The sequence below is a fragment of the Ruegeria sp. AWH4_226 genome (assembly GCF_056159225.1).
This window is the reverse complement of sequence record NZ_JBSWUU010000001.1, coordinates 2,816,008-2,870,761: the sequence shown is the minus strand read 5'-3', so window position 1 is coordinate 2,870,761 and position 54,754 is coordinate 2,816,008. Positions and strand designations below refer to the sequence as shown.

The following is a 54,754-nucleotide window of genomic DNA, read 5'->3' as shown; positions in this document are numbered from 1 at the left end:
CCACGGCATGGGCATCTGCCAGTACGGCCTGCGCCTGCTGATCGCGGCCTTGCACCTTGTAGCCGCCCAGTGTGTTGATCGACTGCGGTGTCAGTCCGATATGCGCTATCACCGGAATGCCGCGCCGGACCAGAAAGCGGATCGTTTCGGCCATTTCAACGCCACCTTCCAACTTTACCGCACCTGCACCGGTTTCCGCCATCAGCCGGGCGGCATTGCGAAACGCCTCTGCCGGATTGTGTTCATAGCTGGCAAAGGGCATGTCGATCACCATCATCGCATCGTTAAGCCCGCGCGAAACGGCCTGACCATGAAGCACCATCATCTCCATCGTCACGCCCAGCGTCGATTCCAGCCCATGCAGCACCATACCCACGCTGTCGCCGACCAAAACAAAATCGCAATGTGCATCCATCAACCGGGCCATCGGCGTGGTGTAGGCCGTTAGAGAAACCAAAGGCGTGCCGCCTTTCCGGGCGCGAATATCCTCGGCATTGGGGGCTTTTTTGCGAGCGGTGGCGCTCATGGTCGCTCCTCCGGAGTTCATGTTGCAGCGCGGCATAGCAGATTGAACAGGGTCATAGAAACCCCGGTTGCGCGAACATTTCCTTGATTGAACCAAGGTTTAAAGGAACATTGTTTCTATAAAGCCCGCAAAACAGCGGGGACAGTTATGCAACGCGGGGAGATTTTCATGACTAAGCAAGCGTTTCGATCATTTGCTTCTGCACTGGTTTTAGGGACCAGCGTCTTTGCCACCGGGGCTTTGGCCAAGTCCGACATCACCATCGCGATGCAGCTTGAACCGCCGCATCTGGACCCGACAAGCGCTGCGGCACAAGCCATTGATTCCGTTGTTTACACCAACATTTTCGAAGGTTTGACGCGTTTTATGGGCGATGGCTCGGTGGTGCCGGGGCTGGCCGAAAGCTGGGAAATTTCTGACGACGGCACCGTCTATACTTTCAAGCTGCGTGAAGGGGTTGCATTCCATGACGGCACCGCAATGGATGCCGAGGATGTCAAGTTCAGCCTTGATCGCGCCATGGCTGAAGACAGCGTCAATGCGCAAAAAGCGCTGTTTGCAGGGATCGAAAGCGTTGAGGTAATTGACCCCTTGACCGTCACAGTCACCCTGTCCGAACCGAACGGCAATTTCCTGTTCAATATGGCATGGGGCGATGCGGTTATCGTGGCACCGGAAAGCATTGAATCCATCCAGACCAATCCAGTGGGCACGGGGGCGTTTACTTTCGGCGACTGGGTGCAGGGCGATAGCATAGTCCTGAACCGCAACCCGAACTACTGGGGCGAACAGCCCGCTTTAGAGACTGCCACGTTCAAATTCATTTCGGACCCGACGGCGGCGTTTGCCGCCATGATGGCGGAAGACGTGGATGCATTCGACAACTTCCCTGCCCCTGAAAACCTGCCACAATTTGAAGCTGATCCGCGGTTTCAGGTGATTGTCGGTTCGACCGAGGGCGAAACGATCCTGTCGACCAACAACAAGCAACCTCCGTTCGACGACATACGCGTGCGGCAGGCGCTGGCCCATGCCATTGACAGGCAGGCGATCATTGATGGGGCGATGTTTGGTTATGGCACACCCATCGGCACGCATTTCGCACCTCACAACCCGGCTTACATCGATCTGACCGGAACCTCGAACTATGATCCGAAAAAGGCCGCCATGCTACTGGCCGACGCGGGGTATGCAGACGGGTTCGAAACCACATTGCACCTACCGCCACCCGCATATGCCCGGCGCGGAGGAGAGATTATCGCCGCACAACTGGCTGAGGTTGGTATCAAGGCCGAGATCATCAACGTCGAATGGGCGCAATGGCTGGAATCAGTCTTCAAGGGCAAGGATTTCGGCCTGACCGTCATCAGCCATACCGAGCCGATGGATATCGGCATCTACGCACGGCCCGACTATTATTTCCAATATGACAGCCTGGATGCTCAAACGCTGATGCAGACGCTGAATGCAACTACGGACCCGGACGAACGCAAAAGGCTACTGGGTGAGATGCAACGTCTGATCGCGAGTGATTTCGTCAATGGCTACTTGTTCCAGTTGGCTAAGCTGGGGGTCGCAAAGACCGGTGTTCAAGGTCTGTGGGCAAACGCGCCGACCGCGGCGATTGACCTAACTCAGATCAGCTGGGCCGAATGATCATGCGCGGGGCCAGAACGGGCCCCGCATCTGTACGTAAGTGAGCTTTGCGATGAACCCCGCCCGTATTTTTTGGTGTTTTGCTGTTTGTGTCTGCCTTGTTGTCTTGGGCAACGCAGGACAGGCACAAACCACGCTGCGGGGCGGGTTAGGTCCATTGGTCGGAACGCCTGAAAATCCACTGAGGGCAGGGGTAGGTATCCGCATCGACCAAATCACCAGCGTGGATCAGAAGGCAGAAAACTACGGTGCGGTCGTCGTATTGCGTGTCGAATGGACCGATCCTGCTCTGGCATTCGATCGCGAGGATGTCGGGCGGGACATTCAGGTTTTTCACCCGCCGGTACTTGCTGATCATGCGCTGAAGCTTGGTACGGTATTGCCCGCTTTTGTCGTCCACAACCAGCAATCAAACAAGTGGATTCATGAATCCGCTGCTTCGTTGCGCTATGACGGGCACGTCCTCTATGTCGAGAAATCTTCGCTCACACTTCAGGCGCCGCATTTTAACTTCCGGAAATACCCGTTCGACACGCAAGAGTTTTATTTTCAGGTCGCATCGGTCTTTCCGTCCGAATATGTCTCTTTTTATCCGCTTGATGCGTATTCCGGCCTCGGAGACCTTTTGGGAGAAGAAGAGTGGATACTGGAAAACGCCCGGATGGAGCATTCGACCGTCATAGGTATATCAGGGCGGGACAGTGATCAGATCGCGCTGGCGTTCGAAGGCCACCGGCACCTGACCTACTATACAATCCGGGTATTCCTGCCGATGTTGGTTCTGATCACTGTCGGCTGGGCGCTGTTTTTTCTGGACGAGTACCGCCGCCGGATCGAAATCGCCGGCGCTAACCTGTTGGTATTTGTAGCCTTCAACTGGGCGATTTCTGCCGACCTGCCGAAGCTGGGATATCTGACCTTTTTGGATTTCATCCTGCAATGCATGTTCGTGATGACCGGTGCGCTGATCGTGTTCAACGTGGCCTTGCGCAAATTGAAGACATCCGGGCGCGAGGATACGGCCAGAAAGCTGGACAACTACGCGATCAAGTGGATCTATCCGCTTGGATACGCAGCGATTGTCGGCTATGCGATTTTTGTCTATCTGCTGGACCCGGGCTTTTTGTCATCCTAACGTGGCTTTGATGCTCCGCTATACCCTTAAACGCCTGATATCCCTGCTGATCAGCCTTATGGTTGCGTCGCTGGTCATCTTTATGGTGATCGAGGTCGCGCCCGGTGATCCGGCCTCGTTCATGCTGGGTGTGAACGCGCAAGAGGACACTCTGGCCGCGTTGCGGGCCGAGTTGGGGTTGGATGTGCCCAAGGTTCAGCGGTATTTCAACTGGGTCAGCGGTATGCTGGTGGGGGATTTCGGAACATCCTATACCTATCGTACACCGGTGTCGCAGATGATCGCGGATCGGCTTTGGGTTTCGTTGCCCTTGGCGCTTTATGCGCTGGCACTATCCACCCTGATCGCATTCCCGGCCGGAATTTACGCCGCCGCGCGCCGGGGCAAGCCGGGCGACCTGACGGTGATGGGGGCGACACAACTGGGTATTGCGGTGCCTAATTTCTGGTTTGCGATGATGCTGGTGCTGATCTTCGCAATCAACCTTCGATGGTTCAACGCAGGGGGGTTTGCAGGTTGGGAAAACGGCCTGTGGACGGGTCTGCATTCACTAACTCTGCCTGCCATCGCACTTGCTCTGCCGCAAGCCGCGATTTTGGCGCGGGTCATGCGATCGTCGCTCTTGGATATTCTGGGCGAGGATTTCATGCGCACCGCCCGCGCCAAGGGGGTATCCCGCCGTCAGGCATTGTGGCGGCACGGTGTGCGCAACGCTTTGATCCCGGTTCTGACGATCATCGGGCTGCAATTCTCTTTCCTTTTGGCGGGGTCGATCATCATCGAAAAGGTGTTCTACTTGCCGGGTCTGGGGCGGTTGGTATTTCAGGCGATCTCTGCGCGCGATCTGATTGTCGTGGAGTCAGTCGTCATGCTGCTGGTCTTCGCTGTCATCACGGTCAATTTTCTGGTCGATCTCGCCTATGCCGCCGTGGATCCAAGGCTAAGGAGCCGGACATGAACCGCAACCTGATCCTTGGCGCGCTGCTGTCATCGCTGGTGCTGCTGGCGGCATTGCTGTCGTTTATCTGGACGCCTTATGACTATGCGGCGCTGGATATCCCGAACAAGTTACACCCCCCCAGTACACAGCATTGGTTCGGAACAGACCATTTCGGGCGCGATATGTTCTCGATGATCATGATCGGCGCACGTACATCCATCGCGGTGGCCCTGGTGGCAGTCGGCATCGGCATGGCTCTGGGAATTCCGCTCGGCCTTATGGCCGCAGCGCGCAAAGGCACCTGGCTGGACGAGGTGATCATGCGCGGTAACGATCTGGTCTTTGCCTTCCCATCGCTGGTTATCGCCATCCTGATCACCGCGATCCTTGGCGCTGGCGCAATCAATGCAATCATCGCCATCGGCATCTTCAACATTCCTGTCTTTGCCCGCATCACTCGCGGGGCGGCGCTTTCTCTTTGGGAACGTGAGTTCATTCTAGCTGCGCGTGTCTCGGGCAAGGGCGCGGCGCGAATCTCAGCGGAACATATCCTGCCCAATGTGGCCAATTTGCTGATCGTGCAGGGAACCATCCAGTTCTCGCTTGGGATTTTGGCAGAGGCAGGCTTGTCCTATGTCGGACTAGGCGCGCAACCGCCAACGCCCAGCTGGGGTCGGATGCTGGCTGATGCGCAGACAATGGTCAGTTTTGCCCCGCATTTGGCTTTGATTCCGGGTCTGGCGATCATCATCACGGTGATGGGCCTGAACCTGTTGGGCGACGGATTGCGAGATTGGCTGGACCCCCGCATCCGAGTGGCACGCGCATGAGCCTGTTGCGAATTGAAAACCTCTCACTATCGATCCACAGCGTTGAGATCCTGAAACGCGTCAACCTGTCTATCGAACCCGGTCAGATTGTGGCCGTAACCGGTGAAAGCGGTTCGGGTAAGTCGATGACGGCGCTGGCCGTGATGCAATTGCTGCCGAACGGAGCACAGGCAAGCGGGTCCGTTTTGCTTGAGGACCAGAACCTGCTGACCCTGTCGGAGCCCAAGATGTGCACCTTGCGCGGTGCCTCGGTCGGCATGGTTTTTCAAGAGCCGATGACAGCCCTGAACCCGGTCAAAACCATCGGCGATCAGGTGATGGAGACGATCCTGATCCACAAGGCCATGTCACGCAGCCAGGCTCAGGCGCGCGCGCAAGAGGTGCTGACGCGCGTCGGGCTGCCCCAAGACCGCTTTCCGCTGTCACGCTACCCACATGAGCTTTCGGGCGGTCAGCGCCAAAGGGTCGTTATCGCAATGGCTATCGCGCTGCGCCCCAAGCTGTTGATTGCGGATGAACCAACCACCGCACTAGACGTGACAACACAGGCACAAATCCTCGACCTGCTCAAAGGGCTGGTGCGCGAATTCGGGATGGGCCTGTTGATGATCACCCACGATCTGGCGGTTGTGGCCGACATGGCGGATGAGATTGTTGTCATGCGCCATGGTGAGGTGGTTGAAAGCGGGGCGACAACCGACCTGCTTCACAACATGCAGCACCCTTACACACGGATGCTATTCAAGGCCTCGGGTCATCAGGTGACCCTGCCAGAGCGGCCGCAGCCCCAACCATTGCTTGAGGTCACGAACGTCATCCGCACCTACCGCTTGCCGCGAAAAGGGTTGTTCGACAGGCCGGAACATCACCGCGCCGTGGATAACATCAGCTTTGCCTTGAACAGGGGTGAACGCCTTGGCCTTGTCGGAGAGTCCGGTTGTGGAAAATCGACCCTAACAAAGGCCATATTGGGGCTGGATGAGGTACAGTCTGGCGAAATTCGACTGGATGGCCAACCTGTTTTTTCAGGCCACAAACCCAACCTCGAAGTCCGCCGTAAGATGCAGGTGGTGTTTCAGGATCCTTATGGCAGTTTCAATCCACGTCACCGCGTGGCCCGATTGATCGCCGAACCTTTTCACCTGCTTGAAACCCCGCCCACAGGGTCCGAGCGACAGGACCGCATCGCGGAAATGCTCAAAGCTGTGGGTCTCAACCCGGATGATGCAAGCAAGTACATTCATGAGTTTTCGGGGGGCCAACGGCAGCGGATCGCCATCGCCCGCGCCTTGGTCATCCAACCCGAGCTGATCCTGTTTGATGAGGCAGTCTCGGCCCTTGACGTTTCGGTCAGGGCGCAGATTCTCGACCTGCTTGCCGAACTCTGCGCCACCTACAACCTGACCTACCTTTTCATCAGCCACGATCTAAGCGTCGTCCGCACGATCACTGACCGGGTGATGGTGATGCAGGCGGGAAAGATCGTCGAAGAGGGCGAGACCGAGCAGGTCTTTGCCCAGCCCAAACACCCCTATACCCAAAGCTTAATCAACGCCGCACCGACCTTGCCAGAAATCAGCAACAACGTCGCGTGAGCGAGTTTCAGACCCTAAGGAGAGGAATTCATGTCTCATCCAATCTGGTTCAACACCGAATTATGTCTGATCGGCGGCGAATGGGTCAGGCCGGTTTCGCGGGAAACACTGTCGCTTACCAACCCATCGGACGGGTCGGAACTTTGCCGGATTGCGCGCGGAAAAACGGCGGATATCGGCGCTGCGGTGCAGGCGGCGCAAAAGGCATTGGACGGCGATTGGGGGCGAAAAACTGCGTTGGAGCGGGGGCGCATCCTAACGCGGCTGGGGCAGTTGGTGCTGGAAAAGGTCGATGACCTCGCACAGCTTGAAGCGATGGATGTGGGCAAACCGCTGACGCAGGCACGTGCGGATGCGGTGGCATTGGCCAGGTACTGCGAGTTTTATGGCGGCGCGGCGGATAAGGTGATGGGTGAGACCATCCCGTATCTGGATGGCTACACAGTCTACACCCTGCGCGAGCCGCATGGCGTCACGGGCCATATCGTGCCATGGAATTACCCGATGCAGATCATTGGCCGCTCGGTCGGGGCGGCGCTGGCGATGGGCAACGCCTGTGTTCTGAAACCAGCGGAAGAGGCCTGCCTGACCGCACTGGCCTTTGCCCATCTGGCGCAACAGGCCGGCCTGCCGGCTGGCGCGCTGAACGTCGTGCCCGGACTTGGGGCCGAGGCCGGGGCAGCGTTATCAGCAAATCCGGGCGTCCATCATATTTCCTTCACAGGCTCGGTTGCGACCGGAGCGCTTGTCCAGCAGGCCGCCGGGCGCAATGTGGTGCCGGTGACGTTGGAATTGGGCGGGAAATCCCCGCAGCTGGTGTTTGACGATGCCGATCTTGATGCCGCCCTGCCCTTTTTGGTGAATGCGGGTATTCAGAATGCCGGGCAGACATGCTCGGCCTCGTCCCGAATTCTGGTCCAGCGCGGCGTGTATGATCAGGTCAAGACGCGCATGGCAGCGGCGTATGCCGACCTGAAGGTTGGCCCTGCGCAAGAGGATTTGCCGCTCGGCCCCCTGATTTCAGCGCGGCAAAAAGACATTGTAGAAGGCTTTTTGGCCAAGGGGTCTGATCTCAGCATCGCAGGCCTGGGGTGCCTCGTTGACCATGCGCCAGAAAACGGTGCCTATGTCCAGCCTACTCTTTTTGCTGATGTTCCACCGGATCACGTCTTGGCCCAAGACGAAATTTTCGGCCCTGTTCAGGTTCTGATTCCCTTTGACACCGAGGAAGACGCAATTCAGATCGCCAACGCAACTGAGTACGGGTTGGTCGCCAGCATCTGGACCCGCGATGGAGCCCGCCAGATGCGGCTGGCAAAACAGCTTCGCTCGGGGCAGGTATTCATCAACAATTACGGCGCGGGTGGCGGGGTAGAACTCCCGTTCGGCGGCGTGGGTAAATCAGGTCATGGCCGGGAAAAAGGGTTCGAGGCGCTTTACGGGTTCTCACACGTAAAAACCGTGGCAGCTTATCATGGTTAGGGTCTAAACAATAACTTCTACCGATTCCTGCGCTCCCACACCAAAGATCCGCTTGTAGCGCGCGATCTCATCTTTTGGACCCATTGCCTTTTCCGGGTTGTCCGACAGTTTCACGGTCGGTCGGCCATTGGCCGAAACCGCCTTGCAAACCAGCGAGAATGGCGCCAGCGCGTCATTCGGGACCAGGCCGCGGAAATCGTTGGTCAACAATGTGCCCCAACCAAAAGAAACCTTGGTGCGATGGGCGAACTGGTTGTGCAACTCCTGGATTTTCCCAACGTCCAAACCATCCGAGAAAATGATCCGCTTTTGCGTCGGGTCTTCGCCGCGTGATTTCCACCAGTTGATAGCAACCTCAGCCCCCGCAGCCGGATCGCCGCTGTCTACGCGTATACCGGTCCAACCCGCCAGCCAGTCCGGCGCGCGGTCCAGAAATCCTTGGGTTCCGTAGGTGTCGGGCAGAATAATGCGCAGATTCCCATCATGTTCTTCGTGCCAGTCGCTCAATACATCGTAGGGGGCTTGCGCCAGATCGTCATCTGAATCGGCCAGCGCGGAATAGACCATCGGTAGTTCATGCGCGTTTGTACCGATCGCTTCAACCTCGCGCCGCATGGCGATCAGACAGTTCGAGGTGCCGGAAAATGCGGGTCCCAAGCCCTCGATCATCGCCTGCACGCACCAGTCCTGCCACAGAAACGAATGTCGCCGCCTTGTGCCAAAATCCGCAATCCCCAAGCCGTCGATCTTGCGCAGCTTTTCGATCTTTTCCCAGACACGCGTCATCGCACGGGCGTAAAGCACTTGTAGCTCGAACCGGCGCATTTGGTTCAGAACCGCACGTGACCGCAGCTCCATCAGCACCGCCAGCGCCGGGATTTCCCACAGCATGACCTCATGCCATTTGCCCTCGAACGTCAGCTCATACTGATCGCCTTTCCGCTCAAGGTGATAGGGCGGCAGGCGCAGATTTTCGAACCATTCCATGAAATCCGACCGGAACATCTGACGTTTGCCATAGAAGGTATTGCCGCGCAGCCAGGTGCTTTCGCCCCGACTGAGACCCAGCGAGCGGATGTGATCCAGTTGCTCGCGCAGCTCACCTTCGTCGATCAGATTCGCCAGTGGAATGTGATTCGACCGGTTGATCAGCGAAAAAACCACATCCGTTTGGGGCTTATTTCGAAACACTGACTGGCACATCAGCAGTTTGTAGAAGTCTGTGTCGATCAAAGACCGTACAATCGGGTCAATCTTCCATTTATGATTGTACACACGCGTCGCAATATCGACCATGGTAAAACTCCTGCGATTTCCGTTGTTAGATCAATAGGTGCGTGGATTAGCAAGAGTCGCTAAATTGATAACAATGACAAGTTGAGGTCACAAATCGAGCAAATTGTGTGGTCTTTTCATTGGTTAGTGAAAAGAAGGGGTTGGAAGAACAAGGTTTAGTTAGTGAATGGTTCTTGAGTACGATTTTGATATTGTGGCGATCGCACCGGACGAAGTGGATCCCGAACATGGTGTTGCCGCCATGAAGGGTCACCGGGCCGTTCGCGCGTCTTTTCGCAACGCCCGAACCATCGCGGCCTTGCACAGCGCGTCCCCTAAGATCCGCCGAATTTTTCTGGAATCCGGGTTTAGCCTGGAATCAAAAGGCAACGGCCTGCCACACGGGTATTACCGGTCCGAGGATGCCGCAGATCGCGAGCGTATTTTAAAGCGCTTATTCGCCAACATCCGAAACATGGGTGTTCAGGGCGAATATTGCGGCGATTTCGACTTCTGGCAATTTCTGGATGATGTGCGGCGCGCCCGACCAAGGGCAGAAATTACCCGCGAGGTACCGGACTGGACGCCAAAGACCCGGCAAGCCGAGGTGAAGAAACCAAAACGGCGTTCGATTCAGGGTCGCATCGGCTTTGCACTTGGGCTGGCGGTGATCGTGGTTGTCATACTTCGATACCTGGCCTCGCAAGGCACCACTCCCTAAATCAGCGCAACGCCCGCATCTCGCATCGCTGTTTCGGCGGCGGTCAGCGACCCGTCCATATCAATGGCGCGACATGCGTCCATGCGAACGGCTACGTCAAACCCTAGCCGCGCCGCGTCCACGGCCGAGAAATGAACGCAGAAATCTGTTGCAAGTCCGACAAGGGTCAACCTGTCGATCGCGCGAGTTCTCAGATACCCTTCCAGCCCGGTTGGGGTCGTTTGGTCATTTTCGAAAAAGGCGGAATAGCTGTCGATTGCGCTGCGAAACCCCTTTCGGATGATTAGGTCGCCATCTGTGCGCAAGTCCGGGTGAAACGCCGCGCCTTGTGTTCCCTGTACGCAATGATCCGGCCACAAGACCTGTGGGCCATAGGGCATGTCGGTAAGGTCAAACGGGTTTTTCCCGTTGTGAGAGCTGGCGAATGAGGAATGCCCCGTCGGATGCCAGTCCTGCGTCAGGATAATGGCATCAAAGTCGCCCATCATGGCGTTGATCGGGGCTACGATCTCATCCCCGCCGGATACGGCCAACGCACCACCGGGGCAGAAATCGTTCTGGACATCGATTACAAGCAGGGCATGGGTCATCGCGGTCTCCGTCAGGTTGCCACATCGGTAAGCGGATGAAAGGGGGGCGTCAATCCAATCCCTTGCGACTCTTTCAGCGCGGGTTTAGACCGCGCGTATGTACACGATTGCTGCCTTATATCATTTCACCCGGTTTTCGGATCACGCTGCCCTGCGCGAGCCGTTGATACAGCTATGTCGGGCGCAAGGGGTCAAAGGCACACTGCTGCTGGCGCGAGAGGGGATCAATGGCACCATTGCCGGACCACGAGCTGGGATCGACGCGGTACTGGCGCATATCCGTGCCCTGCCCGGCTGTGCCGATCTGGAGTGGAAAGAGGCGACCGCTGATCATCCGCCTTTTGGCAAGATGAAAGTCCGCCTGAAGAAAGAGATCGTGACAATGGGCCAGCCGGAAATCGATCCCCGTGCCCGCGTCGGCCACTATGTCGACCCCGAGGATTGGAACGATCTGATCCGTTCAGACGACGTTGTGGTGATCGACACTCGCAACGATTACGAAGTGGCAATTGGCACGTTTGAAGGTGCAATAGACCCTGAAACAGCCAGTTTCCGCGAGTTTCCGGCCTGGTGGGCGGAGAATAAGGATCGGTTCCATAACAAGCGCGTCGCGATGTTCTGCACCGGCGGCATCCGCTGTGAGAAGTCGACGAATTTCCTGTTGGGGCAAGGGATCGAGGATGTGTACCACCTGAAGGGTGGCATCCTGCGCTATCTCGAAGAAATGCCCGCAGAAGACAGCGCCTGGCAGGGTGAGTGTTTTGTATTCGACAATCGTGTCTCGGTCGGGCACGGGCTGGTCGAAGGCCCGCACAACCTGTGTCACGGGTGCCGCCGTCCGATCCTACCCGAAGACATGAAGCGCCCTGAATACGAACATGGTGTGTCTTGCCACAACTGCATTCATGAGACATCTGAGGCCGACAAGATGCGTTTTCGCGAGCGACAAAAACAGATCGCCCTGGCACGCCAGCGCGGACACGAGCATCTGGGCACCGACTAAGGCACTGATAAACAAGGTTGCAGGGGCGGGTCGGAAAGCCGATCATCATACCCGTATCACCCGACCGGAGGTATCATGCGCCGCGAACCAAAAACGCTGGAAGAGTGGAAGTCGACCCTGGTCGCCGCTTTTGGCCTGGTGATTGTCAGCTTTGTCGCCTGGTTTGGTCTGTCCCGTCTGAGTGAGACGACCGCCGGCGACAAGATCGGTACGGCGACAACGATACTGCTGATGATCTGGCTGGTGTCGCAGACCTGGTACTCAATGACTCAGGTCAAATCGCCAAAGCGCCAGCTTTTGCTGATGGGGATATCCTTTATACAAGTCGTCCCCTTCCTGTTTGCCGCCGTCTACGGCTCGTTCGGGTATTACGACCTGTGTGTTGTCGGCGCAAAAGGGCCATCCGACGTTCTGTATTTCTCATATGTCACGTTTACGACGGTGGGCTTTGGCGATCTGCGCCCTGCGGGCCTGTGCCGTGGGCTGGCGGTGGCCGAGGCGATTACCGGCTATATCCTGTTAGGCCTGTTCGTCGCCGCGGCTGTCGGGATTTACGCGCGCGATCACAAAAGGCACTGACCGCCTACTTGTTGCGGTCGATCCACATGGACATGGCGTGTTTGTCGCGGAAACACTCGGACGGGATCGGCCTACGTTTGCTGCGCGAGATGCGTTCGGCAAAAGCGACCTGCTTGCCTGTGGGATAATTAGCAAAAGGTGACGGGTCATGCGGTTTATGCGCCGAAATCCACGCTGACAACGATTTACGGTCGCGCTGCGCCTCAACAGGAATATCCAACGCGGACTGTTTGGCGATGGCGCGGGCATAGCGCATCTGCCGGTCTGTAACGGGGAGCAGATGATAGTCGTTTGACGGGCCGCCCAAGGCGGTGCTTTGCGTGTGTTGGGCCATCGGATGTTCCTCTGACTATATAGAACAAAGATGGAACATTAACAGTTTATTTCAAGTGGGGGCACGGGGGACTCGGCGGAAATATGCCATGCCAGCCTTTTTTGACTGACAAACCAAAAAAGATAACTCCGAGGAAACCGGACCTCTGCGCCTGTTCCCGACATTTCGCGTCGGGAACAGAGTATAAGCTGGCAGTGACCTGTGGCTGACTTTCATGAACGGGCACGCAAGCACACGATCAGGAGGAAAGCCCCATGAAAACCCACGCACAGGCTGTTGTGATTGGTGGAGGGCTGGTCGGATGCTCGATCCTTTACCATCTGGCCAAGCTCGGCTGGACCGATGTGGTCTTGCTGGAGCGTGATGAGCTGACCTCGGGGTCGACCTGGCACGCGGCGGCGAATATCCACGGGCTGCATGACAATAACAACATCACCCGCATCCAGCACTACACAATGAACCTGTACAAAGAGTTGGAAAAGGAAACCGGGCAAGGCTGCGGCGTTTTCCAACCCGGCTCACTGTACTTGGCCCAGACAGAGGATCGCGAGCACCAACTGCGCCTGCAAGAAGCCAAGGCGCGGTTTTATGGCCTGAATTTCCACGAGATAAGCCGCGAGCAAGCGAAAGAGCTGCACCCGCTGGCGCAGTTCGATGACATCCGATGCATCATGTACGAACCCGATGGCGGCAACGTGGACCCCTCGGGCGTGACAATGGCCTACGCTGCCGGTGCGCGTGCGCTGGGGGCATTCATTGAGCGGTTTTGCCCTGTAATAGGGACGGAACAGCAGCCTGATGGCTCGTGGATCGTACGTACTGAGAAAGGCGATATCCATGCGCAATGGGTGGTGAATGCCGGGGGTCTCTGGGGTCGTGAGGTCGCGGCACTGGCCGGGATCGAGCTGCCGCTGCAACCGACCGAACACCAGTATTTCGTGACCGAGGCAATTGACGAGGTTGCGTCTCTGGGCCGACGCTTGCCCTCGATCGCTGACCGTGACGGCGAATATTACTTCCGTCAGGAAGGCAACGGGTTGCTGATCGGCGCCTATGAGAAGGACATGAAATTCTGGGCAGAAAACGGCACCCCGCTGGACTTTGCCCATGATCTGTTTCCTGACGATCTGGACCGGATCATGGAGAATGTGATCCGCGCCACTGAGCGGGTTCCGGTTGCTGCAACCGCAGGGGTAAAAAGGGTAATCAATGGCCCGATGATCTGGTCGCCCGACAGCAATGCGATTTGGGGGCCGGTTCCCGAGTTGCGGAACTATTTCTGTTGTACCGGAATCATCCCCGGCTTCTCGCAATCCGGCGGCCTAGGCTTGCTGTCGGCGCAATGGATGATTGAGGGTGAGCCGCAATACGACATGTTTGCCTGGGATCTGGCCCGATTTGGGGACTGGGCCGATAAGGCGTTCACCAAGGCCCGTGTCGAAGACGCGTATACGCACCGTTTCGCCATTCACTTCCCGAACGAAGAACGCAGCGCCGGCCGCCCTGCCCGTGTGCGCCCGGCTTATGAAATGCAAAAAGAGATGGGCTGCGTGTTTGGGCTGAATTGTGGCTGGGAACATCCGCTATGGTTCGCCGATCAGCCCGGCACGACCGAGACCAACGGTTTCACCCGCCAGAATTGGTGGAAGCCTGTCGGTCGTGAGGTGCAGATGCTGCGCGATCATGTTGGCGTTATAGATATTTCGAATTTCGCCAACTACGTGATCAAAGGCCCCGGCGCACATGACTGGCTGGATCGCTTGGTCGCCAACCGGGTGCCAACCGAAATCGGGCGCTCATGCCTGACACCTCTGATCTCGGTGCGCGGTGGTGTGGCGGGCGATTTTACCATTACCAAGGTCGCTGAAGACGAATACATGATGATCGGCTCGGGTATGGCCGAACGCTATCATCAGCGGTTTTTCAATATGGTCGACCTACCAAACGACACCACGTTTGAAGTCGCCACCGACCGTATCGCGGGCGTCAACGTCGCCGGACCCAAGTCGCGCGATCTTTTGCAGCGCCTGACCAATGCGGACCTGTCGAACGAAGGGTTCCGGTTCATGCGATCTCGGATGATCGAGGTCGCCGGGGTCACCTGCCTCGCCATCCGTGTCAGCTTTACCGGCGATTTGGGGTGGGAGTTGCATTGCGCCGAGAGTGATCAAATCAGGCTCTATTCCGTGCTTATTGATGCGGTTAAAGAGCTGGGCGGAGGCCCTGTAGGTGGTCGCGCGCTGGGATCCTTGCGCATCGAAAAAGGCTATGGCTCATGGGGGCGTGAGTATTCTCAGGAATACTGGCCGCAGGAGGTTGGGCTAGCGGGCCTGATCAAGCTGGATAAGGACTTCCTGAACAAGCAAGCCTACCTCGCCATCAAGGATAACCCCGCCCGTGAAATCCTGTCGATTTTCGAGGTCGAAGCGGTCGAGGCTGACGCGACCGGAGGTGAACCGATCTTTACCCCCGATGGCGCCCCCGTGGGTCGTGTGACGTCGGGCGCATATGGGTATTCGGTAGGTAAATCTCTGGCCATTGGATATGCTGACCCCAAGGTGGCAGGCCCAGGTGATACAGTCGAAGTCTTTATCCTTGGTAAACCGCACAAAGCCAAAATACTCGCGGAACCGCCATTCGATCCCAAGGGTCATAAGCTACGTGACACTCAGCGGGTAGCCGAGACGATCTGATGGCCGGGACCTTCTCAAGCGTTGCAGATTTTGCCCTGAACCGCAGCGCGGATGAGATGCCCGAAAGCGCAAAACAGGCGGCGGCGCTGATGATGCTGGATACGATGGGCATCCTGATCGCATCCGGCCCGATGGAGGCCGGGGTGATCGCGCGCGATACGGCAGCACTGCTCTATGCCAGTTCAGACGCGAGCTTTAGCGCGCGCATGGCCTTTGATGGCCGCTCGGTCAGCATGGCCGGGGCGGCTTTTGCAGGGGCGACACAGATCGACAATCTGGATGGTCACGATGGCTATCAACCCACAAAAGGTCATATTGGCGTGGTGGTGCTGCCAGCGCTGATAGCACTGGCCGAGCATTGCCCGGATCTGACAGGTCCCGACGCGTTGGCGACCGTGATAACCGGGTATGAAATTTCCGGGCGTGCCGGACTGTCGTTGCACGCATCGGTGAGCGACTATCATACGTCAGGTGCATGGAATGCGTTGGGCGCTGTCGCAATGGCCGCTCGGCTACGGGGCCACACGCCGAACGAACTGCGACAGGCGATGGGTATTGCTGAATACCACGGCCCCCGCAGCCAGATGATGCGCGAGATCGCCAACCCAACGATGCTGCATGACGGGTCGGGATGGGGCGCGCTGGTCGGTCTTTCCGCCGCGATCCTGGCCGAGCGCGGATTTACCGGGGCACCCGCCATCACAATTGAGGCTGAGTCCGCAGCACCACATTGGGCTGATCTGGGCCAGTTCTGGCAGGTCGAGCATCAATATGTGAAACCGTACCCGATTTGTCGTTGGGCCCATGCATCAATAGATGCCGTGCGTTTGGTGATGCGGGACAACAACCTGACACACACGCAGATGCGATCTGTTCAGATCAATACATTCCATCAAGCGGCCTGCTTGTATGCCGGGATGCCCGCAACAACGTCTCAGGCGCAATACTCACTCCCCTTCGCGGTCGCCGCGCAAGCCATCCATGGCCGGATCGGCGTAGAGCATATTTCGGGCTCTGGTTTGTCGGACCCCACAATTGCCGAGTTTATTCCCCGTATCCATGTGACTGAAACGGATCGCCACAACGCCCGTTTCCCAGTGGGCCGCTGGGCCGATGTCACGATCGAAACCACGGACGGTCAGGTTCTAAAATCCGAAGACGTCCACGCGCGGGGCGGCCCTGAGGCACCGATGCAACGGGGTGAAGTGATCGACAAATACCTGGAGTTTGCGGTGCCGGTCATTGGCCTGGCGCGCGCCGAGGCGATCCGGGACGTTATTTTGGGTTGGGTCGCGCCGGGCTCGCGATTCTCTGATCTGTCACCATTGATCTTTGAGCCCTGATGCGCGGATCTGTTTTGTTCTTACCTGTCGAATAACCTCTGGGTTTGGGGGATGCACGGCCAGACTCAGTTCTCAACCAGCGTTCCCAATAGGTCAGCAATCATTTGGCGGGTCTCCGCGCTGTCTCTCAGCAAGTTTTCCGCATCAGCCAATGGAGTGTCCGGCAAGCGATCCACTTCGGCGGTTAAGCCCTGGGTCGATTTGATGACCAAATCGAACTTTTCGCCCTGTGCCAAGTCCGCCTCATCTGTCTGATCAGCCAGCCAATACAACCGGCTTGCATCATCCGTACGGCCCGTATCACGCATCAAGGCTCCCGCTGCGGCAAATTCACCAGCGGCTTCTAGAGCTTCGGCGCGTAAATCAATCGTCTCATCCGTGTGATCCTCGGCCAGTTCAAGCAAAGCCTGGTGTGGACGTTGGTCCAAAAGCGCTGCCTTGGCCCTCACGCGAGCGAGCTCATCTCGTCTGACTTTATCCTGAGGACGGTTTGCCAAGGCCCGCGCCTGTCTTGAAAACCCAAGCTCGGCCAGCCGGTTTGCAACGGCAAGTGCTGTATCGGTCTTAAGACCGTCAGATTGCTGTTGCGGCATAGCCATAATGCGGCGTGAAAAGGTAGCGTCTTCCGCCCGTTCTGTCAGAATAAGCACCACACGGTCTAACGCGTCAGCGGTGTTCTTGTCCTCGGGAAGCTCGGTCAAAGCATCTAATGCGGCATCAAACTCTTGACCAAGGCTAAGCGCGACGGCGTGCGTCCGCTGCATCATTTCACCGATGTCAGCATGGCGAAATTCAACCGTGTAGGACTCGGCCAAGTCCAGTTCTTTGGATGAGACCGAGCCACGCTCACGCCATCGTTTGTCCACCAATCGCGCCAACGCTATGGGTGCCTCAAACATAGCGTCCGAGGCTTCGATCGCTTCGGTCAAGAAGGTCTCAGTTCTAGAGGCATCGCCTTCAGCGGATGCAATACTTGCTTTGGCGTTCGCGAGGCTGGCATTTGCCTGCGTGTTGACACGATCAACCGAGCGCAAAACACGCCGCGCAGCCTCCAATTCCTTTCCATCTACCAGAATGTCGGAAAGGGCCGGGCCGACATGACGCCGCAAGTGATCAGGCAATCGGACGAAGCTTTGTTCAATCGCTGTCAGATTGGCGTCCTCTTGCAGATTCCCTTCGGTCAACACCGCCCAAAGGGCGGCATCACTGTCGCATCGCTGAAGACCAGCAAACGGGTTGCTATCGGTAAATGGCCCATTGTCCAGAACACGCCCTATGGCGGCGATGCGGTCAGCTTCGGGTGATTGGTCGGCTAGCAGATTTAGGGCCGTCATCGCTTCGGCACCGAAACCGGAATAGGCATACAGCTTAGCCAGATCCAACGCCTTCTGTGTATCGATGACGTCGAACTCTTGGAACAGTCCGGATCTGAGCTGCGCGGCCTGTACAGCGAACGGTCTGTCATCTGACCAGTCCTCAAATGACAGTTCGTCGCTGGATATACAGTCACGGCGTCTTTCCAACTCGGGGATATCGGCCCCAAGAAGACCTTCAAGATCGTCCAGAATAGACGTGACCTGAATGTTCATCTCTAAATCAGGTGGTAAAAACACCTCTTGCTTGCTGGTCGAAGCCCGTGGTCCAACCGCCGCAACGTTCAGGTCTACAATGTCCCGATCCGCGCCTTGCAAAAGACGGGTCGAAAGCTGATCCTCGAAACTGTTTGCGTTCTGACGCAACAGCGGCAATGCCAACGTGTCGGGGACCTGTTCCGGTTTAGGTGCTGGTTCCTCTTCCCGGGCTTCGGGCAGAACTGGCACGGGCACATCGCTGATCAGTGAGGGCGGTAAACTGCCGGGTGCAATGTCAATCACGATCATCGTATTCTTGAACAGGTAGGCCGACGCGACGCATTCACACCCGAACTTTAACTCAAGGGCCGCGCCGGGCTTTTCCTGAGACATGGCTGCCAGCCGGTCTTGCGTGAGGCGCCGGAAAACAGAACTGATCTCATATGTTGCGTCCTTGAGAGCGACATTCAGACGTGCGCCGTTTTTCGTGTGCTTCAGAACCCAGCCGGTGTCTGGCGGCACGTGGACAACAAGTCGGGTGAAGCCTTTATGCTCACCTGAGCGCACGGTTAGTTCTTTTGCTGCTGTCCCCGACGCCGCCGCGATCATTGCAGCAGTAATCAATGCGAACCGGTTCATGCTGCCGCCTGCTTGAGTTGTTTGATTGCCTCTTCCAACTCGGTAAAGCCGGGACGGTTATGGGTGGGCGTGTTCTGACGCCCGACCTCGATGCACATGGCAGCATTGTGGTTGTGCATGTTTGCAACCAAAACTTCTTTAATCAGTTGGTAGAAATGATTGTCCTCTTCAACAACGGCCTTCAACTTGCCTGCAAACGGTCCAACGAGGCCGTAAGCCAAAAACACACCAAGGAAAGTTCCCACCAATGCTCCACCGATCAGCTTGCCCAGGACCTCTGGCGGCTGGTCGATTGAGCCCATCGTTTTAATCACACCCAGAACCGCTGCAACGATACCCAAGGCGGGCAATCCGTCTGCAACCGTCTGCAAAGCGTGACTGGGATGCATGGCGTGGTGGAAATTCGCTTCCATCCGTTTGTCCAAAACTTCTTCCACCTGATGGGGATCGTCGTAGTTCATCGAAGCCGAGCGCATCGTGTCACAAATCAGGTCAACAGCTTCTTTGTCGGCCTTTATTTTCGGATAGGCCGAAAATAGCGACGAGTTCTCAGGGTCTTCAATGTGGTGCTCAACCTCCACCGGGTTCGCTTTGGCAACTCGGATCAGTGAGAACAGCAGGCATAACAAATCACGGTAGTCCTCGGGCTTCCATTTCGGCCCTCTGAACACCTTTCTCATGTCCCTGACCGTGTGTTTGACGGCACTCGAGTCATTGCTGATCATAAAGGCACCGACGGCTGCGCCGCCGATAATCATCATCTCAAATGGAAGCGACTTCATAATGATGGTCATCGTGCCGCCCGCCGCCAGATAGCCGCCAAACACCATTACGAAAATGATGACAATTCCGATAACTCCGATCATGGGTGATCTCCGTCAAATTCCTGTGCGGGGTTCAATTGTTATTCCTGAGGGGCTGCTGCATTTCGCCCCGCCATGATGACGCTAATCGTGTAGGCGGCTTCAGGCCTCAGCCCGGCCAAAACACCAGCCGCCGCGTCCGGGGGCATACGAGAAAGGAACCCGGCGGCAAAGTCAGGATCCATCGTTTCGAACAAGGCCGCGGCATCTTTGGGTTTCATATTTTGATACACGTCCGTCAGGCGCGTCAGATCGGTTTCAGCAGCTGTTTCAGCAAGGGCAAGCGTTGCACGCAGTGAGTCTTCGGCGTCTTGCAAAGCAACCAGCCGTTTTTCGATCGCGTCAGACGCGATATCCAACGCCTTTTGCTTTTCCAGAGCTGCCGCCTCGCGCTGCTTCAGAGCTTCCTCCCGACGCAGCAGCTCGGTAAGTAGTACTTGCGCTCCGGGTAAATCCGCCTTCTCTTGTTTTGAGGCTGGGGCAGACGGTTCGGTTGATTTTGCGAATGCTGGCCCAGCCTCCAATCCGAGACGAATTGCCGCAGACCCAATCATCAGGAACGAGATTACAGCCAGCACGCCGCCTTTTGCGCGCTTGTCGGTTCGCTGACGAATCATGTTGCTGCCTCACCCTGCAGACGGTTGTGCCGGAAGAACATCAAACCATCGGACCGTTTGGCCTCGGGCGATTCGAGGGGGTCCGTATCCGCCGGGTCTTGGGCCTCTTCCACGGTGTCGTCCGCTTCCACCTTGGAGGGTTCCACCGAGTCTTCGGTTTTCACCTCGAGCTCTTCTGTTTTTTCAGCGGCCAGTGATTCGGTCGGCGTCGGTGGCTCATCCTCTGACGGGATGACGTCGTGCATTGATGCCATCATCAGTTCCAGTCGCTGGGCAACCGATTCGGCACGCTGTGTCAGCTCTTTTAGGACGGCACCTGACTGATCCGAGGCATCGCGTGCAGCGCCCAGTGACTTTTTCAACTCGTCCGCCTGCGTCGACAATACGGTAACCGCACCACCCACGCCTTTTTCCAGATCGGTAAAGCGCCTCAGCCGCCGGGACAGCACAAAACAGTAAAGACCCGCACCAAGTGCGCCGGCGACCAGAAAAATATCTGCAATCAACTCCAATTTCGCCTCCTAGTTCAAAACGAATTCCATGACGAGAACGTCGCGTACGCGGCCTTCTCCAACAACGATTTCAATGCGCCGCAGCAGGTGCCCCCGGATACGCATGAGGGCCAGCGAATCTTCCAGATCCGACATCTCTACCGCGCGCAGATATCCGTTCAGGACATCCATGATGCGTGGTTTCAGCCTTTCGACATCATCAACAAAGTCGCTGTTCACCTCGAGCTGAGCATGAAACTTCAGATGCCGCGAATCGCCCGTTTTTACCGAGACGATCACTGGCGGAAGGTCAATGAAATCCACCTTAGGCAACGCCGTCAAAGGCTCCGCCGTGTTGATCCCTCCAGCGCCGATCATGAGCGGCCCGCCGCCAAATGGCAGCATCCCGGATGTGGTTGCGAAGTACCCCCCGCCCGCGCCAGCCGCAGCAAGTAGCAATCCGATAATTATTCCGTATTTCCCGCTTTTTACGGGTGTCTCTGCCTGTTCTGCAGTCGCGTCAGTCATGACGTCCTCATTTGTCGGTTCCGGAATCGTCATAACCCGGCAGGAACTAACCGATTGTTAAGGGCAATCGTCCAAACAGGGGATGCGCCGGGCAGAATGTCGGCGAGTCGGAGGTGAGCGTGCAGCAGATCGGAACTGTCTGGGCAAGTTTGGACAGGCGTAGACAAATTATCGTTGCCGGCGCGGTTGTGCTGGTTTTTCTTGGGGTCCTTGCGATGTCGCGGCTGGTTACAGCGCCGTCTATGACCCTGCTATATGCCGGGCTGGAAAGCGGTGCGGCAGGGGACATTGTCCGTTCGCTGGATCAGCGCGGGGTTTCTTATGAGATTCGGGGCGGCTCGATCTATGTGCCTCAATCGCAGCGGGACGAGCTTCGCTTGACACTGGCCAGCGAAGGCCTGCCCGCAAATGGCAATCAAGGCTATGAACTGCTGGATACACTCAGCGGATTCGGCACAACGTCGCAGATGTTCGACGCAGCCTATTGGCGCGCAAAAGAGGGAGAACTGGCCCGCACCATCGTTGGCAGCCCTCATATCAGTCAGGCGCGCGTGCATATCGCCAACGGGTCAACCAACCCGTTTCAGCGCAATGTGGCTCCGACAGCCTCGGTCTATTTGGTACCTTCGGGGTCGCAGGTCACGTCGGACCAAGCCAAGGCCATTCGGTTTCTGGTGGCTTCAGCCGTGAGCGGTCTGGCACCGGAAAATGTCACGGTTGTCGATTCGAACGGAACGGTAATCGGAGCACAGGAAACAACGGTTGCGGCGGATACAGCCGATGACAAGGCGCGTCAGTTGCGCGAAAGAGTGATGCGGCTGGTTGAGGCGCGGGTCGGGACCGGAAATGCAGTGGTCGAAGTCAGTGTCGATACGGTGACCAAAACAGAATCCATCCGTGAACGCCGATTCGATCCCAATAGCCGTGTCGCCATCAGCACCGACATCGAAGAGCGTTCGGACAGTGCCCGCAACCAATCTGCGGATGTGACCGTGGCCTCGAATTTGCCGGACGGCGATGGGGCTGGTGGCGACGAATCAAACTCTACGGCCACGCAAACGCGTGAGCGCGTGAATTATGAGGTCTCTGAGACTGAGCTTGAGGTTCATAACGCCCCTGGTGCTATCAAGCGTCTGACGGTTGCGGTTTTGGTCAATGGCACGCAAGCGGTAGATGCCGCTGGGGTTGAGACCTTTGAGCCAATGCCCGAAGCAGAGTTGCAGGCGCTAAGGGAACTTGTCGCGTCAGCCGTCGGTTTCGACGCGGAGCGCGGGGATGTCATCACGCTCAAATCACTTGATTTGCCTGCGGTCGAACCGCAAGGGACGCTGGCGTCTTCGTCGATCTGGCAGAAAGTCCACTTCGATACGATGTCGCTGATTCAAATGGCGGTCCTGGCGATTGTTGCTGTTGTCCTCGGTTTGTTTGTGATCCGACCGATCCTGACAAACCCTGTAACTGCTCCCGCGTTGTTAACCACCGATTCGATTCCCGAACCCGATGATTTTCTGACCGGTGAGATTGCGCTCGACGAAAGTGGGCCATTCCAATCGCTGCCTGTTCATATGTCCGACAGCGACGTCCCTGCGCTGGGCGCTCAGATTGGCGAAGACCCGGTTGATCGTTTGCGTGAGATGATAGGCGACAAGCAGGAAGAAACCGTGGAAATTCTGCGCAGTTGGCTTGAAGAAGGTGAGGAGCGTGTGTGATGTCGATTGCCCATCTTCTTGAAGACTTCAGGCTGCAACCTGACGATAGCAAATTGCACCTGCTGGACGAAGACGCGCTGGAAGAACAACGCTTAGCCGCCTTCGAGCAAGGCTATAGCGCGGGTTGGGAAGACGCAGTTCAAGCGCAGGAGCAAAGCCGGGGACGGGTTTCTGATGAATTGGCACGTTCGCTTAAGGACATGTCCTTCACCTATCAGGAAGCCACGACGCGAATGACCATGTCGTTGGCACCGTTGTTCCAAAGTTTGGTGGATGTAGTTCTTCCAAAGACACTAAACAACGGCTTTGCAGCCCGTTTGGTCGAACAGCTATGCGAAATGGCGCAGGAACAGATCAATCAACCAATGCAGATCATTGTACCAGAAGGCCGCAGAACCGAGGTCGAATCCCTGTTGCCACAAGAGCTGTCGTCATCCACCCGCGTACGCGAAGACACCGCTTTGCAACCCGGTCGAGCCCGTCTGCAGGTCGGCACATCACAACGCGAAGTGGATTGCGACAGCTTGCTCACTTCGATCGCCGCGGCATTCGACGCGTATGTTTTTGAGGCAAAGGAGGCTTTAGGAAATGAATGACCCCCACAAACCCGAAAAATCCAACCCGTTTGAGGCTGTCCCGATCGAGGTCACGGTCTCGGTCGGGCGCGCGCGTCCGTTGATCCGCGATTTGCTGAACATGGGTGAGAACGCTGTACTGAAACTAGACAAACGGATTGATGATCCGGTTGAGCTTTACGTCGGTGACCAACTTGTTGCCCGGGGCCTTCTTGAGGAGTTGGAGGGTGATCAGGCCGGACAGCTTGCGGTGCGTTTGACCGAGATCGCGGATTTGCAGAACGGGATCGGTTGATGCGGGTATTGATCTGGCTGGTCATTGCGCTGGCAACCCTGTCCCCATCTTTGGCTGCAGCGCAGGACTTGTCGGTCTCGCTGGGCGAAGGGGGGGCAATCTCGGCACGATCGATCCAGCTGATCCTGCTGATCACAATTCTGAGCCTTGCGCCCGGGTTGGCGATCATGATCACCTGTTTTCCGTTTCTGATCACAGTATTATCTATACTGCGCCAGGGCATCGGGTTGCAGCAATCGCCGCCCAACATGCTGATCGTAAGCCTTGCGATGTTCCTGACCTACTTCGTCATGGAACCTGTTTTTTCCGAGGCTTGGACAACCGGCATCGAACCCCTGGTCGAAGAAACCATGGACGTTGAACCGGCCTTGCAACTTGCGATTCAACCGTTTCGTGCATTCATGGCCGCCCGGCTGGACCCGGGTACGTTTCATGCCATGGCAGCCCTCAGACCCGGCGGCGACACCCTTTCCCTGACGCCTGAAGCTCCACTGTCTATCCTGATGCCGTCCTTCATGCTGTCCGAGATAGCCCGCGCTTTTCAAATCGGGTTTCTGATTTTCCTGCCGTTTCTGATCATTGATCTCGTCGTTGCTGCTGTACTGATGTCGATGGGGATGATGATGGTGCCGCCCGCGACCGTTTCGCTACCGTTCAAACTGGCTTTCTTCGTCATAGCTGATGGCTGGTCATTGATTGCAGGGGCGTTAGTGCGCAGCTACGTGACGTGACGCTTTACTGACGGGTAATCTGCAACTGTGCGCGCAAGCCATGATCCCCGGCCTCAAAACTCAGTGTGCCGCCATGCTGCTCGGCCACGGTGGCGGCGATTGTAAGACCCAAACCAAAACCGTCTGATGACCCGATATTGGCACCGCGCCGAAACGGGGCCATCAGCGCCTCGATGTCCGAGACTGAGAGATCCGTGCCCTTATCCTCAACCGTGATGGTCGCCATACGCGCGTCGGTTTCCAGTTCAACCTCGGCATGGCGGCCGTATTTTAGCGCGTTGTCGATCAAATTGGTCAAAGCCCGCCTCAGGGAAATCGGCCGCCCGACGACCAGCATTCTTCGTGTCTCAGTAAGTGACCCATGACCGCGCCGGGACATAAAGACTGAAGGCGCGCCCTCGATCGCGACCGGTGCGATTTTTTTCAGTGTTACCGGCAGATCCATGTCCTGGTAATCCGCGACCAGGGACTCGACCAGCGCGGTCAAGGAAATCTGGCGGGGCTCTTCAACATTGAGCTCAGAGCGGGTGTAGGTCAGAACGCTTTCGATCATTCCGGTCATCTGATCCACATCGGCCTCAAGCTTTTCGCGCAGTTCGCTATCCGGGATCAAGGCGGCGCGCAGACGAACACGCGTGGCCGGCGTTCCGAGATCGTGACTGACGCCGGACAAAACGGTGGCGCGTTTTTCCAGTTGCATACGTTCTGCATCCAGATGGTCATTCACGGCCGAAACAATCTCACGCAGCTCAAGCGGGCCGTCCGCATCATAGCTGCTGGGTCCTCCCCGACGCTTACGGTCGCGCAGTGCGCCCGAAAACCGGGCAAAACTGTCCGAGACATTGCCGACTGAGGTCAGGATGACCGATAAAGCGACAATCGCGGCCAGAATTGCGGGCAGGCGCAGGTCAGCAGGTGCCGCCTTGCAGCCCCAGATATCCGTCCCATCCACGCGCTGCCAATCATTGTATCCGAACTGCGCGATCAGGATGGGCTCGCTGCAATAGGTCGCCAACAAACGCGTGAGGTTGCCCATCTTTTCAGGTCCGGTCTGATCAATCCGCGACAGAATATCCGAGACCGGGTAGATAAGCCTGTCAGACATAACAGCCAGCGTCAGCTCGCGCCCGGTTAAGGGGGAGGTATTGTCGGTCAGAATCGACAGGTTGGTGACAAAGCTGCGGTCCGACATGCCTGGTAGCTGTTCGAACTGTCCCGCATCGGCCAATCGCGCGGCCTCCGGCGGCAAAGGGGTGATCCTGACCCCCGGCGTTGGACTTTTTTCAATCCGCAGCTCTTCGTAAACGGAAAAACCTGCAACATAAGCGCGAGTCAGGAAATCATCCCACGCGTTCGCCGAATAGAACCAGAGGCTCGCAGACAGCAGCCCCGAAACAAAAGCCGCTCCGCTCCAGATCCAGCCCAGACTGCGAAGGCGCGGCGCCCATGTCATTCGTCGTCTTCCACCGTTGAAACCTCGGCTGCGAAGATATAGCCAACCCCGCGTTCGGTTCGCAGCATTTGCGGCTCTTTCGGGTTGGCCTCAATCTTCGAGCGCAGCCGGCCGACAAGCATATCAATCGCGCGCCCCTGTGCCTCAGGCTTGTCGGTGCTGCCGGTTACATCCAGCGCGGCGGCAATTTCGATCCTGGTCAATGGGATATGAGGGTTGGCCAGCAAAACCTTGAGCAGGGCGGTCTCACGCTGCGACAAGGATACTAGATACCCTTCAGGCGAATGCACCTCATCGCGTTTGCCGTCATAGGTCCAGTTGTTGAACCGAAAGCTGTGAGTGCGGCGGCGATACGCCAGCGAAGGCGTGCGCCGGGCGCGTTGCATCACGGCACGGACACGGGCCAGCAAAAGCTGTGGGTTAAAAGGTTTCGCAATGTAATCGTCCGCACCAACCGCATACCCCGCCATGCGCTGATGATCGGCCGACAGGGCCGAGACCAGAATGATTGGCACATCCTGTTCGGCACGAAGGCGGGCGCATATTTCGACCCCGTTCTCGTCCCCCAGCATCACGTCCAGCAGGATAAGGTCGATCCGCCCTGACGTCAGATGGGTGCGAATTTCCGTTTCCGAACTGGCTGGCAAGGCAATGAATCCGTTCTGATGCAGGAACTGAGTCATCATCGACCGCATCTCGGGGTCGTCGTCCACCACCAACAGTCGCGGAATACTCACGCGATTTCTCCTCCCGAATTCTGCTCCTTAGGTCTCATTCATTGTAACGAACGGAAACAGATTCAATGTCAACGTAACACGCTGTAACAAAAGCGGTGGATTTTTGGGCCAAGGCGCGCTTTAGCCCCGGATTACGCGTTGCCAGACGGCAATCCGACCGCAGTATGGCCCGCATCGCTGCTTTTGCAGTTACAGAGTTCTCGAGGGAGGAGACAGAAAATGAAAAGTATCGCATTGGCCACTGCATCGACGCTGGCTGTCATGGCCGGATCGTCGGTACTGGCGGGGCCACAAGCCGAAGTTCTGCATTGGTGGACCTCGGGCGGTGAAGCCAAATCCGTGGCGGTTTTGCAGGAAGAGTTCGCCTCGAACGGTGGCACCTGGACTGACATGCCGGTTGCTGGCGGCGGCGGGGATGCTGCCATGACCGCCCTTCGGGCACGCGTTCTGTCCGGCAACGCACCGACCGCCGTTCAGTTGAAAGGCCCCGCGATCCAGGAATGGTACGAAGAGGGCGTTCTGGCCGATATCTCTTCGGTTGCCGAAGCGGAAGGCTGGGCCGAGGTATTACCGGCTTCGATCGCGGGCCACATGATGTGTGAAGGCGCCTGGTGCGCGGCACCGGTCAACGTCCACCGCGTAGACTGGATCTGGGCCAACGCAGACGTTCTGGCAGCAAACGGCATTGAAATGCCAACCACTTGGGATGAATTCAACGCCGCCGCAGAGAAACTGCAAGCTGCCGGTGTGATCCCGCTGGCCCATGGCGGTCAGGCGTGGCAGGACGCGACCGTTTTCGAAACCGTGGTTCTTGGCATTGGCGGGCCAGAGTTCTTCCAGAAAGCATTGGTTGATCTGGACACCGATGCGCTTACGTCGGACACTATGGTGCAGGTGTTTGACCAGATGCGTACCCTGCGCGGTTATGTGGACGAGAACTTCTCGGGCCGTGATTGGAACCTTGCCACCGCCATGGTGATGAATGGCGAAGCGGCATTTCAAATCATGGGCGACTGGGCCAAGGGTGAATTCCTGGCAGCAGGCAAGAAACCCGGTGAAGATTTCCTGTGCGCCTCGACCCCCGGCGACGGCTATCTCTATAACGTAGACAGCTTTGCCATGTTCGACGTGGACGGCGATGACAAGAAAGCCGGTCAGGACCTCTTGGCCAAGCTGATCGTCGCGCCGAACTTCCAGAAGGTGTTCAACCTGAACAAAGGCTCAATCCCTGCACGGACTGACGTGGCGCTGGATGATTTCGACATCTGCGCCAACCTGTCGGCCGAAGATATGGGCGCGACTTCGGATGCGGGCTCGCTGCTGCCGTCTTATGCTCATGGCATGGCGCTGCGCGGTGCGCAGTCCGGTGCGATTACGGACGTTGTGACCGCACATTTCAACTCGGATATGTCCTCGGCTGACGCGGTTCAGCAATTGGCGGACGCGGTGGCAAACAGCTACTGATCCAATTCGCTCTGCCCCCTATACTGAGGGGCAGAGCATCTTTCCCCGGAGGCTGAAATGTCTGAATGGCTGGAAAACCACCTGCCCAAGGTGGTGCTGGCACCGTCGTTCATCGCCGTATTGATCTTTGTCTATGGATTTATCGGATGGACCGCATGGGTGTCGCTGACCCGATCAAAACTACTGCCGAAATACGAGATCAAGGGCTTCATGCAATATGAACGCCTGTTGGACTCGCCCCGCTGGGATACGGCGATCAACAACCTGTATATCTTTGGCGCGCTGTTCATCGCGATCGCGATGGTGCTGGGTCTGCTGCTGGCCATCTTGCTGGATCAGAAGATTCGCGTCGAAGGGGCCATTCGCACGATTTACCTGTACCCCATGGCGCTGTCGATGATCGTGACAGGGACGGCGTGGAAATGGATTTTGAACCCGGGCCTGGGCATCGAGTCCATGGTGCAAGGCTGGGGCTTTCCGAGTTTCGAATTCGATTGGCTGGTGAACCCGGATTACGCCATCTACACCATCGTAATGGCCGCGATCTGGCAAAGCTCGGGCTTCGTCATGGCGCTGTTCCTGGCCGGTCTGCGGTCGGTGGATGGTGAGATCATCAAGGCCGCGCAGGTCGACGGAATCCCCACTTGGCGCATCTATACGGCGATCATCATCCCCTCGATGGCCCCGATCTTCCTTTCCGCATTCATCGTGCTGGCCCACCTTGCGATCAAAAGCTTTGATCTGGTCATTGCCCTGACGGGTGGCGGTCCGGGTTACGCGACCGATCTTCCAGCGACTTACATGTACGCGATGGCGTTTTCGCGCGGTGATATTGGTCAGGCGGCTTCGTCTGCGATGATCATGATGCTGGTCGTCTTTGCCATCGTGGTTCCCTATCTTTACTCAGAGCTGAGGGCGAAAAATGACTGATTTGTCGATGCCCCAAACCCAAACCCGCAGCCAAAGCGCCACTGGCAAGATTGCCCTGCGTTGGTTGCTCTATGTCCTGCTGGGCTTGTTCGCGCTGTATTACCTGATGCCGCTGTTCGTGATGTTGACCACATCGCTGAAAAGCCTCGAGGAAATACGCACCGGGTCCCTGATTTCACTGCCACGAGAAGTCAGCTTTGACGCCTGGAAAACCGCCTGGTCCGGTGCCTGTACCGGCATCCAATGCGAAGGTCTGCGGCCTTACTTTTGGAACTCGGTCCTGATCGCGGTGCCGGCGGTCGCGATTTCGACCCTGCTGGGCGCGCTGAATGGCTATGTCGTGGCGCAATGGCGGTTCAAAGGGGCCAATATCATCTTCTCGCTGATGCTGTTTGGTTGCTTCATCCCGTTCCAGGTGGTTCTGCTGCCGATGGCGCGTCTGCTGGGCATGATGGGGATTGCCGGAACAATTCCGGGTCTGATCTTTGTCCACGTGATCTATGGGCTGGGCTTCACCACGCTGTTCTTCCGCAACTACTATGTCACCATCCCGTCCGAGCTGACGAAGGCCGCCCGTGTCGATGGGGCTGGTTTCCTGCGAATTTTCTGGTCGATCTTCCTACCGCTGTCGCTACCCATCATCGTAGTGACAGTAATCTGGCAGTTCACGCAGATCTGGAATGATTTCCTGTTCGGCGTGTCGTTCAGCCAAGCAGGAACACAGCCCGTGACTGTGGCACTCAACAACATCGTAAACTCCACCACCGGCGTCAAAGAATACAATGTCGACATGGCTGCCGCGATTATCGCGGGGCTGCCGACGCTGCTCGTCTATGTCGTTGCCGGTAAGTATTTCATCCGCGGCCTGACCGCTGGTTCCGTGAAGGGATAACTCATGGCCCCGATCCTAGATATCAACACTCTGTACAAGAATTACGGCGCAACCGAGATTCTGAAGGACATCAACATTTCGATCGAGCCGGGCGATTTCCTGGTTCTGGTCGGCCCTTCGGGTTGCGGCAAGTCCACCCTGTTGAATTGTATTGCGGGGTTAGAGCCGATTTCGGGCGGCACCTTGTCCATTGGTGGTAAGGACATGACCCATGTCAGCCCCAAGGACCGCGATATTGCGATGGTGTTCCAGTCATACGCTTTGTATCCGACGATGACGGTGGCCAAGAACATCACCTTCGGCATGAAAGTACGCGGGGTCGATCAGGCCACACAGGACGCCAAACTGAAAGAGGTCGCATCGCTTCTGCAAATCGAGCCGTTGCTGAACCGCCGCCCCAGCCAGTTGTCGGGTGGCCAGCGTCAGCGCGTGGCGATGGGCCGGGCGCTGGTGCGCGATCCAAAGCTGTTCCTGTTTGACGAGCCTCTGTCCAACCTCGACGCTAAACTGCGGGTCGAGATGCGGACCGAGATCAAGAAACTGCACCAGACGCTGGATGCCTCGATCGTTTACGTCACGCACGACCAGATCGAGGCGATGACTCTGGCCACCAAAATCGTCGTCTTGAAAGGCGGGGTTGTACAGCAAATCGGCAGCCCGGCCGAGATTTACAACAATCCGGCCAATCTGTTCGTGGCCGATTTCATGGGCTCTCCTGCGATGAACCTGATTCCGGCGCAGGCGACCAAGAACGGGTCTGGCACCGAGATCGCCATCGCGCGTGAAACGGGTGAAACACTGGTGCTGAAAGATACCCGCGACCTATCGTTGCCCAAGGACGTCATCCTTGGTTTGCGCCCCGAAGATATCGCCGAGGCCGGGTTCCGTGCAGGGGCTGGCGTGCAAGAGGCCGCGTGTTTGGTCGATATGGTCGAACCAGCAGGCGCGGACACCTATGTGGTCTCGGAACTGGGCGGCAAACAAGTCACGGCACGCCTGCATGCAGAAACCAGTGCACGGGCGGGTGAGATTCTGACCCTCGCCTTTGACATGAGTAAAGTGTCATACTTTGCAAAAGAGACCGGCGAACGCCTGAATTAAACGAAAAGCGCCGCGCGAATCCGATCGCGCGGCGCTTTTGCATAACGTGAACCGGATCAGCTGGTCTGATTGCGCTTCATATCGTTGATCAGGCGATTTAGATCTCCGCCCCGGGCATCCAGCATGGCACCAACTTCAGTGCGTTCGGTCAAAAGCATGTTCACCCCTTCGATGAACATGTTGAAAAACTTGTCCCGCCCCGATTTGTCGGACACCAGAAACGTCACTTCGAACGGGGACGAGCCTTGTAGCTTGACCGAGGTGCGCACCTCGTACCCAGCCTTGATCTTGCGGGCATCGCGAACGGAAACCTGGCCGCCAATGAACTCACGGAAACGACGGCCATACTTGTTCGAGATGTAGCCCTGAAACGCTTGGGTGAATTGCTTGATCTGCGACGGGCTGGCCGAACGGCCATCAGCCCCCAGCACATAGCGCGCCATGATCGGCACATCCGCATATTGCACGAAAATCTTTTCAAAATCGCGGATCATGGCTTTTTCGGATTTACCCGAGGCGATCACGCGGTTGATGTCGTTCACGACACTCACAACCAGTGCCTTTGCGCTGGCTTCGGTCTGTGCAAATGCGGGAAGTGCGGTCATCACCGCACTGGCCATGCAAGTGGCGACAAAGCCGCGTCGGTTCAAAAGGTTACTCGGCATAGGGGTCCTCGTAGGGGTCTAGGTAGGGGTCCCTGACAGGGTCGGTCCCGGTTTCTGCGTACGGGTCGTCATAAAGACCCAGATAGGTCTCTTCATCATCCCGCGCCAGTTCAAAGCGGCGATTTTGGATGAAAATTGTCTGTGCCTGCGCATAACTGTCAGCACTTTCATACAGGATCGAATCGACCGTATCCGAGAACCTGCCCCGATCGCCCATACGCCGCACAACCTCGGCATACACGCCAATATTATCGACAGGTCGCACCGGCGAAAAGTTGATCGGGTTCGAGAACAGGTTAACCACAACCCCAATCGCGTCGCGCTGGGTAGATGGACCATAGAACGGCAGTTCGACATAAGCGCCCTCGCCGACACCCCAAACATGCAGCGTTTCGCCAAAGTCGGTGTCGACGGGCGGAAGGTTCAATTCTGCGGCGGGATCAGATAAGCCCGCGCCACCCACCGTGGTATTGACCAAGAAACGCAACAGCGCATTACCGGACTGTTTTATGTTGCCCTGCAACAGATAGTCCAGCGCCTGACCCGGCATTGTCAGGTTTTCTGCAAAATGACTAAAGCTGGTCACCATCGGATCGGGTACGATTTTAACATACCCTTTCGAAGCTGGCCGGAACAGGAACCTGTCGACACCCAGATTAAACTGGTGAATGCCCCGGTTCGTGTTTTCGTAGGGATCGAACACTTCGTTGGGGGGCGTACCTTCAGGAGGACGCGTGGCGCAGGCGCCAAGCACTGTCAGCAGGGACAGGACGATCAGGTGCTTGCAGCGGGGTTTGCTCAACACGGTCTTTGCCACTCCTAACCGTTCGGATATTATTTTCCCGAACGTTAAACCAATATTCCTTTTGGCCACGTTGCGCGGCCTGATTTGATATCTTGTAGACGTTTCACGACCAGCACGAAACAGCTTGCGTTTAACCTGCTTGATAGGGGCAGGTAAAGCGACACCCGTTCAAGTGTTCGGGATAAGAACAGTTACGCCTACTTGTCGGGCGCGTCCATTCTTGATTTCTCGCTTTTCGATCAGGGCCGCGCCGGATAGCTTCGCCCCGAATCAAAGATTGGGAGGAACCTTCATGAGCATCGCAGCGAAACTGGACAGTCTGGGCGTTACTCTGCCCGACGCGCCTGCACCGGCGGCGAATTACGTGCCATTTGTGCGGGTAGGCAACATCGTCTATGTCTCGGGCCAGATCTCCAAGGATGACGATCTGATCACCGGCAAGCTGGGTGATGACATGGGTGTCGAGGCCGGCGCGGCAGCCGCGAAGGTTTGTGCCATCAACCTCCTGGCACAGGTCAAGGCGGCCTGCGGTGGCGATATCGACAAACTGGTCCGCGTGATCAAACTGACGGGTTTCGTGAACTCGACCGCGGACTTCACCGCTCAGCCGCAGGTGATCAACGGCGCATCTGACTTCCTTGTCGAAGCATTGGGTGAGGCTGGCCGCCACTCACGCTCGGCTGTCAGTGCAGCCGCGCTGCCGCTGGGCGTAGCCGTCGAAATCGAAGGTATTTTCGAGATTCAATGACTCCACCCCTGCCGCCCGCTTGTCTTGAGGTGCCAATCACGCATTGGGCTCTGCATGAAAAAGCGGATCACCGCCCGGAGAACAGCCGGGCGGCCATTCGTACTGCTGTTCAGACCGGATAGGAACTCAAGATCAATCTACAACTGACAGCAGAAAGTTCGGCGATGGTTTTCAGCGGGTGCAAATGGGCGTGCCGGTCCCATGAAGGACAGTGCGTTCGCCCGCACAAAAGGCACTCGCCCGCACCGTTGCCGATAATGTGACCTTCGAAGGGTATTTGCCCCTGCGCCCGGGTTGAACCTTCCCCCTGCCAGCACAGATAAAGACTAGACGCGGAGGGCATATGGATCAGGCACAGATCGAAGTTCAGGTTCTTGGGACGCTCTCGCAGATTTCTGCGGCGGACTGGGATGCCTGCGCCTGCCCCGAAGTTGCAGATGGCGGTCGTCCGCTTGATCCTTTCACCACCTATCGGTTCCTGGCTGCGCTGGAAGACAGCGGGTCTGTCGGGCCGGGTACGGGCTGGCAGCCGCAATATCTGGTGACCTACCACGACGGTATGTTGATTGCTGCAGCCCCGATGTATGCCAAATCGCACAGTCAGGGTGAGTATATATTTGACCATAATTGGGCCCATGCCTACGAAAATGCGGGCGGGCGGTATTATCCCAAATTACAGATTGCAGTGCCTTTCACCCCCGCTACCGGGCGGCGCTTTCTGGTGCGGCCGGGGTATGAGGCGTTGGGAATGTCGGCGCTTGTGCAGGGCGCGGTTCAATTGGCGGCTGACAATCGGGTTTCATCCGTACACGCGACCTTCTGCACCGAGGAAGAGGCACTGGCCGGCAAGCAGATGGGTCTGATGCTGCGCGAGTCGCAGCAGTTTCACTGGCTCAATGACGGCTACGAGGATTTCGATGGGTTCCTGTCCGCCCTGTCCTCGCGCAAGCGCAAGAACATCCGCAAAGAACGCGCCCAGGCCAGCAGCTTTGGCGGAGAAATTCGTACCCTTACGGGGGACGACCTGCGCCCCGAACATTGGGATGCCTTTTGGCGGTTTTACCAGGATACTGGCGCACGAAAATGGGGCTCTCCCTACCTGACGCGGCAATTCTTTGATATTGCGCAGGACACCATGGCAGACGACATGGCGTTGGTGCTGGCTGAACGGGATGGCTATCCCATTGCCGGGGCGCTGAATTTCATCGGACGCGAAACGCTGTTTGGCCGTTATTGGGGCTGCGTCGAACATCATGCCTGCCTGCATTTCGAACTGTGTTACTATCGAGCCATAGACTTCGCCATCGCACAGGGCCTGGCCCGCGTTGAGGCGGGCGCACAGGGCGAACACAAGCTGGCACGCGGCTACTTACCGACGCGCACGCACAGCTTGCATTGGGTCGCCGATCCCGGTTTTGCCGATGCGATCAAGAAATATCTGGACGCCGAGGCCCACGCGGTGGGACAAGAGATTGAGATTCTGACGGAATACGGCCCGTTCAGGAAATCGAACCCGGAGGAACAGCAATGACCGAACTATTGTCACCCGAGACCCGCGGACCGCTTTTAGATCCGCTGTTCAACAATGGCTGGACCATGGTCGAAGGCCGGGATGCGATCACCAAAACTTTTATTTTCGAAGATTTCGTACACGCGTTTGGCTGGATGACCCAAGTTGCCATCTTTGCCGAGAAATGGAACCACCATCCCGAATGGAGCAACGTCTACCGAACGGTAGAGGTGACGCTTGCCACGCATGACGTTGGCGGCATATCCGCTCTGGACGCCAAGCTGGCGCGTAAAATGGACAGTCTCTGCTAGCGGTTGCCCGAACCGACACCACCCGCAAGCGATGCAGCGGTACCCATCTGCGCAAACTCTGACGGAGTCACACTGCCGCTGCTGACATCGATATTTCTTGGAATGCCGGTTGTTCGGTTGCCAATCTGCCGGACGCTGCGTGCTGCCGGGTTAATATCCAGGCATTTATTGTCGTAGCACGTCAAACCCGAAGTGTTGATCTGAATGCGCGTTTGCCCGTCCGGTCCGGTCACAACCGGAGCTTGCGGCACATCGCAGGCCGCCAGCAGTGCAAGTGATCCAAAACCGATCCATTTTTTCATCGCACACTCCGGTTGTTAATCTAGCTGACCATTACCATCCTGATCCGCGGCATCAAAATCGGCGCTCATTTGCGCATCATATTCAGCTTTCGAAATAAGATCGTTGTTGTCACGGTCAACGTCCTGGAACAGTTTTATGTCCAGAAACGGTTCGGCCTCATCCCGTCCAAGCGTACCGTTCTTATCTTCGTCCATTTCCTGAAAGGCATAGTCCGAAAATGCGTTGAATTCATCGCGCGAGAGGAATCCGTCATTATTCGCGTCAATGGTCTTGAGTTCGTTTTCATGCAATTCGCCCACGGTTTCAGCCGAAACTGCACCCGCCAGCAGAACAACTGCAGCAATCAATAGTCCACGTATCATCTCAGCTCTCCTCAGCATGCGAATCTGTTGCCTTCAACGGCACCGGCGGCTGCGCCTGCTGCCGTCAGGATCGATCGTCCGGACCCGCCGCCGAACTGGTTGCCTATTGCTCCGCCGATAAGCGCTCCGCCCAACGATCCGCTGAGGCAGGCGATTTCATGTTGCCGCGCGGCTTGTTGTTGTGGGGTGGGTGCAGGGCCACAGGCAGCCAAAGCGCCCGCGGTTCCAAGAATTAGGGTGAAAATCTTTAGTTTCATTGATGAACTCCCTGATTGTATGCCGTAACTATTGGCGGATCAGGGCGTTGCATCAAGTTAATTAGCGTGCATGGCCCCGAGGATCGCCCGAGGCCAAACGCGATCAGATCGCTTCAAGCAGGCTTTCACCCGCTGAAATCTCGCACGCACCGGGGTTTTCTTCCACGTTCAGTGCGGTGACTTTTCCGTCTTCCACCAGCATGGCATACCGCTTGGACCGGGCGTAGAGGCCAACAGGCGGCGCGTCAAAATCCATCCCGATGGCTTTGGTGAACTCGGCCGAGGCATCGCCCAGCATGGTCAGCCCCGCATCCGCTGCGCCTGTGGCCTCTCCCCAGGCTTTCATCACAAAGGGGTCGTTGACGGCAACGCAGATGATCTCATCCACACCTTTGGCTGTGAACTGGTCCTTTGTTCGCACAAAGCTGGGAACATGGGCCGAATGGCATGTCGGCGTGAATGCACCGGGTACCGCAAAAATCACGACTTTGCGCCCTTTGGTTTTGTCTGAAATCCGCACCTCTTCGGGGCCGTCTGCACCCATCTGCGCAAGTGTGGCATCTGGCAGCGTGTCACCTGTTGAAATCATTGTTAAGCTCCTGTCGTTTGGATTTGCAGAGTCGGGCTCAGCCGCAATATAGGTGGTCGCGTGGATGAAACCACGGGAATTCGACACGGTGGGAGTAACATGAGCCATATTGTCGTAATCGGTGCCGGGCAGGCAGGGTCTTCGCTTGTCGCCGGACTGCGCAAAGACGGGTTTGAAGGGGACATCACCCTGATTGGGTCCGAACCGCATCTGCCCTATCAACGTCCGCCTTTGTCAAAGGCCTATCTTCTGGGAGAAATGGAACTGGAACGTCTGTTCCTGCGGCCCGAGAGCTTTTATGCCGAAAACAACATCACCCTGCGTCTGGGTCAGCGCGTTACGGCGATTGATCCGCAGGCCAAGACGGTCACCGTGGGGGACGATGTGATCTCGTACGACGAACTGGCACTTACCACCGGATCTGAACCCCGCTATCTGCCCGCCGCGATTGGTGGTGATCTGAAGGGCGTGCATGTTGTGCGCGACCTGTATCATGTGGATGAAATGGAGCCTTATGTCACGGAAGGCGCGCGTGCCCTGATCGTGGGTGGCGGCTATATCGGACTTGAGGCTGCGGCCGTCTGCGCCAAACGAGGGGTCAAGGTGACACTGGTCGAGATGGCAGACCGTATCCTGCAAAGGGTGGCCGCGCCCGAGACCAGTGATTATTTCCGTGCTTTGCACACGAACCACGGTGCCGATATCCGCGAAGGCGTGGGGCTGGACCATCTGGTTGGAGAAGACGGCAAGGTGGTAGGCGCGGTTCTGACCGATGGCACCAGACTGGACGTCGACCTTGTTGTTGTTGGCGTGGGGATCACTCCTTCGACCCAATTGGCTGAAATGGCCGGACTAGAGTTGGACAACGGGATCAAGACCGACGCACATGGGCGCACCTCCGATCCCTCAATCTGGGCGGCGGGTGACTGCGCGTCTTTCCCGCATGCCGGTACGCGCATCCGACTGGAAAGCGTACCAAACGCGATCGATCAGGCCGAGGTTGTGGCCCGGAACATACTGGGCGCGGGCAAGGACTATGTGGCGACACCCTGGTTCTGGTCGGACCAATATGACGTCAAACTCCAGATCGCCGGGCTGAACACGGGCTATGATCGTGTCGTGACCCGTCAGGGCGAGGGGCAGACCGTGTCTTTCTGGTATTACAATGGGGATCAGTTGATTGCAGTTGACGCGATGAACGACCCGCGCGCCTACATGGTCGGAAAACGTCTCATTGATGCAGGTAAGACCGCCGATCCTGCAGTGATTGCCGATCCCGAAGCGGACCTGAAACCGCTGCTCAAGGCGTGAGGATCATTGCCGGAGAGTTCCGGGGCCGGGCTTTGGCCTCGGTCGGCAAAGGGGATGCGGGTGCACATCTGCGCCCCACCACCGACAGGGTCCGGGAAAGCCTGTTCAACGTTCTGACCAATCAGATTGACTTTGACGGCTTGCGCGTACTGGACCTTTTTGCGGGCACCGGCGCGCTGGGGCTTGAGGCTTTGTCGCGTGGCGCGGCGCATGTGACATTCGTAGATGACGGGCGCGTGGCGCAGGGTCTGATCCGCAAGAATATCGACCTGACCCACAGCACCGACCGCTCCGACGTGATCCGCCGCGACGTCACGCGGTTGGATGAGAATCCGGGCAAGGCCTATGACCTGATCTTCCTGGATCCCCCCTATGGCAAAGCGCTGGGGCAGAAAGCCATTGCGGCCCTGTCAGATGGCTGGATAGCTGATGGTGCCCTGATCGTCTGGGAAGAAAACGCACCCATGCAGGCACCCGACGGGTTCATTATGCAGGACGCCCGGAAATACGGCGATACGCATATCACGCTCATGTGGCATGGTGATCCAGACAGATAACCAAGTAAACCGAACGGACCTCTGACCCGGCTCGCGTCAGCTATTCTGTCTTTTGAGAAACTGGCCAGCGTGTGCTAGTGTGTTCGCTATGGACCGAGCTTTAACCCCATCGATCTGGTCTGTCCCCAAGGACGCTGACGCAGCCACCGGGCCTGAACGCAAACCCATGCGAGCCCCGGTGTTTATCCATGACGCAGTGACGCCATGGGGGCAGGAAACCTTGCTGTTGAAACTGTTGCGCGACCAGTCCGCCGATCAGGACGAATAGGTTGGGTGGAACTTATTGCCCGGCGATAGGGTAAAGATGTCAACACCATCCGCCGTCACACCCACCGAGTGTTCAAACTGCGCGGACAGCGATTTATCGCGGGTCACGGCGGTCCAGTCATCGGCCAGCGTCTTGGTTTCGGGACGGCCCAGGTTCACCATCGGCTCAATGGTAAAAAACATACCTTCTTCAAGCATCGCGCCGGTGCCTGGACGCCCATAATGCAGCACGTTCGGCGGCGCGTGGAACACCCGGCCCAGCCCGTGGCCGCAGAAATCGCGAACAACGCTCATCCGGTGCGCCTCGACATAGGCCTGGATGGCGTGGCCGATATCACCAAAGGTATTACCGGGTTTGACCATCTCGATACCTTTGAACAGCGCGTCATGGGTTACTTGGATCAGACGCTCGGCTTTGCGGGGCAGTTTGCCGGCCACATACATGCGCGATGTATCGCCGTACCAGCCATCCAAGATCACCGTGACATCGATATTCAGGATGTCACCATCCTTTAGCCGTTTGTCGCCGGGAATCCCGTGGCAGACCACGTGGTTCACACTGATGCAACTGGCGTGCTGATAGCCTTTGTAGCCAATCGTTGCCGAAGTTGCGCCTGCCTCATCGACCATCTGGGTGATAATCCGGTCAATCTCACCCGTGGTTTGGCCTGGAAAAACATGCTCCGCGATGTTGTCGAGTATCCGCGCGGCCAAGGCCCCTGCCGTATGCATACCGGCAAAGTCACCCTGTTCATAGATACGGATACCGTCCTTTGTCAGACGGCCACGATGTTCTTTCATGGATGCAAGGCTCCGAATGTTTCGCGCAACCCGTCTTTTACGCTGCTTGTGCAGAAAGTTCCAGAGGGCTTGAGGTCGCGTGCGGTAGGTTGCTTAAATGGTCCTTTGGGCCGGTTCTGCAAGGGCCACCGCGTCAATTGGATAAGTGAAGCGCATCGCAGCAAGGCCCGCAGACAGGTTAGGGCTAAAATTTCCCTCGATTTTCAGTCCGTTTCGGCGCCTATTCTGCATAGTGACGCCGGAATTCGGCGATCTTGTCAGGGAACAGAACCATGCCGCACAAGCGAGAATTGATTTCAAACGGAAACCCGATGGAAACCATTGTGGGTTTCAGCCGTGCAGTCAGGGTGGGACATTTCATTGCGGTTGGCGGTACGGCCCCGGTCGATCAGGAGGGCAAAACCGTAGGGGTCGGTGACGTGTTCTTGCAGACCAAGCAGTGTTTTGAAATCATCAAAGCAGCCTTGGAACAGGCAGGGTCAGGCTTGCACGACATCGTGCGTACCCGCGTGATCCTGACGGATATCGACAACTGGAAGCAGGCGATTGAGGCCCGGAAACTCTACTGCCTAGACGCGCGGCCGGTCGACACGATCATGGCCATCGACCGTTTCGTGAACCCCGAATGGCTGGTCGAGATCGAAGTGGACGCCGTTGTCGCCGATTGACACAAATCTGTGCTCACCGAACCTGATTTCAGATAGGGACGGCACCCAAACCCCTTTCGCGAAATTCACACAAGATCCGCTGCGGTTCCGCAAAATGATGGCATCTCCATAGTCCATTTTCGAATATCCATAGGTTCGAAGCGATCAAAGACTCAGAAAGATATAGAAAAGTCGACCCGCCGCGGATTGAGACCGCGTGCACCTGTGATCTTCTCAAGACATATCAGCCGGACGGAACGTCAATAACGCGGTACAAAAGCAGCTTTACCTGCGTGCGAAAAGCCGGAAATCCGCGCAGATATTTGATATGCTGCCACCAGAAATAGACTCTGGAGGCAGATATGCCGAGTTTTTCCGCAAATTTTGTTGGTGATATTCCCAGCCACTATGACCGCGGTCTGGGGCCAAACATTTTCACAGACTACGCTGAAAAGATGGCTGAGCTGTGCAGCAGTCTTGTTGCCAAGCGCGTTTTGGAACTGGCAGCCGGCACCGGGATCGTCAGCAGGCAACTGCGCGACAGGCTGCATCCGGATACAGCGCTTGTGATAACGGACCTCAACTCTCCGATGCTTGATGTCGCGAAACAGAAGTTCACGGCTGATGACAACGTTGAGTTTGCAGCAGCCAACGCAATGGACCTGCCGTTTGAGGACGACGCGTTTGATTTAATGGCCTGCCAGTTCGGTGTCATGTTCTTCCCGGACAAAATTGCGTCTTTTAAGGAAGCCGCCCGTGTCTTGAAGCCCGGTGGGCACTACGTGTTCAACGTGTGGAGCGACATGTCGGAAAATCCATTCTCGGAAACGACACATCAGACAGTCATGCAATTCTTTTCGGATAATCCCCCGGGCTTTTACAAAGTTCCATTTCACTACGGCGATCCGCAGGTTGTACGTGCCGATCTTTCCGCTGCGGGTTGGACGGATGTCGAGCATGAGACAATCACTGTGACTAAGCAGATCGTTGATATCGATAAGTTTGCAACTGCATTGGTTTACGGAAACCCCTTAATAGATGAAATCAAGGATCGTGGCGGGGTGGATCCCGATGCCGTCGTCGCCCGGATTGGGACGAATCTGCGGTCGCGGTTCGGGGCTAGTGACCTCAGAATGCCGCTGTCTGCGACCATGTTTAAGTGTCGCTTGTAGGACCAATGGGCAAGGCTGGGATGTGAAGTGTTCCCAAGGCGCTTTCTGAAGCACGGCATTTGACAGTGTTCAGGCCAAAAGACCTTTTGGTTCCACCCAAATTCCCTGCGGCGAGATGCGTGCTGCATAAACCAACCGCTGAACCCCTTGAGCTTGGGCGGCCTCGAAGGCTGCGGCGTAGGTCGGGTCGATATCGGTAGCCAACGCGAATCGGTCGCAATCCGTGCGCTGCACTAAATACAGCATAATTGCACGGTGCCCCTGCGCAGCCATCCTTGCCAGTTCACCCAGATGTTTGGTACCGCGCGCGGTGACACTATCTGGGAATTCAGCCAGACCGCTTTTGCGTGAGAGGGTGACGCTTTTGACCTCGACATAGGCATCCGGCAGGCCCGGTTGGGTCAGCAGAAAGTCGATGCGACTTTGATGGCCATATTTTACTTCGGGCCGGACGGTTTCATAGATCGCAAGTTCGGGGATTTCACCCGCCTCCAACGCCGCACGCAGCGCCTTGTTGGGCAACGACGTGTCAACACCGGTGAAATGTCCATTCTCATGGTCGACCAGACGCCAGCCGTATTTCAGCTTTTTCTTCGGATCGTCATTCGGCTCAAGCCAGATTTTTTCACCCGGTTCAGCCAGCCCCATCATGGAGCCGGGATTGGCGCAATGGGCCGTGACCTCGCGCCCGTCCTCAAGCGTACAATCCGCCAGAAAGCGTTTGTAGCGGCGGATCAGGCGGGCGGGGACGAGGGGGGTTTCAAATCGCATGCCTCACGGCCTATACCTGCCCCAAAGGTCGATCAAGAGGGAGGCGCTTTCCATGGCCAATCCAACCGCTGCAATGCTTGTGATCGGAGATGAGATCCTGTCGGGCCGAACCCGTGATTCAAATATGCACTTCCTGGCCGGAGAGCTGACCAAACACGGTATCGACCTGAAAGAGGTACGCTTCGTCAGCGACGATGCGCCCGCCATTGAAACTGCAGTCAAGGCGCTATCGCAGGCGTATGACACAGTATTCACCAGCGGCGGGATCGGCCCGACCCATGACGACATCACCGCAGATTGCATCGCGCGCGCATTCAGCAGGCCCATCGACGTGCGCGAGGATGCGCGGGCGTTACTCCAAGCCCACTATGACAAATCCGGTCTGGAGCTGAACCACGCGCGTTTGCGGATGGCACGTATACCGGACAGGGCCACTCTGATCGAAAACCCGGTTTCTACGGCTCCTGGATTTACCATTGAAAACGTGCACGTGATGGCCGGGGTGCCGTCAGTTTTTCAGGCTATGGTTGCCAGCGTGCTGCCCGGGCTGACCGGAGGCAATCCGCTGTTGTCACAAACCTTGCGTGTGGATCGGGGCGAAGGCGATATCGCCGCAACCCTCGCTGCATTGGCCGAAAGGTTTCAGGATCTTTCAATCGGCTGCTATCCATTCCAGGTCAATGGTGTTTTCGGTGCGAACGTGGTCGTGCGAGGGACGAACGGCGCGCAGATTGACGCGGCCATAACCCGATTGGCGAAAGAACTGGATCTGTGAACACCAACTGGGCCGCCATCGTCGACGGCACCTGGCCTGCTGCGCGGTACGAAAGGCTAGGGCCGTTTCAATTGCGACAGGGGCGCGGCGGCGGCTCACGCGTGAGTGCCGCAAGTGCGCTGGGTCCGGCGACCGAGGCTGATATTGACGCCGCCGAAGCCGAGATGCAGGCGATGGGGCAAAAGCGCCTGTTTTGCCTGCGTCCGGGGGATGAGGCGCTGGACGTACAGCTTACCGCGCGAGGGTATGACATTCTTGACCCGGTCAATATCTATGCGTGCCCTGTTGATCATCTGACCGACACCCCTATCCCCCGTGTGACGGTCTTCACCATTTGGGAGCCTCTGGCCATCATGCGCGAAATATGGGCGCAGGGCGGGATCGGGCCGGAACGGATCGCCGTGATGGACCGCGCGAAGGGTCCGAAAACTGGCTTTCTTTTGCGTCGCAACGATCATCCCGCCGGCACCAGTTTTGCTGCGCTGCAAGACGGCATTGTCATGGTTCACGCGCTTGAGGTTTTGCCAGAACACCGTCGGCAGGGACTGGGTGCATGGGCGATGCGCGCCGCCGCATTCTGGGCGCAAGAGCACGGGGCCAAAACGCTCAGCGTGATCTGCACCAAGGCAAATGTCGGTGCGAACGGACTATATCACGCACTTGGGATGGAGATTGTTGACGAATACCACTACCGTCAGTCTGCCCAAGGAGAGAACCCGACGTGACCGACCAGACTATGCCCACCGCGCTGAACCTGCCGATGGTGGACCCGCTACCCCCCGAAACGCAAAAGTACTTCGATATTTGCGTGGAAAAGCTTGGCTTTGTGCCCAATGTGTTGCGCGCCTATGCGTTTGATATCGAGAAGCTGAACGCGTTTACCGCGATGTATAACGACCTGATGCTGGGCGACAGCGGCCTCAGCAAGTTGGAGCGCGAAATGATTGCGGTGGTCGTGTCAGCGATCAACAAATGCTTCTACTGCCTAGTGGCCCATGGCGCAGCGGTACGGCAGTTGTCTGGCGATCCGCAATTGGGCGAGAGGCTGGTCATGAATTACCGCGTCGCCAATCTGAACCCGCGTCAGCGTGCAATGCTGGATTTTGCCGCCAAGATGACCACAGCCAGCACTGAGATCGAAGAGCCTGATCGCCAGCGTCTGCGCAACGTGGGCTTCACCGACCGGGATATCTGGGATATTGCCAACGTCACCGGATTTTTCAACATGTCGAACCGGGTTGCAAGCGCGACCGCTATGGCTCCGAACGACGACTATCACGCGCAGGCTCGATGATCCGAATTGCCCAAGTGATCCTTTTGGTGCTGGCAGGACCCGTTGCCGCACAGGATCTGACGTTGCCCACCGGCGCGCGCCAACTAAGCGAACGTGTCAGTCCGCTGGACAGTTACGACTTACCGACCGGCCCGATTGATGGTGGCGCCCTGCCGGTGCAGCAAGTCGAAGGTCGTGTCGAAAGGTTCACATGGCGCGTGCAGTCTGGTTCCAGCACAACGCTGCAACTTCTGGCGCCGCTGCGCGAACAGATCACCGCGCAAGGCTATGACGTTCTGTTCGAATGTGCAGCCAAGGCCTGCGGTGGGTTCGACTTCCGGTTCGCGACCGAGGTGGTGCCAACCCCCGACATGTATGTGGCGATACAGGATTATCGCTTTCTGGCTGCCAAACGCGGAGAAGACGTAGTGACTCTGCTTGTCAGCCGCAACCCGCCCAGCGGTTACATCCAGATGATCCGGGTGACCCCGGTAGACGCCCCTGCCCCTCCCCCATTGGTGATCGAAGAAACAGTCGACAACTCGGGCGGACTGCTTTCTGCCCTGGCGCAGAACGGGCACGTTATTCTGGACGATCTGCATTTCCGCACCGGTGAAATCACGCTGGGCGACGGGCCGTTTGCCTCACTGGCGCAGATAGCGGGCTATCTGGCCGACAACCCGGGCACGCGGCTGGCACTTGTGGGGCATACGGACGACACCGGTGCGCTGGATGCCAATATTTCTATAAGCACGGGACGGGCACAAGCGGTACGCGCCCGCTTGATCGAAGCATATGGCGTGTCAGGCGACCGGATCGAAGCACGCGGAATCGGATACCTGGCCCCCCTGACCTCGAACGACACGCCCGCAGGTCGCGACCTGAATCGCCGGGTTGAGGCCGTGCTGCTGGTCAACTGACTCGGCTTTCCTGCATCGAGGTGTTCTGACAAAAAAAAGACCCGCATCAAAGCGCGGGCCGTCGAAGTTTACCGAGGAGATTAGTGCTGTCCTTTAAACTATCTTCACCAAAAAAGACTATTTGTCGACAGAACAGAGACAATATGAGATTTTCTTTGACATATTGCCAGCACCTTAAGCGGACGAAGTGAGGCAACTCACAGCACGCAGCAGGAGTTCCCGCCAGCGTATTGTTGTTTCTGTCAACTCGCCCAGTCCATCAGGCCTTTGTCTGCGAAGGACTCGACGAGGAAATCAATAAAAGCGCGCACCTTGGGTTGCGTGAAACGGCCGGGTGGATAGACGGCATAGATACCCTGCACTTCGTCAGGCAGGGACGGCATCGCATCCAGAACCGCACCGGTTTTCAACGCGTCCGCGTAGAGATAGCTTGGCAGATAGGCGATCCCCAGACCCGAGATGGCCGCATTCAGCAGCGACTGACCGTCATTGACGCTCAGCCAGCCGGCTGTGCGTACCTGTCGCTTTTCGCCAGATGGTGCTGTCAGCCGCCAGACATTGCCGGATGATTGGCTGGAGTAGTGCAGCAGTTTGTGCTCGTTCAGATCGTCGATCTTCTGCGGGCGGCCAAATTTTTCGATGTAACTGGGCGCGGCGACCATGCGTTTCACGGTTTCCGTCAGTTTGCGGGCGCGCAGGGTGCTGTCTTCCAGCTCACCAATACGTACGGCCACGTCAAACCCTTCCGAGATCAGCTCCACATAGCGGTTGTTCAGAACCATGTTCACCGTGATGTCCGGGTAGGCGGCCAGAAAATCCGACAAAACCGGTGACAGGTGATTTACGCCGAAATCTGTTGCCACACTGATCCGCAACAGGCCAGACGGTGCCGACTGCATTGAGGTAACCAGCGCATCCGCCTCGCCTGCGTCATTCAGCACGCGGCGCGCGCGGTCGTAGTAAGCCAGTCCGATCTCGGTCGGGGAAACGCGACGCGTGGTGCGGTTCAGCAACCGCGCGCCCAATCGGGCCTCTAGGCTGGATACGTGCTTTGACACAGCCGATTTGGAGATGCCCATTTTCTTGGCCGCATCTGTGAAGCCTCCCTGGTCCACCACATTGGCAAAGGCTTCCATTTCGGTCAGTCGGTCCATTCTCATTCCCCAGGTCTTTTGTTCTTTGTCTCACTATTGGGGTCAATCTGGGCGGAAACTGGGCGGACATGGGATAATATCAGGGTTTTAAAACGGATCGTTTGCAGATGGGAAACGCGGAAACAATGGTTTCCAAATAGAATACACCCATAAAAGAGACCGATTTTAGGACCGGTGATCCTGATATGCTAGGATGACAATGGCAAATTTGTGACCGTGGAGGAGATCATGAAACTGCTTTTTGCAATTGCGGCCGTGTGCCTGTCTGCAACCTTTGCGTTGGCCGGAGGAGAAACACCATCAAACCCTGACGCGGAAGTCTATTTTGTAACTCTTGCCAACGGGGACACGGTTCAATCTCCGGTCACTGTGGTCTTTGGCCTCAAGGGTATGGGCGTGGCCCCGGCCGGGACCGAGCAGGAAAACACCGGCCACCATCACCTTCTCATTAATCGCCCGCCGATTGGCGAAGGCGAAGGCGGTGCCGATGAGCTGGCTTATGGCCTGCCTGCCGATGACAACCACCTGCATTTCGGCGGCGGTCAGACCGAGGTAACGCTGGACCTTGCCCCCGGAGAACACACGCTACAACTGGTGCTGGGCGACGCGGGTCACGTACCGCATAACCCGCCGATTGTGTCCGAGGTGATCACGATAACGGTGGAATAGCAGCGCTCCTGCATAATCTTGGCTGCAAGGCGATGGTGCGGTTGAAAGATTGGCCGCGGGACTCAGCCGCGGTTCAAAAGGTAGGCTGTTGCGTTCAAAACTCTGCCGCCAGCCTTGTCCCCTGGTTGATCGCCCGCTTGGCATCCAGCTCAGCCGCAACATCTGCCCCGCCTATAACATGTGGCGTGATACCGCGTTCGATCAGCGCATCCGCAAGACTGCGGTCCGAGACCTGACCCGCGCATAAAACAATTGTATCCGCAGCGATCACTGTTGGATCGGCGCGGTCTTCGCCAAAGCTGACATGCAGGCCGTCTTCGTCGATCTTTTCATAGTTCACGCCACCCACGAAATTTACCTGTTTCATCTTCAGCGTCGCGCGATGAATCCAGCCCGTGGTCTTCCCCAGCCCTTTGCCGTGCGCCTGCTTCTTGCGTTGCAAGAGCGTAACCTGACGCTTGGGCGCTTCGGGCTGCGGGCCTTCGGGGGCGAGGCCCGAACGGTGATTGGCCGGGTCGGTGACGCCCCATTCCTTCATCCACAGGGGGAGGTCGGTGGTCGCGCTGTGGCCGTCTTCGATCAGGAATTCAGAGACGTCAAAGCCGATACCCCCGGCGCCGATTACGGCAACGGATGCACCGACCTCGGCCTTGCCGCGCAGTACGTCGATGTAACTCAGTACATTGTCTCGGTCCTGCCCGGGTATCTGCGGATCGCGCGGGATAACGCCCGTGGCGATCACCACCTCGTCAAAGCCGGTCAGATCATCGGCGCTGACCTCGCGGTTCAGTTCCAGTTTGACACCCAGATCGGCCATCATGGTGTGGTACCAGTCGACCAGCCCCCAGAATTCCTCTTTTCCCGGAACCTGTTTCGCCATGTTCAGCTGGCCCCCGATCTCGCTGGCACGGTCGAACAAGGTAACGCTATGCCCACGCTGGGCGGCGGTCATAGCGGTGGACAACCCAGCCGGACCTGCGCCAACGATGGCCACACTCTTGGGCGTGTCAGTCTTTTCGATCACCAGCTCGGTCTCGTGACAGGCGCGTGGGTTCACCAGACATGATGTCAGCTTGCCGCTGAACGTGTGATCCAAACACGCTTGGTTGCAGGCAATGCAGGGCGCGATCTTGGCGGACTCTCCTGCCATTGCCTTGGCCACGAAATCCGCATCCGCCAACATCGGACGGGCCAGCGAGACCATGTCGGCACAACCTGTCGACAGCACCTCTTCGGCCACCTCGGGGGTGTTAATGCGGTTCGAGGTGATCACCGGAATAGACACCTTGCCCATCAGCTTTTTCGTGACCCACGCAAAGGCCGCGCGGGGAACGCTGGTGGCAATGGTCGGGATTCGCGCCTCGTGCCAGCCGATGCCAGTGTTGATGATCGTGGCGCCGGCCTTTTCGATCTCTTGCGCCAGTTGCACCACCTCGTCATGGGTCGAGCCGTTGGGAACAAGGTCGATCATGGAAAGGCGGTAGATGATGATGAACTCACGGCCCACCGCCTCACGCGTGCGGCGCACGACCTCGATGGGCAGGCGCATTCGGTTCTCGTAAGACCCGCCCCATCGGTCGTTACGCTTGTTAGTATGGGTCACGAGGAACTGGTTCAGGAAATACCCCTCGGACCCCATGATTTCGACCCCATCATAGCCCGCTTTCTGAGCCAGAACGGCGGCGTTGACGATATCGCTGATCTGTTTCTCAATGCCCTCTTCATCCAGCTCGCTTGGAGGGAATGGCGAAATGGGCGATTTTACCGGGCTGGGCGCCACGCATTTGGGTCCATAGGCATAACGGCCCGCATGCAGGATCTGCATCGCGATCTTGCCGCCCGCCTGATGCACCCGGTCCGTCACGATAGAGTGGTTCGTCACGTCCTTTTCGGTCGTCATCATCGATGCACCCGGCAGAACTGACCCTTCCAGGTTTGGACCAATCCCACCCGTCACCATCAGTGCCACGCCACCGCGCGCCCGGTCGGCATAGAACTCGGCCACCCGGTTCCAGTCGCCGGTTTCCTCAAGCCCCGTGTGCATCGAGCCCATCAACACCCGGTTCTTCAAGGTGGTGAAGCCCAGATCAAGCGGGGCCAGCATGTTTGGGTACGCAGTCATGGCAAAACTCTCCCTCCTGACGTCATGCCCCAAATTGCCGTGCGCGTCACCTTTGTCACGCGAAACCTCACGTCACCCCCTTTGCTGCTGCCGCCACGCTTGGTACAGCTCGGCCGGACAACCATGAGGCCGCGCATGACCCCCGAACAGATCGCCAAACTTCCCTATCGTCCCTGTGTCGGGCTAATGCTGATGAATACTGAGGGTAAGATCTTTGTCGGCCAGCGCAACGACCGGTTTGAGGATGCGTGGCAGATGCCCCAAGGCGGCGTAGACAAAGGCGAGAACGCCCGCGACGCGGCCTTGCGAGAGTTGTGGGAAGAAACCGGCGTCACTGCCGATCTGGTTCAGATCATCGCTGAAACCGATGGCTGGCTACCCTATGACCTGCCGCATGACATCGTGCCCAAAATCTGGAAGGGCCGCTATCGCGGGCAGGAACAGAAATGGTTCCTGATGCGCTTTCTGGGGGCTGATAACCAGATCAACATCAAGACTGACCACCCCGAGTTCACCCGCTGGAAATGGCAGGACCCCGCGCGCCTGATCGATGAGATCGTGCCGTTCAAACGAGATGTGTATACGCGGGTGATGGAGGCGTTTGGCGAGTATTTGCGGTGAGGGCTGTTTGTTCGTTTTGAGCCCATTTTGTCCGATGCTGCGTTGGGTTCGAAGGTCCGCTTTTTTGTGGCAGCGTATTGACCAGACAAGAAACTCCCGCTAGGTGCATGCCCAATTGAGGAGTGCTCTGCCAGTGATCAAATAGTTTCCAACTCATTCGGAGGCCGAAAGGTTTCTTGGGAAATTATTGAACAGGAGCATCTCATGCATCCCATAATCTATGACGTTGCCGTCTCGCTTGACGGTTTCATCTCTGGCGCGTCCGGCGACATTTCGAAATTCGCTCATGAAGGGCAGGTTGTTGACGACTATCTAAAGCGCCTTGAGACGTACAAAACCGCAATCATGGGCCGAAAAACCTACGAGTTCGGGTATAGTTTTGGCCTCAAACCCGGTCAGAACCCCTATCCACACATGCGAACCGTTGTTTTCTCCGACGCTTTAGAGGTGCCTGAACAGGTTGAAATCTCAGTTTGTAGCCGCCCTACACCTGACAAGATTCGGAAACTGGCGCGCAACGCTGCTGGCCCCGTATATCTTTGCGGGGGTGGCGATTTCGCAGGGTGGATGCTGGAACAAGGACTGATCGATCGACTCATACTAAAACGCGCACCCTGTGTCCTCGGAAGCGGCACGACCCTATTTGGCGCGTTTACTAGGCCCATCAGCATGACTCGGATCAGGACTGAGACTTATGATAATGGGTATCTTGTCGAGGAATTCGAAGCCTGATCGATTTCAAGAAGCGGACAGTCCTTCAGGAAGTGCGATTGTCCGCTGCGCCCACTAAACGGCCCCCGTTCAAACCAACCCCGCCTCCCGCAATAAGTCCACCATGTTCGCCTCGGGTCTCGGGCCGATATGCGAAATCACCTCGCGGGCGCAGACATTACCGATTTTTGCGCAGGTCTCGTAGTCGCGGCCTGTCGCCATGCCGTACAAGAACCCGGCGGCGAACTGGTCGCCCGCGCCGGTTGCGTCGACGGGCACAATCTTTTCAACAGGCACATCGACGCGGGTGCCTTCGTGCAGAATGCTCACCCCATCGCCAGACCGGGTGCAAACGACCAGAGGGCAAATCTCAGCCGTCTTGGCCAGCGCTTCCTCAAGATCGCTTGTTTCAAACAGCGACTTGATCTCGTCCTCGTTGCCGATGACGAAATCCAGCTCGTGTTCGATCAGCAACAGGAAATCGGCGCGGTGGCGTTCCACGCAGAACGGGTCGGAAATGGCGATGCCGGTCTTGCCGCCGCCCTTGTGGCAGTCACGCGCGGCCTCAAGAAACGCGGCCTTGCCCTTTTCCTTGTCGAACAGATAGCCTTCAAGGAACATGATCTGGCTGTTGCCTGCCACCTCGTTCGGGACGTCCTTTGACGACAGTTCCGAGGAAATGCCCAGATAGGTGTTCATCGACCGTTCACCATCGGGTGAGACAAAGATCATCGAGCGTGAGGTCGGCAATTCACCCCCCGGCACGGGCGGGTTGACGAAATCCACCCCGTCCTCGTTCATCGCATCCGCATAGAACCGGCCCAGCGCGTCATCATGAACCCGGCCAATGAACGCGGCGTCCAGGCCCAGCGCGCCGGCCCCGGCGATCGTGTTGGCGACAGACCCGCCCGGCGTCTGCACCCGCCCCTCCATCGCGGCATATAGAACCTCGCCCCGGTCACGTTCGATCAGTTGCATGATGCCCTTCTCGATCCCCATCAGTTCAAGGAAGTTGTCATCGGCCTGGGAAATCACGTCCACAACGGCATTTCCGATGCCAACAAGCTGGTAGGTTTTCATAGGTTCTTGTCCTCAAATTCGCAGAGATCGCGGATGATGCAGGTTGCGCACATCGGTTTGCGTGCCTTGCAGTGATAGCGGCCATGCAGGATCAGCCAGTGATGCGCATGCAGCTGGAAATCGGTTGGGATGTTATCTTCGATCGCGCGCTCAACCGCATCAACGGTTTTACCCGGACAGATACCGGTGCGGTTACCAACGCGAAAAATATGCGTGTCTACGGCCTGCGCAGGGTACCGCCACCACATGTTCAAAACCACGTTGGCCGTCTTGCGTCCCACGCCCGGCAAGGACTGCAGCGCCGCGCGGGAATTTGGAACCTCGCCGCCGTACTCATCCACCAGAATGCGGCTCAGCTTGATGACGTTCTTCGCCTTCTGGCGGAACAGGCCGATGGTCTTGATATGCTCGATCAACCCCTCTTCGCCCAGATCCAGCATCTTTTGCGGCGTATCCGCGATCTGAAACAAGGCGCGCGTGGCCTTGTTGACACCTGCATCTGTCGCCTGCGCCGATAGGGCCACGGCCACGACAAGCGTATAGACGTTCACATGCTCCAGCTCACCCTTGGGTTCGGGGTCAGCGTCATGGAAGCGCGTGAAAATCTCGCGGATTTTGTGATAATCGAGTTGCTTTGCCATCCGGCCCTTAATGCAATGCCTGAACCGGCGGGTAAAGTGCGTCAGGCACGAGTTGCGGCAAAGAAATGCGCTTCTTGCGGCACGATGAACACCCCGTCCTTGTCGAAAGGAGCAAGGTGATCGGCGATATCCGTCAGAACGCGGTCAATGACGGCATCCCCTTTTGCGCGCATGTCCTGTTCAACCGGCAAGGCCAGAACCTGCGCGCGCAGGTCTTCAAATCGGCGGTGGAGGGTGATGATGTCATGCTCGGCAACCCGAAACCCGGCGTCGTCCAAAAGCGCGGTGATCAGATCACCATCGCGAAACGAAAACGGCGCCCTCGCCTTTTGCGCGGCGCCGGGGCTGACATGCCGCTCCAGTGCTTCGGCCAACCCGTTGTTGAACTCTGAGATTGCGCTCCAGCAGGTCAGGCACAGTTTACCACCCGGTTTCAGCACGCGGCGTATCTCGGCCAGTGCGGCAGGTTTGTCGGGAAAGAATTGTAGCCCTTGCTGAATACAGGCCACATCAAAACTGTGATCGTCAAAAGGCAGGTCAGTAACATCCGCAGCCATCCAGTCCACGGAATGGCTGGACGCAGGTGTCAAAGCCGAGGCCACATCGATCATCGTTTGGTTCAAGTCAGCACCGACAACGCGCCCGCGGCCCGGTAACGTTGCGATGATCTCTCGCGTCAGCGCACCGGTGCCACAGGCGACATCCAGCACATGGTCATTTTCGCAGAGTCCCAGTTTTTTGACCGTGGCCTGTGCCAGCGGCGCGAACATGGCAGGCACGGAATGATCCTGGTACTTTCGGGCAGCAGCATCGGACAGGTGGAAGGCGTCGGCCTGGGGCATATCAGTCGCTCCTGAGTTTACTCAGAGTAATCGGCCGGGCTGATTCCAACAATGGGCACAAAAAATCGCAAGTTTCGGGTCGCTTCGGTCAGGTCCGACCGTCTAGGATCAGGGCGAGCCACAAGAAGGTGACAGCCATGAATATCCAAAACTCCGAATCCGGTTATCACTACAACGTCATGCGGCGCGCCATCGACCTGATCGACCAGGGCGGCGAGGGGCTGAGCCTTGAAGAACTGGCGCGTGAGATGAACATGAGCCCGGCCCATTTCCAGCGCCTGTTCTCGCGCTGGACCGGGGTGTCGCCGAAACGCTACCAGCAATATCTGACATTGGGTCACGCCAAAGCCTTGCTGCGCGACCGGTTTACCACGTTGGAGACGGCGCACAACGTTGGCCTTTCAGGCAGTGGCCGCTTGCATGACCTTTTCTTGAAATGGGAATCCATGAGCCCAGGTGAATACGCCCGCAAAGGGGCTGGGCTGACAATCTACTGGGGCTGGTTCGAAAGCCCCTTTGGCCCGGCGCTTGTCATGGGGACCGAAAGGGGAATCTGCGGTTTGGCCTTCGGGGCAGAGTCCGGTGAAGAAGGCGCGATGGAGGATATGCTTTCACGTTGGCCGCAGGCTGATTTTGTCGAGGACCCGATGCGGCTGCGGCCTTGGGTACTCAGCGCGTTTGGCGCGGCCAGCGACCGGCTGGAGCCGACACCGCTCTACCTGATTGGCTCACCCCTTCAGATCAAGGTGTGGGAGGCTTTGATGCATATCCCGTCGGGCCATGTCACAACCTATTCCGAGATCGCAGAACGGGTCGGCAACCCGCAGGCTGTTCGTGCCGTGGGAACGGCGGTTGGGCGCAACCCCGTCAGTTGGCTGATCCCTTGTCACCGGGCATTGCGCAAATCCGGGGGCCTAGGCGGCTATCACTGGGGATTGCCGGTCAAGCGCGCCATGCTCGCCTACGAGGCCGCGCAGGCCGATGCCTGATTGACAGGCCGGCTTGCCAATGCAACAAGGCGGCTAGGTTCGGGTCCCCTGCCGCTCGCGGTCTTATGGCTATGGTCAAACCCGGTTGAGTAAACATCTGTTGCCCTTTCCCGGCGCACGGATGGCAATGCGAGCGCCGTCCAATCTTTGCGCCCGTTTACGGAAACGAGGCAAGACATGACACAAACCGAAACAATCGCCCCGATAGGCGAACTCAAGGCGCAGGCCAAGCGGCTGCGTGAAAAACTGCGCGGCACAGGGGTCGACCTGTCGCACGCACAATCGCTGGAACTGGTCGCCCACCAGCATGGCATGCGCGACTGGAATACGCTGCGCGCCATGGCCGGAAACCGGATGCACCTGCGTGTGGGTGACAGGGTCAAGGGCACCTATCTGGGTCAGACCTTCACCGCTGAGATTCGCGGCCTGACTATATTGGGCGATGGGGCGCACAGGCGGATTACCCTGCAGTTCGACGCCCCCGTTGACGTGGTCACGTTCGACAGCTTTTCGTCCTTCCGGCAACGGGTCAGTGGCGAGGTTGGATGGGATGGCCGGTCCACGCGCCGAACATCGAATGGTG

General features: G+C 57.4%; 60 protein-coding genes (2 of these 60 running past the window's edge). 36 read left to right on the top strand and 24 right to left on the bottom strand.

Annotation, left to right across the window (positions count from 1 at the left end):
* A protein-coding gene (gene panB / locus ACXAET_RS14215; RefSeq protein WP_475186345.1) for a 3-methyl-2-oxobutanoate hydroxymethyltransferase crosses the window boundary here: on the bottom strand, window positions 1–526 show its 5' portion. 314 nt of this gene lie to the left of the window's left edge; only the first 526 of its 840 coding nucleotides appear in the window; it begins with the start codon at window positions 524–526; its stop codon lies off the left edge, out of view.
* Between the two features lie 168 nt (window positions 527–694).
* Between panB and ACXAET_RS14210 the strand changes: the two genes are divergently transcribed.
* The 6 genes from ACXAET_RS14210 to ACXAET_RS14185 are packed head-to-tail and all read left to right on the top strand — an operon-like array spanning window position 695 to window position 8,164.
* Window positions 695–2,182, top strand: coding sequence for an ABC transporter substrate-binding protein (locus tag ACXAET_RS14210; protein WP_475186341.1), 1,488 nt, complete (start codon window positions 695–697; stop codon window positions 2,180–2,182).
* Window positions 2,183–2,234: 52 nt separating this feature from the next.
* Window positions 2,235–3,317 (top strand): ligand-gated ion channel, encoded by a 1,083-nt coding sequence (locus tag ACXAET_RS14205; protein ID WP_475186330.1) that lies wholly within the window; start codon window positions 2,235–2,237, stop codon window positions 3,315–3,317.
* Window positions 3,318–3,327: 10 nt separating this feature from the next.
* Window positions 3,328–4,275 (top strand): ABC transporter permease, encoded by a 948-nt coding sequence (locus ACXAET_RS14200; RefSeq protein WP_475186326.1) that lies wholly within the window; start codon window positions 3,328–3,330, stop codon window positions 4,273–4,275.
* Window positions 4,272–5,087, top strand: a complete 816-nt coding sequence (locus ACXAET_RS14195; protein ID WP_475186321.1) for an ABC transporter permease — start codon at window positions 4,272–4,274, stop codon at window positions 5,085–5,087. The genes ACXAET_RS14200 and ACXAET_RS14195 overlap by 4 nt, the downstream gene beginning before the upstream one ends.
* Complete coding sequence (locus tag ACXAET_RS14190; RefSeq protein WP_475186313.1) at window positions 5,084–6,682, top strand: ABC transporter ATP-binding protein; 1,599 nt, start codon at window positions 5,084–5,086, stop codon at window positions 6,680–6,682. Before ACXAET_RS14195 ends, ACXAET_RS14190 begins: the two co-directional genes overlap by 4 nt.
* 30 nt (window positions 6,683–6,712) lie before the next feature.
* Window positions 6,713–8,164, top strand: coding sequence for an aldehyde dehydrogenase family protein (locus ACXAET_RS14185; protein WP_475186309.1), 1,452 nt, complete (start codon window positions 6,713–6,715; stop codon window positions 8,162–8,164).
* A gap of 3 nt (window positions 8,165–8,167) precedes the next feature.
* Here ACXAET_RS14185 and pncB read toward each other — a convergent pair whose 3' ends face one another.
* Window positions 8,168–9,460 carry a nicotinate phosphoribosyltransferase gene (gene pncB, locus ACXAET_RS14180; protein WP_475186306.1) on the bottom strand — a complete coding sequence of 431 codons (1,293 nt, stop codon included), beginning with the start codon at window positions 9,458–9,460 and terminating at the stop codon, window positions 8,168–8,170.
* A 166-nt stretch (window positions 9,461–9,626) separates the two neighbouring features.
* On the opposite strand from pncB, the gene ACXAET_RS14175 reads away from it, so the two are divergent.
* On the top strand, window positions 9,627–10,160 hold the full coding sequence (locus ACXAET_RS14175; protein WP_475186302.1) for a hypothetical protein: 534 nt from the start codon (window positions 9,627–9,629) through the stop codon (window positions 10,158–10,160).
* Here the strand turns inward: ACXAET_RS14175 and pncA are convergent.
* Window positions 10,157–10,750 (bottom strand): bifunctional nicotinamidase/pyrazinamidase, encoded by a 594-nt coding sequence (pncA, locus tag ACXAET_RS14170; protein ID WP_475186297.1) that lies wholly within the window; start codon window positions 10,748–10,750, stop codon window positions 10,157–10,159. The two genes, ACXAET_RS14175 and pncA, sit on opposite strands and share 4 nt — an antisense overlap.
* A gap of 97 nt (window positions 10,751–10,847) precedes the next feature.
* On the opposite strand from pncA, the gene trhO reads away from it, so the two are divergent.
* Window positions 10,848–11,753 (top strand): oxygen-dependent tRNA uridine(34) hydroxylase TrhO, encoded by a 906-nt coding sequence (gene trhO / locus ACXAET_RS14165; protein WP_475186293.1) that lies wholly within the window; start codon window positions 10,848–10,850, stop codon window positions 11,751–11,753.
* Between the two features lie 75 nt (window positions 11,754–11,828).
* Complete coding sequence (locus ACXAET_RS14160) at window positions 11,829–12,332, top strand: potassium channel family protein (protein ID WP_475186289.1); 504 nt, start codon at window positions 11,829–11,831, stop codon at window positions 12,330–12,332.
* Between the two features lie 4 nt (window positions 12,333–12,336).
* On the opposite strand, the gene ACXAET_RS14155 is transcribed toward ACXAET_RS14160, so the two are convergent.
* On the bottom strand, window positions 12,337–12,666 hold the full coding sequence (locus tag ACXAET_RS14155) for a hypothetical protein (RefSeq protein ID WP_475186283.1): 330 nt from the start codon (window positions 12,664–12,666) through the stop codon (window positions 12,337–12,339).
* A 254-nt stretch (window positions 12,667–12,920) separates the two neighbouring features.
* Here ACXAET_RS14155 and ACXAET_RS14150 point away from each other — a divergent pair, with 254 nt between their 5' ends.
* Together ACXAET_RS14150 and ACXAET_RS14145 are read left to right on the top strand one after the other, a co-directional pair.
* Window positions 12,921–15,359 carry a GcvT family protein gene (locus ACXAET_RS14150; RefSeq protein ID WP_475186277.1) on the top strand — a complete coding sequence of 813 codons (2,439 nt, stop codon included), beginning with the start codon at window positions 12,921–12,923 and terminating at the stop codon, window positions 15,357–15,359.
* Window positions 15,359–16,702: an MmgE/PrpD family protein gene (locus ACXAET_RS14145; protein WP_475186272.1), complete on the top strand. Its 1,344-nt coding sequence runs from the start codon at window positions 15,359–15,361 to the stop codon at window positions 16,700–16,702. Before ACXAET_RS14150 ends, ACXAET_RS14145 begins: the two co-directional genes overlap by 1 nt.
* 65 nt (window positions 16,703–16,767) lie before the next feature.
* On the opposite strand, the gene ACXAET_RS14140 is transcribed toward ACXAET_RS14145, so the two are convergent.
* The 5 genes from ACXAET_RS14140 to ACXAET_RS14120 are packed head-to-tail and all read right to left on the bottom strand — an operon-like array spanning window position 16,768 to window position 21,411.
* On the bottom strand, window positions 16,768–18,912 hold the full coding sequence (locus tag ACXAET_RS14140; RefSeq protein WP_475186269.1) for a hypothetical protein: 2,145 nt from the start codon (window positions 18,910–18,912) through the stop codon (window positions 16,768–16,770).
* On the bottom strand, window positions 18,909–19,778 hold the full coding sequence (gene motA, locus ACXAET_RS14135; RefSeq protein ID WP_475186265.1) for a flagellar motor stator protein MotA: 870 nt from the start codon (window positions 19,776–19,778) through the stop codon (window positions 18,909–18,911). Before motA ends, ACXAET_RS14140 begins: the two co-directional genes overlap by 4 nt.
* A 38-nt stretch (window positions 19,779–19,816) precedes the next feature.
* Window positions 19,817–20,392 carry a MotE family protein gene (locus ACXAET_RS14130; RefSeq protein WP_475186262.1) on the bottom strand — a complete coding sequence of 192 codons (576 nt, stop codon included), beginning with the start codon at window positions 20,390–20,392 and terminating at the stop codon, window positions 19,817–19,819.
* A complete protein-coding gene (locus ACXAET_RS14125; protein ID WP_475186259.1) occupies window positions 20,389–20,904 on the bottom strand; it encodes a hypothetical protein in 516 nt (171 codons plus the stop codon). Before ACXAET_RS14125 ends, ACXAET_RS14130 begins: the two co-directional genes overlap by 4 nt.
* 9 nt (window positions 20,905–20,913) lie before the next feature.
* A complete protein-coding gene (locus tag ACXAET_RS14120) occupies window positions 20,914–21,411 on the bottom strand; it encodes a flagellar basal body-associated FliL family protein (RefSeq protein WP_475186257.1) in 498 nt (165 codons plus the stop codon).
* Window positions 21,412–21,530: 119 nt separating this feature from the next.
* On the opposite strand from ACXAET_RS14120, the gene fliF reads away from it, so the two are divergent.
* The 4 genes from fliF to fliP are packed head-to-tail and all read left to right on the top strand — an operon-like array spanning window position 21,531 to window position 24,721.
* A complete protein-coding gene (gene fliF, locus ACXAET_RS14115) occupies window positions 21,531–23,120 on the top strand; it encodes a flagellar basal-body MS-ring/collar protein FliF (protein ID WP_475186252.1) in 1,590 nt (529 codons plus the stop codon).
* Complete coding sequence (locus ACXAET_RS14110) at window positions 23,120–23,716, top strand: FliH/SctL family protein (RefSeq protein WP_475186248.1); 597 nt, start codon at window positions 23,120–23,122, stop codon at window positions 23,714–23,716. The genes fliF and ACXAET_RS14110 overlap by 1 nt, the downstream gene beginning before the upstream one ends.
* Window positions 23,709–23,990: a FliM/FliN family flagellar motor switch protein gene (locus ACXAET_RS14105; protein ID WP_475186244.1), complete on the top strand. Its 282-nt coding sequence runs from the start codon at window positions 23,709–23,711 to the stop codon at window positions 23,988–23,990. The genes ACXAET_RS14110 and ACXAET_RS14105 overlap by 8 nt, the downstream gene beginning before the upstream one ends.
* Entirely contained in the window at window positions 23,990–24,721 is a 732-nt protein-coding gene (gene fliP, locus ACXAET_RS14100) for a flagellar type III secretion system pore protein FliP (RefSeq protein WP_475186241.1), read from the top strand. The genes ACXAET_RS14105 and fliP overlap by 1 nt, the downstream gene beginning before the upstream one ends.
* A 4-nt stretch (window positions 24,722–24,725) precedes the next feature.
* Here fliP and ACXAET_RS14095 read toward each other — a convergent pair whose 3' ends face one another.
* Together ACXAET_RS14095 and ACXAET_RS14090 are read right to left on the bottom strand one after the other, a co-directional pair.
* Window positions 24,726–26,174 carry a sensor histidine kinase gene (locus ACXAET_RS14095; RefSeq protein ID WP_475186238.1) on the bottom strand — a complete coding sequence of 483 codons (1,449 nt, stop codon included), beginning with the start codon at window positions 26,172–26,174 and terminating at the stop codon, window positions 24,726–24,728.
* Window positions 26,171–26,911: a response regulator transcription factor gene (locus tag ACXAET_RS14090; protein WP_475186233.1), complete on the bottom strand. Its 741-nt coding sequence runs from the start codon at window positions 26,909–26,911 to the stop codon at window positions 26,171–26,173. The genes ACXAET_RS14095 and ACXAET_RS14090 overlap by 4 nt, the downstream gene beginning before the upstream one ends.
* A 219-nt stretch (window positions 26,912–27,130) precedes the next feature.
* Here ACXAET_RS14090 and ACXAET_RS14085 point away from each other — a divergent pair, with 219 nt between their 5' ends.
* From ACXAET_RS14085 to ACXAET_RS14070, 4 genes are read left to right on the top strand one after another with little or no spacing between them, the layout of a single operon-like run.
* Complete coding sequence (locus ACXAET_RS14085) at window positions 27,131–28,375, top strand: ABC transporter substrate-binding protein (protein ID WP_068336682.1); 1,245 nt, start codon at window positions 27,131–27,133, stop codon at window positions 28,373–28,375.
* Window positions 28,376–28,432: 57 nt separating this feature from the next.
* Window positions 28,433–29,305 carry a carbohydrate ABC transporter permease gene (locus ACXAET_RS14080; protein WP_475186228.1) on the top strand — a complete coding sequence of 291 codons (873 nt, stop codon included), beginning with the start codon at window positions 28,433–28,435 and terminating at the stop codon, window positions 29,303–29,305.
* On the top strand, window positions 29,298–30,197 hold the full coding sequence (locus ACXAET_RS14075; protein ID WP_475186224.1) for a carbohydrate ABC transporter permease: 900 nt from the start codon (window positions 29,298–29,300) through the stop codon (window positions 30,195–30,197). Before ACXAET_RS14080 ends, ACXAET_RS14075 begins: the two co-directional genes overlap by 8 nt.
* 3 nt (window positions 30,198–30,200) lie before the next feature.
* Complete coding sequence (locus ACXAET_RS14070) at window positions 30,201–31,298, top strand: ABC transporter ATP-binding protein (protein ID WP_475186218.1); 1,098 nt, start codon at window positions 30,201–30,203, stop codon at window positions 31,296–31,298.
* Window positions 31,299–31,354: 56 nt separating this feature from the next.
* Here the strand turns inward: ACXAET_RS14070 and ACXAET_RS14065 are convergent, their stop codons facing one another.
* Together ACXAET_RS14065 and ACXAET_RS14060 are read right to left on the bottom strand one after the other, a co-directional pair.
* Entirely contained in the window at window positions 31,355–31,963 is a 609-nt protein-coding gene (locus ACXAET_RS14065) for an MlaC/ttg2D family ABC transporter substrate-binding protein (RefSeq protein WP_475186213.1), read from the bottom strand.
* Window positions 31,953–32,765: an MlaA family lipoprotein gene (locus ACXAET_RS14060; protein WP_475186209.1), complete on the bottom strand. Its 813-nt coding sequence runs from the start codon at window positions 32,763–32,765 to the stop codon at window positions 31,953–31,955. Before ACXAET_RS14060 ends, ACXAET_RS14065 begins: the two co-directional genes overlap by 11 nt.
* A gap of 295 nt (window positions 32,766–33,060) precedes the next feature.
* Between ACXAET_RS14060 and ACXAET_RS14055 the strand changes: the two genes are divergently transcribed.
* From ACXAET_RS14055 to ACXAET_RS14045, 3 genes are all read left to right on the top strand, one after another.
* A complete protein-coding gene (locus tag ACXAET_RS14055; RefSeq protein ID WP_475186204.1) occupies window positions 33,061–33,516 on the top strand; it encodes a RidA family protein in 456 nt (151 codons plus the stop codon).
* A gap of 343 nt (window positions 33,517–33,859) precedes the next feature.
* The gene (locus ACXAET_RS14050; RefSeq protein ID WP_475186201.1) at window positions 33,860–35,047 is read left to right on the top strand and encodes a GNAT family N-acetyltransferase; all 1,188 of its coding nucleotides are present in this window, start codon (window positions 33,860–33,862) and stop codon (window positions 35,045–35,047) included.
* On the top strand, window positions 35,044–35,337 hold the full coding sequence (locus tag ACXAET_RS14045) for a 4a-hydroxytetrahydrobiopterin dehydratase (RefSeq protein ID WP_068336668.1): 294 nt from the start codon (window positions 35,044–35,046) through the stop codon (window positions 35,335–35,337). The genes ACXAET_RS14050 and ACXAET_RS14045 overlap by 4 nt, the downstream gene beginning before the upstream one ends.
* On the opposite strand, the gene ACXAET_RS14040 is transcribed toward ACXAET_RS14045, so the two are convergent.
* The 4 genes from ACXAET_RS14040 to ACXAET_RS14025 form a co-directional block, all read right to left on the bottom strand.
* A complete protein-coding gene (locus ACXAET_RS14040; protein ID WP_475186200.1) occupies window positions 35,334–35,639 on the bottom strand; it encodes a hypothetical protein in 306 nt (101 codons plus the stop codon). The genes ACXAET_RS14045 and ACXAET_RS14040 overlap by 4 nt on opposite strands.
* A gap of 15 nt (window positions 35,640–35,654) precedes the next feature.
* The gene (locus ACXAET_RS14035; protein WP_475186195.1) at window positions 35,655–36,002 is read right to left on the bottom strand and encodes an EF-hand domain-containing protein; all 348 of its coding nucleotides are present in this window, start codon (window positions 36,000–36,002) and stop codon (window positions 35,655–35,657) included.
* 11 nt (window positions 36,003–36,013) lie between these two features.
* Window positions 36,014–36,259 carry a glycine zipper 2TM domain-containing protein gene (locus ACXAET_RS14030; protein WP_475186189.1) on the bottom strand — a complete coding sequence of 82 codons (246 nt, stop codon included), beginning with the start codon at window positions 36,257–36,259 and terminating at the stop codon, window positions 36,014–36,016.
* 103 nt (window positions 36,260–36,362) lie between these two features.
* Window positions 36,363–36,848, bottom strand: a complete 486-nt coding sequence (locus tag ACXAET_RS14025; RefSeq protein ID WP_475186186.1) for a redoxin family protein — start codon at window positions 36,846–36,848, stop codon at window positions 36,363–36,365.
* Between the two features lie 99 nt (window positions 36,849–36,947).
* On the opposite strand from ACXAET_RS14025, the gene ACXAET_RS14020 reads away from it, so the two are divergent.
* From ACXAET_RS14020 to ACXAET_RS14010, 3 genes are all read left to right on the top strand, one after another.
* Window positions 36,948–38,159: an NAD(P)/FAD-dependent oxidoreductase gene (locus tag ACXAET_RS14020; protein WP_475186181.1), complete on the top strand. Its 1,212-nt coding sequence runs from the start codon at window positions 36,948–36,950 to the stop codon at window positions 38,157–38,159.
* Window positions 38,156–38,716: a 16S rRNA (guanine(966)-N(2))-methyltransferase RsmD gene (gene rsmD, locus ACXAET_RS14015; RefSeq protein WP_475186177.1), complete on the top strand. Its 561-nt coding sequence runs from the start codon at window positions 38,156–38,158 to the stop codon at window positions 38,714–38,716. Before ACXAET_RS14020 ends, rsmD begins: the two co-directional genes overlap by 4 nt.
* A gap of 88 nt (window positions 38,717–38,804) precedes the next feature.
* Window positions 38,805–38,984 carry a hypothetical protein gene (locus ACXAET_RS14010; RefSeq protein ID WP_475186174.1) on the top strand — a complete coding sequence of 60 codons (180 nt, stop codon included), beginning with the start codon at window positions 38,805–38,807 and terminating at the stop codon, window positions 38,982–38,984.
* Here ACXAET_RS14010 and map read toward each other — a convergent pair.
* Entirely contained in the window at window positions 38,972–39,784 is an 813-nt protein-coding gene (gene map, locus ACXAET_RS14005; protein WP_475186170.1) for a type I methionyl aminopeptidase, read from the bottom strand. The genes ACXAET_RS14010 and map overlap by 13 nt on opposite strands.
* Before the next feature lie 272 nt (window positions 39,785–40,056).
* Here map and ACXAET_RS14000 point away from each other — a divergent pair, with 272 nt between their 5' ends.
* The gene (locus tag ACXAET_RS14000) at window positions 40,057–40,452 is read left to right on the top strand and encodes a RidA family protein (RefSeq protein ID WP_475186167.1); all 396 of its coding nucleotides are present in this window, start codon (window positions 40,057–40,059) and stop codon (window positions 40,450–40,452) included.
* A 341-nt stretch (window positions 40,453–40,793) separates the two neighbouring features.
* A complete protein-coding gene (locus ACXAET_RS13995; RefSeq protein ID WP_475186165.1) occupies window positions 40,794–41,603 on the top strand; it encodes a class I SAM-dependent methyltransferase in 810 nt (269 codons plus the stop codon).
* A gap of 69 nt (window positions 41,604–41,672) precedes the next feature.
* Here ACXAET_RS13995 and sfsA read toward each other — a convergent pair whose 3' ends face one another.
* Window positions 41,673–42,374: a DNA/RNA nuclease SfsA gene (sfsA, locus tag ACXAET_RS13990; RefSeq protein ID WP_475186161.1), complete on the bottom strand. Its 702-nt coding sequence runs from the start codon at window positions 42,372–42,374 to the stop codon at window positions 41,673–41,675.
* 52 nt (window positions 42,375–42,426) lie between these two features.
* Between sfsA and ACXAET_RS13985 the strand changes: the two genes are divergently transcribed.
* Genes ACXAET_RS13985 through ACXAET_RS13970 form a run of 4 tightly spaced genes read left to right on the top strand, consistent with a single transcriptional unit; the run spans window position 42,427 to window position 45,342 of the window.
* Window positions 42,427–43,149 (top strand): competence/damage-inducible protein A, encoded by a 723-nt coding sequence (locus ACXAET_RS13985; RefSeq protein ID WP_475186158.1) that lies wholly within the window; start codon window positions 42,427–42,429, stop codon window positions 43,147–43,149.
* Window positions 43,146–43,874: a GNAT family N-acetyltransferase gene (locus ACXAET_RS13980; protein ID WP_475186155.1), complete on the top strand. Its 729-nt coding sequence runs from the start codon at window positions 43,146–43,148 to the stop codon at window positions 43,872–43,874. The genes ACXAET_RS13985 and ACXAET_RS13980 overlap by 4 nt, the downstream gene beginning before the upstream one ends.
* The gene (locus tag ACXAET_RS13975; protein WP_475186153.1) at window positions 43,871–44,443 is read left to right on the top strand and encodes a peroxidase-related enzyme; all 573 of its coding nucleotides are present in this window, start codon (window positions 43,871–43,873) and stop codon (window positions 44,441–44,443) included. The genes ACXAET_RS13980 and ACXAET_RS13975 overlap by 4 nt, the downstream gene beginning before the upstream one ends.
* Entirely contained in the window at window positions 44,440–45,342 is a 903-nt protein-coding gene (locus tag ACXAET_RS13970) for an OmpA family protein (protein ID WP_475186148.1), read from the top strand. Before ACXAET_RS13975 ends, ACXAET_RS13970 begins: the two co-directional genes overlap by 4 nt.
* Before the next feature lie 242 nt (window positions 45,343–45,584).
* On the opposite strand, the gene ACXAET_RS13965 is transcribed toward ACXAET_RS13970, so the two are convergent.
* Window positions 45,585–46,496 carry a LysR family transcriptional regulator gene (locus ACXAET_RS13965; protein WP_068336630.1) on the bottom strand — a complete coding sequence of 304 codons (912 nt, stop codon included), beginning with the start codon at window positions 46,494–46,496 and terminating at the stop codon, window positions 45,585–45,587.
* A 228-nt stretch (window positions 46,497–46,724) separates the two neighbouring features.
* Here ACXAET_RS13965 and ACXAET_RS13960 point away from each other — a divergent pair, with 228 nt between their 5' ends.
* Window positions 46,725–47,165, top strand: a complete 441-nt coding sequence (locus tag ACXAET_RS13960) for a DUF4399 domain-containing protein (protein WP_475186144.1) — start codon at window positions 46,725–46,727, stop codon at window positions 47,163–47,165.
* Between the two features lie 94 nt (window positions 47,166–47,259).
* On the opposite strand, the gene ACXAET_RS13955 is transcribed toward ACXAET_RS13960, so the two are convergent.
* Window positions 47,260–49,287, bottom strand: a complete 2,028-nt coding sequence (locus ACXAET_RS13955; RefSeq protein WP_475186143.1) for an FAD-dependent oxidoreductase — start codon at window positions 49,285–49,287, stop codon at window positions 47,260–47,262.
* A gap of 135 nt (window positions 49,288–49,422) precedes the next feature.
* Between ACXAET_RS13955 and ACXAET_RS13950 the strand changes: the two genes are divergently transcribed.
* Complete coding sequence (locus tag ACXAET_RS13950) at window positions 49,423–49,908, top strand: RNA pyrophosphohydrolase (RefSeq protein ID WP_475186140.1); 486 nt, start codon at window positions 49,423–49,425, stop codon at window positions 49,906–49,908.
* 204 nt (window positions 49,909–50,112) lie between these two features.
* Complete coding sequence (locus tag ACXAET_RS13945; RefSeq protein WP_475186136.1) at window positions 50,113–50,640, top strand: dihydrofolate reductase family protein; 528 nt, start codon at window positions 50,113–50,115, stop codon at window positions 50,638–50,640.
* A 69-nt stretch (window positions 50,641–50,709) separates the two neighbouring features.
* On the opposite strand, the gene ACXAET_RS13940 is transcribed toward ACXAET_RS13945, so the two are convergent.
* From ACXAET_RS13940 to ACXAET_RS13930, 3 genes are read right to left on the bottom strand one after another with little or no spacing between them, the layout of a single operon-like run.
* Complete coding sequence (locus ACXAET_RS13940; RefSeq protein WP_475186132.1) at window positions 50,710–51,699, bottom strand: adenosine kinase; 990 nt, start codon at window positions 51,697–51,699, stop codon at window positions 50,710–50,712.
* The gene (gene nth, locus ACXAET_RS13935) at window positions 51,696–52,340 is read right to left on the bottom strand and encodes an endonuclease III (protein WP_475186129.1); all 645 of its coding nucleotides are present in this window, start codon (window positions 52,338–52,340) and stop codon (window positions 51,696–51,698) included. Before nth ends, ACXAET_RS13940 begins: the two co-directional genes overlap by 4 nt.
* Window positions 52,341–52,381: 41 nt before the next feature.
* Window positions 52,382–53,182: a methyltransferase domain-containing protein gene (locus tag ACXAET_RS13930; RefSeq protein WP_475186126.1), complete on the bottom strand. Its 801-nt coding sequence runs from the start codon at window positions 53,180–53,182 to the stop codon at window positions 52,382–52,384.
* A gap of 137 nt (window positions 53,183–53,319) precedes the next feature.
* Between ACXAET_RS13930 and ACXAET_RS13925 the strand changes: the two genes are divergently transcribed.
* Complete coding sequence (locus ACXAET_RS13925) at window positions 53,320–54,171, top strand: methylated-DNA--[protein]-cysteine S-methyltransferase (protein WP_475186124.1); 852 nt, start codon at window positions 53,320–53,322, stop codon at window positions 54,169–54,171.
* Between the two features lie 177 nt (window positions 54,172–54,348).
* Window positions 54,349–54,754, top strand: partial view of a glyoxalase superfamily protein gene (locus ACXAET_RS13920; protein WP_475186121.1) — the 5' portion only. It continues 29 nt past the right edge of the window; 406 of the gene's 435 nt are visible here — the first part of the coding sequence; its start codon is at window positions 54,349–54,351; its stop codon lies off the right edge, out of view.

Excerpts from the sequence above, each read along its gene's own strand:
- ACXAET_RS14210 (WP_475186341.1), top strand. The coding sequence starts at position 695 with ATGACTAAGCAAGCGTTTCGATCATTTGCTTCTGCACTGGTTTTAGGG.
- ACXAET_RS14205 (WP_475186330.1), top strand. The coding sequence starts at position 2,235 with ATGAACCCCGCCCGTATTTTTTGGTGTTTTGCTGTTTGTGTCTGCCTT.
- ACXAET_RS14200 (WP_475186326.1), top strand. The coding sequence starts at position 3,328 with ATGCTCCGCTATACCCTTAAACGCCTGATATCCCTGCTGATCAGCCTT.
- ACXAET_RS14195 (WP_475186321.1), top strand. The coding sequence starts at position 4,272 with ATGAACCGCAACCTGATCCTTGGCGCGCTGCTGTCATCGCTGGTGCTG.
- ACXAET_RS14190 (WP_475186313.1), top strand. The coding sequence starts at position 5,084 with ATGAGCCTGTTGCGAATTGAAAACCTCTCACTATCGATCCACAGCGTT.
- ACXAET_RS14185 (WP_475186309.1), top strand. The coding sequence starts at position 6,713 with ATGTCTCATCCAATCTGGTTCAACACCGAATTATGTCTGATCGGCGGC.
- pncB (WP_475186306.1), bottom strand. The coding sequence starts at position 9,460 with ATGGTCGATATTGCGACGCGTGTGTACAATCATAAATGGAAGATTGAC.
- ACXAET_RS14175 (WP_475186302.1), top strand. The coding sequence starts at position 9,627 with ATGGTTCTTGAGTACGATTTTGATATTGTGGCGATCGCACCGGACGAA.
- pncA (WP_475186297.1), bottom strand. The coding sequence starts at position 10,750 with ATGACCCATGCCCTGCTTGTAATCGATGTCCAGAACGATTTCTGCCCC.
- trhO (WP_475186293.1), top strand. The coding sequence starts at position 10,848 with ATGTACACGATTGCTGCCTTATATCATTTCACCCGGTTTTCGGATCAC.
- ACXAET_RS14160 (WP_475186289.1), top strand. The coding sequence starts at position 11,829 with ATGCGCCGCGAACCAAAAACGCTGGAAGAGTGGAAGTCGACCCTGGTC.
- ACXAET_RS14155 (WP_475186283.1), bottom strand. The coding sequence starts at position 12,666 with ATGGCCCAACACACGCAAAGCACCGCCTTGGGCGGCCCGTCAAACGAC.
- ACXAET_RS14150 (WP_475186277.1), top strand. The coding sequence starts at position 12,921 with ATGAAAACCCACGCACAGGCTGTTGTGATTGGTGGAGGGCTGGTCGGA.
- ACXAET_RS14145 (WP_475186272.1), top strand. The coding sequence starts at position 15,359 with ATGGCCGGGACCTTCTCAAGCGTTGCAGATTTTGCCCTGAACCGCAGC.
- ACXAET_RS14140 (WP_475186269.1), bottom strand. The coding sequence starts at position 18,912 with ATGAACCGGTTCGCATTGATTACTGCTGCAATGATCGCGGCGGCGTCG.
- motA (WP_475186265.1), bottom strand. The coding sequence starts at position 19,778 with ATGATCGGAGTTATCGGAATTGTCATCATTTTCGTAATGGTGTTTGGC.
- ACXAET_RS14130 (WP_475186262.1), bottom strand. The coding sequence starts at position 20,392 with ATGATTCGTCAGCGAACCGACAAGCGCGCAAAAGGCGGCGTGCTGGCT.
- ACXAET_RS14120 (WP_475186257.1), bottom strand. The coding sequence starts at position 21,411 with ATGACTGACGCGACTGCAGAACAGGCAGAGACACCCGTAAAAAGCGGG.
- ACXAET_RS14110 (WP_475186248.1), top strand. The coding sequence starts at position 23,120 with ATGTCGATTGCCCATCTTCTTGAAGACTTCAGGCTGCAACCTGACGAT.
- ACXAET_RS14105 (WP_475186244.1), top strand. The coding sequence starts at position 23,709 with ATGAATGACCCCCACAAACCCGAAAAATCCAACCCGTTTGAGGCTGTC.
- fliP (WP_475186241.1), top strand. The coding sequence starts at position 23,990 with ATGCGGGTATTGATCTGGCTGGTCATTGCGCTGGCAACCCTGTCCCCA.
- ACXAET_RS14095 (WP_475186238.1), bottom strand. The coding sequence starts at position 26,174 with ATGACATGGGCGCCGCGCCTTCGCAGTCTGGGCTGGATCTGGAGCGGA.
- ACXAET_RS14085 (WP_068336682.1), top strand. The coding sequence starts at position 27,131 with ATGAAAAGTATCGCATTGGCCACTGCATCGACGCTGGCTGTCATGGCC.
- ACXAET_RS14080 (WP_475186228.1), top strand. The coding sequence starts at position 28,433 with ATGTCTGAATGGCTGGAAAACCACCTGCCCAAGGTGGTGCTGGCACCG.
- ACXAET_RS14075 (WP_475186224.1), top strand. The coding sequence starts at position 29,298 with ATGACTGATTTGTCGATGCCCCAAACCCAAACCCGCAGCCAAAGCGCC.
- ACXAET_RS14070 (WP_475186218.1), top strand. The coding sequence starts at position 30,201 with ATGGCCCCGATCCTAGATATCAACACTCTGTACAAGAATTACGGCGCA.
- ACXAET_RS14065 (WP_475186213.1), bottom strand. The coding sequence starts at position 31,963 with ATGCCGAGTAACCTTTTGAACCGACGCGGCTTTGTCGCCACTTGCATG.
- ACXAET_RS14055 (WP_475186204.1), top strand. The coding sequence starts at position 33,061 with ATGAGCATCGCAGCGAAACTGGACAGTCTGGGCGTTACTCTGCCCGAC.
- ACXAET_RS14050 (WP_475186201.1), top strand. The coding sequence starts at position 33,860 with ATGGATCAGGCACAGATCGAAGTTCAGGTTCTTGGGACGCTCTCGCAG.
- ACXAET_RS14045 (WP_068336668.1), top strand. The coding sequence starts at position 35,044 with ATGACCGAACTATTGTCACCCGAGACCCGCGGACCGCTTTTAGATCCG.
- ACXAET_RS14040 (WP_475186200.1), bottom strand. The coding sequence starts at position 35,639 with ATGAAAAAATGGATCGGTTTTGGATCACTTGCACTGCTGGCGGCCTGC.
- ACXAET_RS14035 (WP_475186195.1), bottom strand. The coding sequence starts at position 36,002 with ATGATACGTGGACTATTGATTGCTGCAGTTGTTCTGCTGGCGGGTGCA.
- ACXAET_RS14030 (WP_475186189.1), bottom strand. The coding sequence starts at position 36,259 with ATGAAACTAAAGATTTTCACCCTAATTCTTGGAACCGCGGGCGCTTTG.
- ACXAET_RS14025 (WP_475186186.1), bottom strand. The coding sequence starts at position 36,848 with ATGATTTCAACAGGTGACACGCTGCCAGATGCCACACTTGCGCAGATG.
- ACXAET_RS14020 (WP_475186181.1), top strand. The coding sequence starts at position 36,948 with ATGAGCCATATTGTCGTAATCGGTGCCGGGCAGGCAGGGTCTTCGCTT.
- ACXAET_RS14010 (WP_475186174.1), top strand. The coding sequence starts at position 38,805 with ATGGACCGAGCTTTAACCCCATCGATCTGGTCTGTCCCCAAGGACGCT.
- map (WP_475186170.1), bottom strand. The coding sequence starts at position 39,784 with ATGAAAGAACATCGTGGCCGTCTGACAAAGGACGGTATCCGTATCTAT.
- ACXAET_RS14000 (WP_475186167.1), top strand. The coding sequence starts at position 40,057 with ATGCCGCACAAGCGAGAATTGATTTCAAACGGAAACCCGATGGAAACC.
- ACXAET_RS13995 (WP_475186165.1), top strand. The coding sequence starts at position 40,794 with ATGCCGAGTTTTTCCGCAAATTTTGTTGGTGATATTCCCAGCCACTAT.
- sfsA (WP_475186161.1), bottom strand. The coding sequence starts at position 42,374 with ATGCGATTTGAAACCCCCCTCGTCCCCGCCCGCCTGATCCGCCGCTAC.
- ACXAET_RS13985 (WP_475186158.1), top strand. The coding sequence starts at position 42,427 with ATGGCCAATCCAACCGCTGCAATGCTTGTGATCGGAGATGAGATCCTG.
- ACXAET_RS13970 (WP_475186148.1), top strand. The coding sequence starts at position 44,440 with ATGATCCGAATTGCCCAAGTGATCCTTTTGGTGCTGGCAGGACCCGTT.
- ACXAET_RS13965 (WP_068336630.1), bottom strand. The coding sequence starts at position 46,496 with ATGGACCGACTGACCGAAATGGAAGCCTTTGCCAATGTGGTGGACCAG.
- ACXAET_RS13960 (WP_475186144.1), top strand. The coding sequence starts at position 46,725 with ATGAAACTGCTTTTTGCAATTGCGGCCGTGTGCCTGTCTGCAACCTTT.
- ACXAET_RS13955 (WP_475186143.1), bottom strand. The coding sequence starts at position 49,287 with ATGACTGCGTACCCAAACATGCTGGCCCCGCTTGATCTGGGCTTCACC.
- ACXAET_RS13950 (WP_475186140.1), top strand. The coding sequence starts at position 49,423 with ATGACCCCCGAACAGATCGCCAAACTTCCCTATCGTCCCTGTGTCGGG.
- ACXAET_RS13945 (WP_475186136.1), top strand. The coding sequence starts at position 50,113 with ATGCATCCCATAATCTATGACGTTGCCGTCTCGCTTGACGGTTTCATC.
- ACXAET_RS13940 (WP_475186132.1), bottom strand. The coding sequence starts at position 51,699 with ATGAAAACCTACCAGCTTGTTGGCATCGGAAATGCCGTTGTGGACGTG.
- nth (WP_475186129.1), bottom strand. The coding sequence starts at position 52,340 with ATGGCAAAGCAACTCGATTATCACAAAATCCGCGAGATTTTCACGCGC.
- ACXAET_RS13930 (WP_475186126.1), bottom strand. The coding sequence starts at position 53,182 with ATGCCCCAGGCCGACGCCTTCCACCTGTCCGATGCTGCTGCCCGAAAG.
- ACXAET_RS13925 (WP_475186124.1), top strand. The coding sequence starts at position 53,320 with ATGAATATCCAAAACTCCGAATCCGGTTATCACTACAACGTCATGCGG.